At 73.8% G+C, this 57,144-nt stretch carries 53 protein-coding genes (1 of these 53 cut by a window edge); 21 read left to right on the top strand and 32 right to left on the bottom strand.

The features are described from left to right. Positions 1–31 precede the first annotated feature (31 nt). From ACN267_RS16030 to ACN267_RS16050, 5 genes are all read left to right on the top strand, one after another. Positions 32–1,348, top strand: coding sequence for a ribonuclease D (locus ACN267_RS16030; protein ID WP_204957047.1), 1,317 nt, complete (start codon positions 32–34; stop codon positions 1,346–1,348). 249 nt (positions 1,349–1,597) lie between these two features. After that, positions 1,598–2,794, top strand: a complete 1,197-nt coding sequence (locus tag ACN267_RS16035; RefSeq protein ID WP_421489026.1) for a thiolase family protein — start codon at positions 1,598–1,600, stop codon at positions 2,792–2,794. Beyond that, positions 2,791–4,857 (top strand): 3-hydroxyacyl-CoA dehydrogenase NAD-binding domain-containing protein, encoded by a 2,067-nt coding sequence (locus tag ACN267_RS16040; protein WP_421489027.1) that lies wholly within the window; start codon positions 2,791–2,793, stop codon positions 4,855–4,857. The genes ACN267_RS16035 and ACN267_RS16040 overlap by 4 nt, the downstream gene beginning before the upstream one ends. 168 nt (positions 4,858–5,025) lie before the next feature. Continuing rightward, a complete protein-coding gene (locus ACN267_RS16045; protein ID WP_281899529.1) occupies positions 5,026–6,315 on the top strand; it encodes a hypothetical protein in 1,290 nt (429 codons plus the stop codon). A 144-nt stretch (positions 6,316–6,459) separates the two neighbouring features. Further along, on the top strand, positions 6,460–7,191 hold the full coding sequence (locus ACN267_RS16050; protein ID WP_204957043.1) for a hypothetical protein: 732 nt from the start codon (positions 6,460–6,462) through the stop codon (positions 7,189–7,191). 107 nt (positions 7,192–7,298) lie between these two features. Here the strand turns inward: ACN267_RS16050 and ACN267_RS16055 are convergent, their stop codons facing one another. From ACN267_RS16055 to ACN267_RS16075, 5 genes are all read right to left on the bottom strand, one after another. Next, positions 7,299–7,685: a VOC family protein gene (locus ACN267_RS16055; RefSeq protein WP_204957042.1), complete on the bottom strand. Its 387-nt coding sequence runs from the start codon at positions 7,683–7,685 to the stop codon at positions 7,299–7,301. A gap of 165 nt (positions 7,686–7,850) precedes the next feature. Further along, the gene (locus tag ACN267_RS16060; RefSeq protein WP_281899532.1) at positions 7,851–9,002 is read right to left on the bottom strand and encodes a sensor histidine kinase; all 1,152 of its coding nucleotides are present in this window, start codon (positions 9,000–9,002) and stop codon (positions 7,851–7,853) included. Beyond that, positions 8,999–9,661, bottom strand: coding sequence for a response regulator transcription factor (locus ACN267_RS16065; protein WP_204957041.1), 663 nt, complete (start codon positions 9,659–9,661; stop codon positions 8,999–9,001). Before ACN267_RS16065 ends, ACN267_RS16060 begins: the two co-directional genes overlap by 4 nt. A 79-nt stretch (positions 9,662–9,740) precedes the next feature. Continuing rightward, a complete protein-coding gene (locus tag ACN267_RS16070; protein WP_421489028.1) occupies positions 9,741–11,012 on the bottom strand; it encodes a PQQ-binding-like beta-propeller repeat protein in 1,272 nt (423 codons plus the stop codon). After that, on the bottom strand, positions 11,009–12,301 hold the full coding sequence (locus ACN267_RS16075) for a PQQ-binding-like beta-propeller repeat protein (protein WP_421489029.1): 1,293 nt from the start codon (positions 12,299–12,301) through the stop codon (positions 11,009–11,011). The genes ACN267_RS16070 and ACN267_RS16075 overlap by 4 nt, the downstream gene beginning before the upstream one ends. 109 nt (positions 12,302–12,410) lie before the next feature. Here ACN267_RS16075 and ACN267_RS16080 point away from each other — a divergent pair, with 109 nt between their 5' ends. Continuing rightward, on the top strand, positions 12,411–14,312 hold the full coding sequence (locus ACN267_RS16080) for a hypothetical protein (protein WP_421489030.1): 1,902 nt from the start codon (positions 12,411–12,413) through the stop codon (positions 14,310–14,312). A 66-nt stretch (positions 14,313–14,378) separates the two neighbouring features. On the opposite strand, the gene ACN267_RS16085 is transcribed toward ACN267_RS16080, so the two are convergent. After that, positions 14,379–16,325 carry a hypothetical protein gene (locus ACN267_RS16085; protein WP_421490430.1) on the bottom strand — a complete coding sequence of 649 codons (1,947 nt, stop codon included), beginning with the start codon at positions 16,323–16,325 and terminating at the stop codon, positions 14,379–14,381. Between the two features lie 272 nt (positions 16,326–16,597). On the opposite strand from ACN267_RS16085, the gene ACN267_RS16090 reads away from it, so the two are divergent. Continuing rightward, entirely contained in the window at positions 16,598–17,794 is a 1,197-nt protein-coding gene (locus ACN267_RS16090; protein ID WP_204957037.1) for a hypothetical protein, read from the top strand. Between the two features lie 251 nt (positions 17,795–18,045). On the opposite strand, the gene dxs is transcribed toward ACN267_RS16090, so the two are convergent. From dxs to ACN267_RS16110, 4 genes are all read right to left on the bottom strand, one after another. After that, the gene (dxs, locus tag ACN267_RS16095) at positions 18,046–20,001 is read right to left on the bottom strand and encodes a 1-deoxy-D-xylulose-5-phosphate synthase (protein ID WP_204957036.1); all 1,956 of its coding nucleotides are present in this window, start codon (positions 19,999–20,001) and stop codon (positions 18,046–18,048) included. Between the two features lie 70 nt (positions 20,002–20,071). Further along, positions 20,072–21,262 (bottom strand): anhydro-N-acetylmuramic acid kinase, encoded by a 1,191-nt coding sequence (locus tag ACN267_RS16100; RefSeq protein WP_204957035.1) that lies wholly within the window; start codon positions 21,260–21,262, stop codon positions 20,072–20,074. 13 nt (positions 21,263–21,275) lie between these two features. Continuing rightward, complete coding sequence (locus ACN267_RS16105) at positions 21,276–22,532, bottom strand: class I SAM-dependent RNA methyltransferase (protein WP_421490431.1); 1,257 nt, start codon at positions 22,530–22,532, stop codon at positions 21,276–21,278. Between the two features lie 179 nt (positions 22,533–22,711). Continuing rightward, on the bottom strand, positions 22,712–24,778 hold the full coding sequence (locus ACN267_RS16110) for an APC family permease (RefSeq protein ID WP_421489031.1): 2,067 nt from the start codon (positions 24,776–24,778) through the stop codon (positions 22,712–22,714). Between the two features lie 161 nt (positions 24,779–24,939). Between ACN267_RS16110 and ACN267_RS16115 the strand changes: the two genes are divergently transcribed. Together ACN267_RS16115 and ACN267_RS16120 are read left to right on the top strand one after the other, a co-directional pair. Continuing rightward, the gene (locus ACN267_RS16115) at positions 24,940–25,605 is read left to right on the top strand and encodes a potassium channel family protein (RefSeq protein ID WP_088646419.1); all 666 of its coding nucleotides are present in this window, start codon (positions 24,940–24,942) and stop codon (positions 25,603–25,605) included. A gap of 3 nt (positions 25,606–25,608) precedes the next feature. Then, positions 25,609–26,298, top strand: a complete 690-nt coding sequence (locus ACN267_RS16120) for a potassium channel family protein (RefSeq protein ID WP_281899545.1) — start codon at positions 25,609–25,611, stop codon at positions 26,296–26,298. 112 nt (positions 26,299–26,410) lie between these two features. Here ACN267_RS16120 and ACN267_RS16125 read toward each other — a convergent pair whose 3' ends face one another. From ACN267_RS16125 to dut, 4 genes are all read right to left on the bottom strand, one after another. Beyond that, a complete protein-coding gene (locus ACN267_RS16125; protein WP_204957033.1) occupies positions 26,411–27,094 on the bottom strand; it encodes a DUF3159 domain-containing protein in 684 nt (227 codons plus the stop codon). Then, a complete protein-coding gene (locus ACN267_RS16130) occupies positions 27,091–27,471 on the bottom strand; it encodes an OB-fold nucleic acid binding domain-containing protein (RefSeq protein ID WP_088646422.1) in 381 nt (126 codons plus the stop codon). The genes ACN267_RS16125 and ACN267_RS16130 overlap by 4 nt, the downstream gene beginning before the upstream one ends. A gap of 340 nt (positions 27,472–27,811) precedes the next feature. Beyond that, positions 27,812–28,465 (bottom strand): DUF3710 domain-containing protein, encoded by a 654-nt coding sequence (locus ACN267_RS16135; protein WP_204957032.1) that lies wholly within the window; start codon positions 28,463–28,465, stop codon positions 27,812–27,814. A 25-nt stretch (positions 28,466–28,490) separates the two neighbouring features. Next, a complete protein-coding gene (gene dut, locus ACN267_RS16140) occupies positions 28,491–29,021 on the bottom strand; it encodes a dUTP diphosphatase (RefSeq protein WP_421489032.1) in 531 nt (176 codons plus the stop codon). Positions 29,022–29,111: 90 nt separating this feature from the next. On the opposite strand from dut, the gene ACN267_RS16145 reads away from it, so the two are divergent. Beyond that, complete coding sequence (locus tag ACN267_RS16145) at positions 29,112–29,603, top strand: DUF3093 domain-containing protein (RefSeq protein WP_421490432.1); 492 nt, start codon at positions 29,112–29,114, stop codon at positions 29,601–29,603. Between the two features lie 63 nt (positions 29,604–29,666). Here the strand turns inward: ACN267_RS16145 and ACN267_RS16150 are convergent, their stop codons facing one another. Next, a complete protein-coding gene (locus ACN267_RS16150) occupies positions 29,667–30,596 on the bottom strand; it encodes a hypothetical protein (protein WP_421489033.1) in 930 nt (309 codons plus the stop codon). Positions 30,597–30,731: 135 nt separating this feature from the next. Further along, a complete protein-coding gene (locus ACN267_RS16155; protein WP_067315205.1) occupies positions 30,732–31,028 on the bottom strand; it encodes a DUF4193 domain-containing protein in 297 nt (98 codons plus the stop codon). Between the two features lie 433 nt (positions 31,029–31,461). On the opposite strand from ACN267_RS16155, the gene ACN267_RS16160 reads away from it, so the two are divergent. Next, positions 31,462–31,977, top strand: a complete 516-nt coding sequence (locus ACN267_RS16160) for a LytR C-terminal domain-containing protein (protein ID WP_204957331.1) — start codon at positions 31,462–31,464, stop codon at positions 31,975–31,977. Positions 31,978–32,069: 92 nt separating this feature from the next. Here ACN267_RS16160 and ACN267_RS16165 read toward each other — a convergent pair whose 3' ends face one another. Beyond that, on the bottom strand, positions 32,070–32,882 hold the full coding sequence (locus ACN267_RS16165) for an inositol monophosphatase family protein (protein WP_204957030.1): 813 nt from the start codon (positions 32,880–32,882) through the stop codon (positions 32,070–32,072). Between the two features lie 438 nt (positions 32,883–33,320). Here ACN267_RS16165 and ACN267_RS16170 point away from each other — a divergent pair, with 438 nt between their 5' ends. Together ACN267_RS16170 and ACN267_RS16175 are read left to right on the top strand one after the other, a co-directional pair. Beyond that, complete coding sequence (locus tag ACN267_RS16170; RefSeq protein ID WP_204957029.1) at positions 33,321–34,928, top strand: RNA polymerase sigma factor; 1,608 nt, start codon at positions 33,321–33,323, stop codon at positions 34,926–34,928. 248 nt (positions 34,929–35,176) lie between these two features. Continuing rightward, entirely contained in the window at positions 35,177–35,410 is a 234-nt protein-coding gene (locus tag ACN267_RS16175) for a DUF7455 domain-containing protein (RefSeq protein WP_088646450.1), read from the top strand. A 451-nt stretch (positions 35,411–35,861) separates the two neighbouring features. On the opposite strand, the gene ACN267_RS16180 is transcribed toward ACN267_RS16175, so the two are convergent. The 3 genes from ACN267_RS16180 to ACN267_RS16190 form a co-directional block, all read right to left on the bottom strand. Further along, entirely contained in the window at positions 35,862–37,595 is a 1,734-nt protein-coding gene (locus tag ACN267_RS16180) for a DEAD/DEAH box helicase (RefSeq protein WP_204957028.1), read from the bottom strand. A gap of 164 nt (positions 37,596–37,759) precedes the next feature. Next, on the bottom strand, positions 37,760–38,410 hold the full coding sequence (locus tag ACN267_RS16185; protein WP_281899557.1) for a trimeric intracellular cation channel family protein: 651 nt from the start codon (positions 38,408–38,410) through the stop codon (positions 37,760–37,762). A 41-nt stretch (positions 38,411–38,451) separates the two neighbouring features. Next, positions 38,452–38,676, bottom strand: a complete 225-nt coding sequence (locus ACN267_RS16190) for a DUF3039 domain-containing protein (RefSeq protein ID WP_176739083.1) — start codon at positions 38,674–38,676, stop codon at positions 38,452–38,454. An 84-nt stretch (positions 38,677–38,760) separates the two neighbouring features. On the opposite strand from ACN267_RS16190, the gene ACN267_RS16195 reads away from it, so the two are divergent. Together ACN267_RS16195 and ACN267_RS16200 are read left to right on the top strand one after the other, a co-directional pair. Continuing rightward, positions 38,761–39,687 carry a pseudouridine-5'-phosphate glycosidase gene (locus ACN267_RS16195; protein WP_421489034.1) on the top strand — a complete coding sequence of 309 codons (927 nt, stop codon included), beginning with the start codon at positions 38,761–38,763 and terminating at the stop codon, positions 39,685–39,687. Next, positions 39,684–40,592 (top strand): carbohydrate kinase family protein, encoded by a 909-nt coding sequence (locus ACN267_RS16200; RefSeq protein WP_281899562.1) that lies wholly within the window; start codon positions 39,684–39,686, stop codon positions 40,590–40,592. Before ACN267_RS16195 ends, ACN267_RS16200 begins: the two co-directional genes overlap by 4 nt. Positions 40,593–40,625: 33 nt before the next feature. Here ACN267_RS16200 and ACN267_RS16205 read toward each other — a convergent pair whose 3' ends face one another. After that, entirely contained in the window at positions 40,626–40,985 is a 360-nt protein-coding gene (locus ACN267_RS16205) for a DUF3099 domain-containing protein (RefSeq protein WP_204957025.1), read from the bottom strand. A 103-nt stretch (positions 40,986–41,088) separates the two neighbouring features. Between ACN267_RS16205 and ACN267_RS16210 the strand changes: the two genes are divergently transcribed. Both ACN267_RS16210 and ACN267_RS16215 read left to right on the top strand, forming a co-directional pair. Then, entirely contained in the window at positions 41,089–41,376 is a 288-nt protein-coding gene (locus ACN267_RS16210) for a hypothetical protein (RefSeq protein WP_281899565.1), read from the top strand. 14 nt (positions 41,377–41,390) lie between these two features. Beyond that, positions 41,391–41,702 (top strand): hypothetical protein, encoded by a 312-nt coding sequence (locus tag ACN267_RS16215; protein ID WP_204957023.1) that lies wholly within the window; start codon positions 41,391–41,393, stop codon positions 41,700–41,702. A gap of 10 nt (positions 41,703–41,712) precedes the next feature. Here the strand turns inward: ACN267_RS16215 and ACN267_RS16220 are convergent, their stop codons facing one another. The 3 genes from ACN267_RS16220 to ACN267_RS16230 form a co-directional block, all read right to left on the bottom strand. Further along, positions 41,713–42,912 carry a low temperature requirement protein A gene (locus ACN267_RS16220; RefSeq protein ID WP_204957022.1) on the bottom strand — a complete coding sequence of 400 codons (1,200 nt, stop codon included), beginning with the start codon at positions 42,910–42,912 and terminating at the stop codon, positions 41,713–41,715. A 56-nt stretch (positions 42,913–42,968) separates the two neighbouring features. After that, entirely contained in the window at positions 42,969–43,544 is a 576-nt protein-coding gene (locus tag ACN267_RS16225; RefSeq protein WP_421489035.1) for an HhH-GPD-type base excision DNA repair protein, read from the bottom strand. A gap of 147 nt (positions 43,545–43,691) precedes the next feature. Beyond that, complete coding sequence (locus ACN267_RS16230; protein WP_421489036.1) at positions 43,692–44,915, bottom strand: S8 family peptidase; 1,224 nt, start codon at positions 44,913–44,915, stop codon at positions 43,692–43,694. A 190-nt stretch (positions 44,916–45,105) separates the two neighbouring features. Between ACN267_RS16230 and ACN267_RS16235 the strand changes: the two genes are divergently transcribed. Further along, the gene (locus ACN267_RS16235) at positions 45,106–46,590 is read left to right on the top strand and encodes a DUF7059 domain-containing protein (RefSeq protein WP_421489037.1); all 1,485 of its coding nucleotides are present in this window, start codon (positions 45,106–45,108) and stop codon (positions 46,588–46,590) included. Further along, on the top strand, positions 46,590–47,012 hold the full coding sequence (dtd, locus tag ACN267_RS16240) for a D-aminoacyl-tRNA deacylase (RefSeq protein ID WP_421489038.1): 423 nt from the start codon (positions 46,590–46,592) through the stop codon (positions 47,010–47,012). Before ACN267_RS16235 ends, dtd begins: the two co-directional genes overlap by 1 nt. A gap of 172 nt (positions 47,013–47,184) precedes the next feature. Here dtd and ACN267_RS16245 read toward each other — a convergent pair whose 3' ends face one another. After that, positions 47,185–47,973: a sporulation protein gene (locus tag ACN267_RS16245; RefSeq protein ID WP_204957330.1), complete on the bottom strand. Its 789-nt coding sequence runs from the start codon at positions 47,971–47,973 to the stop codon at positions 47,185–47,187. Between the two features lie 221 nt (positions 47,974–48,194). Between ACN267_RS16245 and sigB the strand changes: the two genes are divergently transcribed. Further along, entirely contained in the window at positions 48,195–49,211 is a 1,017-nt protein-coding gene (gene sigB / locus ACN267_RS16250; protein ID WP_372445892.1) for an RNA polymerase sigma factor SigB, read from the top strand. Between the two features lie 94 nt (positions 49,212–49,305). Here sigB and ACN267_RS16255 read toward each other — a convergent pair whose 3' ends face one another. The 3 genes from ACN267_RS16255 to ACN267_RS16265 are packed head-to-tail and all read right to left on the bottom strand — an operon-like array spanning position 49,306 to position 53,960. After that, positions 49,306–51,849: a GNAT family N-acetyltransferase gene (locus ACN267_RS16255; RefSeq protein WP_421489039.1), complete on the bottom strand. Its 2,544-nt coding sequence runs from the start codon at positions 51,847–51,849 to the stop codon at positions 49,306–49,308. Positions 51,850–51,872: 23 nt separating this feature from the next. Continuing rightward, complete coding sequence (locus tag ACN267_RS16260) at positions 51,873–53,054, bottom strand: acetoin utilization protein AcuC (protein ID WP_204957016.1); 1,182 nt, start codon at positions 53,052–53,054, stop codon at positions 51,873–51,875. 48 nt (positions 53,055–53,102) lie between these two features. Beyond that, the gene (locus tag ACN267_RS16265) at positions 53,103–53,960 is read right to left on the bottom strand and encodes a sulfurtransferase (RefSeq protein ID WP_421489040.1); all 858 of its coding nucleotides are present in this window, start codon (positions 53,958–53,960) and stop codon (positions 53,103–53,105) included. A 97-nt stretch (positions 53,961–54,057) separates the two neighbouring features. Here ACN267_RS16265 and ACN267_RS16270 point away from each other — a divergent pair, with 97 nt between their 5' ends. Continuing rightward, entirely contained in the window at positions 54,058–54,744 is a 687-nt protein-coding gene (locus ACN267_RS16270; RefSeq protein ID WP_204957014.1) for a metal-dependent transcriptional regulator, read from the top strand. 55 nt (positions 54,745–54,799) lie between these two features. On the opposite strand, the gene ACN267_RS16275 is transcribed toward ACN267_RS16270, so the two are convergent. The 4 genes from ACN267_RS16275 to ACN267_RS16290 form a co-directional block, all read right to left on the bottom strand. Continuing rightward, positions 54,800–55,351, bottom strand: coding sequence for a hypothetical protein (locus ACN267_RS16275; RefSeq protein ID WP_421489041.1), 552 nt, complete (start codon positions 55,349–55,351; stop codon positions 54,800–54,802). Positions 55,352–55,456: 105 nt separating this feature from the next. Beyond that, complete coding sequence (locus ACN267_RS16280) at positions 55,457–56,713, bottom strand: MFS transporter (RefSeq protein ID WP_421489042.1); 1,257 nt, start codon at positions 56,711–56,713, stop codon at positions 55,457–55,459. 57 nt (positions 56,714–56,770) lie between these two features. Continuing rightward, complete coding sequence (locus ACN267_RS16285) at positions 56,771–57,013, bottom strand: DUF5522 domain-containing protein (protein WP_421489043.1); 243 nt, start codon at positions 57,011–57,013, stop codon at positions 56,771–56,773. Positions 57,014–57,084: 71 nt separating this feature from the next. Next, positions 57,085–57,144, bottom strand: partial view of an alpha/beta fold hydrolase gene (locus ACN267_RS16290; RefSeq protein ID WP_421489044.1) — the final stretch only. The gene runs 1,443 nt beyond the window's last position; 60 of the gene's 1,503 nt are visible here — the last part of the coding sequence; the start codon falls outside the window, past its right edge — the gene reads right to left on this strand; it ends in the stop codon at positions 57,085–57,087.

Consider the following 57,144-nt stretch of genomic DNA (forward strand, 5'->3'; position numbering starts at 1 on the left):
ACCATCTCGCCCGGCGCACTAGGGTTGTCAGGTGACCGACGAACCACCCCTGCGCCGTCGGGCCGCCGAAAGCCGTACGGCAGACGTTCCGCCCCCGGCCGTCGCCCAGCCGGCGGACCCGGGCACCGAGCAGCCCTCCGGCGGGCCCGTACCGCTGACCGCGCCCCGCGACGGCACCCCCCAGCCGGTGGCCACCCCCGCCGAGCTGGACGAGGTCGTGGCCCGCTTCGCGGCGGGCACCGGCCCGGTGGCCCTGGACGCCGAGCGGGCCTCCGGCTACCGCTACAGCCAGCGGGCCTACCTGGTGCAGCTGCGCCGGGAGGGGGCCGGCACCACGCTCATCGATCCGCTGCCGCTGCCCGACCTGACCGCCCTCGACCAGGCGATCGGCGACGCCGAGTGGGTGCTGCACGCCGCCAGCCAGGACCTGGCCTGCCTCGCCGAGCTGGGGTTGCGTCCGCGCCGGTTGTTCGACACCGAGCTGGCCGCCCGGCTGGCCGGCTTCGAGCGGGTCGGCCTGGCCGCGCTGACCGAGCAGTTGCTCGGCTACACCCTGGAGAAGCACCACTCGGCGGCGGACTGGTCCAGCCGGCCGCTGCCCGAGTCCTGGCTGACCTACGCGGCGCTGGACGTGGAGATGCTCGTCGACCTGCGCGACGCGCTGGACGCCGAGCTGCACGCGCAGGGCAAGTCGGCGTGGGCGGCGGAGGAGTTCGCCGCGCTGATCACCTGGGCCACCCGGCCGCCCCGGGTGCGGGCGGAGCCGTGGCGGCGGACCTCCGGCATCCACCGGGTCCGGGGGGCGCGGGCGCAGGCCCGGGTCCGGGCCCTGTGGTACGCCCGGGACCAGATCGCCGTGCGCCGCGACGCCGCTCCGGGGCGGGTGCTGCCCGACTCGGCGATCATCGCCGCCGCCGAGCTGGACCCGAAGGACGAGAAGACCCTGCTGACGTTGCCCGGGTTCGGCGGCCGGTCGGTGCGCCGGCTGGCCCGGTCCTGGCTGACGGCGCTCGACGAGGCCCGCCAGTTGGCCGACGACGCGTTGCCCGTCACCCCGACGGTGGAGGGGCCGCCCCCGCCGCACCGGTGGGCGGAGCGCGACCCGGTGGCCGCCGGGCGGCTGGCCCGCTGCCGGGAGGTGGTGGTCCGCGTCGCCGGTGAGCACCGGCTCCCGCCGGAGAACCTGATCACCCCGGATTCGGTCCGCCGGCTGGCCTGGCAGCCGCCCGACGAGATCACCGTGGACACCGTCGCGGAGGTCCTGCGCGGCTACGGCGCACGCCAGTGGCAGCTCTCCCTCCTGCTGCCCGCGCTCGCCGAGGCACTGCTGCCCGCGCCCCGGGCCTGAGCCACCACCGCGCCACCCTCCGTCGTCCCTGACGGTCCGCATCCCGGTCCACGCCGGCCCGTCTCCGGGCCGGCCAGGGCCGGGTGCCCCCGCGCCGGGAGTGTGGGATGGGCCACACCGGGGGTGGTGACGGCCATGGTTACTGGCGAGTAGCATTCCCGGGGAAACGCCAGTGCCGGCCGACCCTCACCCGGCCCGTGCCGCCCCCGCGGCGCGTCGGCCGGGTCGTGGTCGATAAGGAGGCTCCAAGTGCCCCGAGAAGTTCGGGATGTCGTCTTCGTCGACGGTGTCCGCACCCCGTTCGGCAAGGCGGGTGGCATGTACGCCAACACCCGCGCCGACGACCTGGTGATCCGCTGCATCCGTGAGCTGCTGCGCCGCAACCCGCAACTGCCTCCGGAGCGGGTCGAGGAGGTCGCCGTCGCCGCCACCACCCAGATCGGCGACCAGGGCCTCACCATCGGCCGCACCGCCGCCCTGCTGTCCGGACTGCCCAAGACCGTCCCCGGCTTCGCCGTCGACCGGATGTGCGCCGGCGCGATGACCGCCGTCACCGCCGTCGCCGGCGGCATCGCGATGGGTGCCTACGACATCGCCATCGCCGGTGGCGTCGAGCACATGGGCCGGCACCCGATGGGCGAGGGCGTCGACCCCAACCCGCGGATCATCGCCGAGAAGCTGGTCGACCCGTCCGCCCTGGTGATGGGGGCCACCGCCGAGAACCTGCACGACCGGGTCCCGCACATCACCAAGGAGCGCACCGACGCGTTCGCGCTCGCCTCGCAGGTCAAGACCGCCAAGGCGTACGCCGACGGCAAGCTCCAGGCCGACCTGGTGCCGGTCGCGATCCGCGACGCCGATGGCGGCTGGGGCCTGGCCACCGCCGACGAGGCGCCCCGGGAGACCTCGCTGGAAAAGCTGGCCACCCTCAAGACCCCGTTCCGCCCGCACGGCAAGGTCACCGCCGGCAACGCGGCCGGCCTCAACGACGGCGCCACCGCCAGCCTGCTCGCCGACGAGGCCACCGCCCGTGAGCTGGGCCTGCCGGTCGCCATGCGGCTGGTGTCGTACGGCTACGTCGGCGTCGAACCCGAGGTGATGGGCGTCGGCCCGATCCCGTCGACCGAGAAGGCACTGCGCATCGCCGGCCTGAGCATCGACGACATCGGCCTGTTCGAACTGAACGAGGCGTTCGCCGTGCAGGTGCTCGCCTTCCTCGACCACTTCGGCATCGCCGACGACGACCCCCGGGTCAACCCGTGGGGCGGCGCGATCGCCATCGGTCACCCGCTCGCCTCCTCCGGCGTACGGCTGATGACGCAGCTCGCCCGGCAGTTCGCCGAGCACCCCGAGGTGCGCTACGGCCTCACCGCCATGTGCATCGGCATCGGCATGGGCGGCACGGTCATCTGGGAGAACCCGAACTGGGAGGGTGCAGACAAATGAGCCTCAGCGCACCGAACGAGGTCGTCACCCGGGCGCTGCTGCGGCAGGTGAACGTGCCGGGACTGGACCGGCCCGCCGCCCTGATCACCCTGGACAACGGCTTCGACCACACCAAGCCGAACACCTTCGGCCCGGGCGGCCTGGCCAGCCTGGACGAGGCGATCACCGCCGCGCTCACCGCCGAGCCGGCGTTCGTCGCGGTCACCGGCAAGCCGTACGTGTTCTGCGTCGGCGCGGACATCACCAGCCTGCCGGCGCTGGCGGACCGGGAGCAGGCGCTGGAGATCGGCCGGCTCGGCCACCGGGTCTTCGCCCGGCTGAAGGACAGCGCCGTGCCCACCTTCGCCTTCGTCAACGGCGCGGCGATGGGCGGCGGCCTGGAACTGGCCCTGCACTGCCACTACCGGACGCTGTCCGGTGGCGCGGCGGCGCTGGCCCTGCCCGAGGTGTCGCTCGGCCTGATCCCCGGCTGGGGCGGCACCCAACTGCTGCCGAACCTGATCGGCATCCCCGCCGCCACCCAGGTGATCCTGCAGAACCCGCTGATGCAGAACAAGATGCTCAAGCCGAAGCAGGCCGCCGAGATGGGCATCGCGGACGTGCTGCTGGAGCCGGCCGACTTCCTGGAACGGTCCCTGGAGTGGGCCGCCGCGGTGGTGCGGGGCGAGGTCACCGTCAGCCGGCCCGAGGTCGACCGGGACATGTGGGCGGGCGTGCTCTACTTCGCCCGGCAGACCCTGGACCAACGGCTGCACGGCGCGGTGCCGGCCGCGTACCAGGCGCTGGACCTGCTGGAGACGGCGAAGGACGCCGACTTCGCCACCGGCACCGCCGCCGAGGACGAGGCGCTGGCCGACCTGATCTTCTCCGAGGAGCTGCGCAGCGGCCTGTACGCCTTCGACCTGGTGCAGCGGCGGGCCAAGCGGCCGGCCGGCGCACCGGACAAGGCCCTGGCCCGGCCGGTCACCAAGGTCGGCATCGTCGGTGCCGGCCTGATGGCCAGCCAGCTCGCGCTGCTGTTCGCCCGCCGCCTCCAGGTGCCGGTCGTACTGACCGACCTGGACCAGTCGCGGGTGGACAAGGGTGTCGGCTACGTGCACACCCAGATCGAGAAGGCCGTCAGCAAGGGCCGGATGGACAAGGGCACCGCCGCCAAGCTGTACGGCCTGGTCTCCGGCTCGGTCGACAAGTCCGTCTTCGCCGACGCCGACTTCGTCATCGAGGCCGTGTTCGAGGACCTGGACGTCAAGAAGCAGGTCTGGGCCGAGCTGGAGAAGATCGTCGCGCCGGAGGCGGTGCTCGCCACCAACACCTCCTCGCTGTCGATCACCGCGATGGCCGCCGAGCTGGAGCATCCGCAGCGGCTGGTCGGCTTCCACTTCTTCAACCCGGTGGCGGTGCTGCCGCTGCTGGAGATCGTCCGGGGCGAACGGACCGACGACGCCACCCTGGCCACCGCGTTCGCCGTGGGCAAGCAGTTGAAGAAGTCCTCGGTGCTGGTCTCCGACGCCCCGGCGTTCGTGGTCAACCGGCTGCTCACCCGCTTCCTGGGCACCGTGTTCGCCGCCGTCGACGCCGGCACCCCGCTGGACGTTGCCGACAGCGCACTGGACCCGCTGGGGCTGCCGATGCGTCCGCTCGCCCTGCTCCAACTGGTCGGGCCGGCGGTGGCCTACCACGTGGGCGGCACCCTGCACGCGGCGTACCCGGACCGCTTCGGCGTCAGCGAGAACCTACGTCGGATCGCCGACTCGGGTCAGCCGATCGTCGTCGAGGACCGGATCAACGACGAGGTGGCCAAGCTGCTCGTCGTCGGCGACCAGCCGCTCAGCGCCGAGCGGGTCCGGCAGAACGCCCTCGACGCGTTGGCGCAGGAGATCCGGCTGATGCTCGACGAGGGCGTCGTCGCCGAGGCGCAGGACATCGACCTGTGCATGATCCTCGGTGCCGGTTGGCCGTTCCACCTGGGCGGGATCACCCCGTACCTGGACCGGACCGGCACCTCCGAGCGGGTCACCGGCCAGCGTTTCCTGCCGCGTGGGGCCGCCAGCCTGCGCGCCTGAACCATCCCCGCTCCCCCGCCGATCGCGGTGGCCGACGATGTCCTCCCCCCGGGATATCGTGGCCACCGCGATCGTCGTTTGCGTACCCTCGTCAGACTCGGGGGGCTGCGCGGCCGGGCTCCGTCTGGCTACCATCACGCGTTCTCACCCTCGCCTGGAGCTGATCTGATGACCTCACCGCCGGTCGATCCCTGGTCCGGGCAGCCGGAGCACGGCTCGCCCACCGGTCACTTTCCGCCTGTGTCCGACGGCCCACCGGCGTCGCCCGAGGGTCCGCACACGCCGCCGCAGGGTGGCGGCTGGCCCACCACGCCGTATCCGGCGGCATCGAACCCGCAGCCCGGCGGGTGGCCGGCCGATCCGCAGTCGGGTCCGCCGGCCGACCAGTACCCCGGCCCGCAGTACGGCGGCTGGCCGCAGCCCGACCCGGCGCAGGGCGGCTACCCCGGCGCACCGCAGTCCGGGCCGCCCGCCACCCCACCGTCGGGCTATCCGGCCGCCCCGCACTCCGGGCCGCCCGGTAGTCCTCAGTCCGGCTATCCGGGCGGCCCGCAGCCCGGTTACCCGGCGGCACCGCAGCCCGGTTACCCGGGTGCGGCCCAGCCCGGCTATCCCGGCATCCCGCAGCCCGGTTACCCCGGCCCGCAGCCGGGCTATCCGGGTGCCGCCGGCTCGGGCGGCTACCCCGATCCCGCCGCGCAGCAGTACGCCGGCTTCGGCGGCGCTCCGTTCAGCTCCCCGCCGGGCCCGCCGCACGCCCCCGCGCCCCAGCGGTCGAAGCTGCCGCTGCTGCTGTCGTTGGGCCTCGTCGGCCTCCTGGTGCTCTGCCTCGGTGGCGGCGGCCTCACCTGGGTCGCCCTGAGTGGCGAGGACGACCCGAAGACGCCGACCCCGTCGCCGACGCCCACCGCGGTCACGTCGCCCACCCCGAGCCCCACCCCCGTCGAGACCGACAGCCCGACCCCCGACCCGACCCCGTCCGAGGACGTCGACGACCCGGGCCCGATCCGGCTGGTCACCCCGTCGACCCTCGGTGGCCGGTCCAAGAGCACCGACCCGGAGCTGCGCCGGATCGCCGACCAGATGGTCCGCGACATGAAATCCGAGGTCCGCAACGAGACGGGCGCGGTGAGCGCGTTCTACGGCAGCGCGGCCAGCAGGAACATGGTGATGATGGCCGGTGCCTCGGGTCCGGTCATCCTCCCCGAGCAGGAGCTGGACGACGCGGTCAAGGGACTGGGCAGCTCGCTTGCGGTCACCAAGATGTCCACCATCGACCCGGGCCCGTTGGGCGGGGTCGCGAAGTGCGGCGACGGCAAGGCGTCGGGCATCGCGCTCGGCGTCTGCGTCTGGGCCGACCACGGCAGCGTGGGCATGATCGTCATGTACTTCTCCTCGGCGGCCAAGGCGAAGTCCGAGTTCGTCGCCATCCGGGGTCAGATCGAGAAGCGCGACTGATCCGCTCCGGGGGCGGTCACCGGGTCCACCGGACCCCGTGGCCGCCCCGCACGCTGACCAGGGGCGGAACGGTCGGCGGCGAGGGTGTCGGTCGGGCTGGCTAAGATCACCCGGCCTCAACAAACGATCTCTGGAGCCGACCTGATGTCCCAGCCCCCGACCACCCCTCCCGCCCACCAGCCGGATGGCGACGCGCCGCAGGGCAGCTACCCGCCGCCGGCCCCGCAGGGCGGCTTCCCGCAGCAGCCGGACGGCGTCGGGGCGACCCCGTACGCCGCCCCGCCCGCGCCGGCGAAGAAGCGGTCCGTCGGCAAGATCGTGCTGATCGTGCTGGCCGTGCTGCTGGTGCTCTGCCTCGGCGGCGCGGCGATCGCCGCGTTCGCCCTCAAGGACGACGTCAAGGAGGCGGTGGACGCCGCCAACACGACCGTCTCCGCCCCCGCCACCCTCGCCGGCCGCCCGCAGGTCACCGAGCCGGGCCTCAAGGCGGTCGCCGACAGCCTGGTCACCGAGATGAAGAAGTCCGTGCAGAACGAGACGAGCACCGCAGGTGCCTTCTACGGCGACCCGGCCAAGCAGGACCTGCTGATGATCGCCGCCGCGTCGGGTGTGATGGTCGACCCCAAGAAGGAACTCGACGACGCCGTCACCGGCATCTCCAGCCAGCTCAACGTCACCAACATGGCGGCCGTCGACGCCGGCCCGCTCGGCGGCGACGCCAAGTGCGGTGACGGCAAGAGCGAGGGCGTCCCGCTGGGCGTCTGCATCTGGGCCGACCGGGGCAGTGTGGGCCTCATCGTCCAGTACTACAAGTCGGCCGCCGAGCTGAAGTCCGAGTTCGTCACCATGCGCGGGCAGATCGAGAAGAAGGGCTGACCCCACCCGGGTCGCCCCGGCGGGCCCCGTCCACCCCACGGTGGGCGGGGCCCGTCGGCGTCCAGGCCGGCCCGTCGGCATCGCCGCCGGTCAGCCCGGTCGGCCGGTCAGCCGGTCGTGGCGGCCCGCTCGGCGGCGCTGCGCAGCACGCAGAACTCGTTGCCCTCCGGGTCGGCCAGCACCACCCAACCGGTGCCGTCGGGCCGACGCTGGTCGTCGACCTGGACGGCACCGACGGCCAGCAGCCGGGCGACCTCCTCGTCCCGGGTCCGGTCGACCGGCTCCAGGTCGAGGTGCAGGCGGTTCTTCACCGACTTGCCCTCCGGCACGGCCAGGAAGAGCACCTCCGGCCCGCCCGGCGGCAGCAGCATCGCCTCCGGGTCACCGGGCTGGTCGTCGGGCTGGCGGGGGCAGTCGAAGACCTGCGCCCAGAAACCGGCCAGGGCGTAGGTGTCGTGACAGTCGATACCGATGTTGTGGATCCGTGCGCTCACGGGTCTGCCTTTCGCAGCGGTGGAACGCGCCCCGTGACGTGTGGTGTCAGCGGTGGGCAGGGCGGGGCGCGGGACAGGTCATGATGGACATCTACCGCACCCCCTCTCCCCGGTCCGGGCCGACGGGGCGATCATTGCAGGCGTCCGGCCGGCCGGCAAGCAGATTCAGCCCGGGGTCTGTTCGGCAGAGGGCAGCGTGACGGTCACCTCAAGGCCCCCGCCCTTCTGCGCGGTGACCTGGACCGTCCCGCCGTGCGCGTCACAGACCGCCCGGACGATCGACAGGCCCAGCCCGGACCCCCGGGCCCCGGTGCGTTCCCGCCCGCCCCGGCGGAACGGCTCGAACAGCCCCGGCACGTCGGCCTGGTCCACCTCGAACCCGGTGTTGCGCACCACGAGCCAGGACGACCGCCCGTCGGTGCCGGTACGCACCCAGAGCCGGCCGTGCAGGTGGTTGTAGCGCACCGCATTCTCGATCAGGTTCCCGGCCAGCCGGTCCAGCAGGCCCGGGTCACCGGTCACCGGGGCCGGTCGCAGCGAGGACTGCACCCGCAACCCGATCCGCTCCACCTCGCGGGACATCGCGGACAACGCGTTGGCGGTGCCTGTCGCCAGGTCACACTCCGTACGCCGGGCCAGCCGTCGACCCGTCTGGGCCTCGCTGCGGGCCAGCACCAGCAGCGCGTCCACCAGTCCGTTGGCGCGCTCCGAGGCGTCCCGGACGACGGTGGCCATCCGATGGTACTCGGCAGCATCCGCCTCGTCGTCGCTGAGCGTCACGTCAATCTCGGTACGCATCACCGCCAGCGGGGTCCGCAGTTCGTGCGAGGCGTTGGCCACGAACCGTTTCTGCGCCTCGAAGGCGGCGGTGATCCGGTCCAGCATCGCGTCGAAGGTCCGGGCCAGCTCGGCCACCTCGTCGTCCGGCCCGGACCAGCCGATCCGCTGGTCGAGCGTGGTCTCGCCGAGCCGGCGCGCGGTCGCGGTGACCTGGTGCAGCGGGCGCAGCGTCCGGCCGGCCACCCAGTACGCCCCGGCCACCCCGACCACGCTGATCGCCAGTAGCGCCAGCAGGCCCTTGACCAGCAGTTCGTCGGAGGCGGCGTCGACCAGTTGCCGCTGCCACACCGCCGCGTCCAGCGACCGCCCGTCGGCCAGCAGCACGGTGGTGCCCGGCCGCAGCTCGTCGGTGGGCCGCAGCGCGTCGCGCACCAGCAGCCAGGCCAGCGTCACCAGGATCGCCCCGGCCCCGACCAGCAGCACCCCGTTGAGCAGGGTCAACCGTAACCGCAGGGTGGGCCGCAGCCGCCGGGTCACGAGTCGACCGTCCGGTAGCCCGCGCCGACCACCGTCTCGATCAACGGTGGGTCGCCGAGCTTCTTGCGCAGGGTCCGCACCGTCACCCGGACGATGGTGGTGAACGGGTCGGTGTTGGCGTCCCAGACCCGTTCCAGCAACTCCTCGCTGGAGACCACCGCGCCGCGCGCCTTGACCAGCTCGCTGAGCACCCCGAACTCCTTGTTGGTCAGGTCGACCGGAGCACCCGCCCGGGTGACCACCCGGCGGGCCGGGTCGAGCACCACGTCACCCACCTGGAGCACCGGCGGGGCGGCCGGGGTGGCCCGCCGGCCCAGCGCCTGCACCCGGGCCACCAACTCGTCGAACGCGAACGGCTTGGGCAGGTAGTCGTCCGCGCCGAGACCCAACCCCTCCACCCGGTCGGCGACGCTGTCGCTGGCGGTCAACATCAGCACCCGGGTGAGGGTGCCGGAGGCGGCCAGCTCGGCGCAGATCTGGTCGCCGTGCATGCCAGGCAGGTCACGGTCGAGGACCACCACGTCGTACCTGGTGACGAAGGCGGCTTCGTGGCCGGCGTCCCCGTCGTACGCCACGTCGACCGCCATGCCCCGCTTGCGCAGCCCCCGCACGATCGCGTCGGCGAGGTTCCGTTCGTCCTCGACCACCAGCACCCGCATCCCGACCTCCTCGCCGACCTGTCCGACAACCTAGCGCCGCCGGCCAAACGCCCGGCGCCAGGTGGGCCGTGCGACACCGTCAGTCGGGCATCCGCCACACCCCGATGCTGTCGCGTTGCCGCCAGCAGACCAGCACCCCCTGGCTCCGCGAGCAGGCCTCCCACCGGCCGGGCAACACGTCCCGGACCCGTAGCGTGCCGTCGGTCGGGTCCAGCTCGGCCACCAACTGCCGGCCGCCGCCGACCGGCCGGACGACCAGCAGCGCGTCGGTGGGCGGCCACTGGTGGACCAGCTCCCACCTGCCCAGCTCGGCCACGGACCGACCGGTCGCCGCATCGAGCAGGGCCAGCCCCTGCTGCCCGTCGGCGCTGACCCCGACCATCCGGCCGGCGACCGACGCGACCGGGGCCCACCAGTCGGAGGTCCAGCGCACCCGGCCGGTCACCGGATCGAGCACCCGGGTCCCGAACGCCTCTCCCAGGCAGACGGCGTCGCCGCAGGACCGGACGGACCAGCCGTCCGGCGTCGGCACCGGGGTGTCCCACCGTCGCCGGCCGGACGCCAGGTCGTAGGCGGCCAGTCGGCCCGGTTCCCCGTCGACCAGCAGCAGGTCACCGGTCGGTTGGGCCACGTGGTGATGGTCGCCGCGGGCGGGCGGCACCGGGAACGCGAGCCGGCGTACGCCGGTGTCGACGTCGTACGCGTCGGCCCGGCCGGCGCTGGTCACCACGACGAGTTCCGCGACGCCGCGCTCCCCCGGCCGGTAGCCGACGGTGGCCGCCCCGGCGGTGACCGTCCAGCGGACCGCGCCGGTCGCCGGCTCGACCCCGCGTACCGCCACCCGGTCGACGTGCAGGTCCTCCAGCAGCAGCCCGCCGTCGGCGGTCGGCACCGCCACCCCGGGCTGCCGCCACCGGGCCCGCCCGTCGACGTGGTCGAGCACCATGGAGACCGGTTCGCCACCGGGGTCGGTGGTGACCACCACGTCGTCGCCGGCCCCCTCCAGCACCACCAGTTGGTGCCGGGGCGACAGCGACGTCTCCCAGCGGACCCGCCCGTCGGCCAGGTCGATCGCGGTGAGCTGCCGGCTACCCGCCGGCGACAGCGCCGACGGGTAGGCGAGCACCAGCAGGCCCCCGACGATCAGGTGGCTGGGCTCCGGCACGTCCGGCACGGGCACCGGGGCCAACCGGGTCGGCCCGGGTGCCGCGCCGGCCAGGGTGAGCAGCAGGAGCAGGGCGGTCAGGGCGACGGCCGCCGGGTGGCCGGCCGACCGCCGGCCCCGGGGCCGGCGTGCCGGCGGGGGCGGCTCGTCGTGGTGCCCGACCTCACCCAGGTCGATCACCGTCACCGGGGCACCCGCCAGACCCCGAACCTGCCGTCCATCAGCCGGCACAGCAGCAACCGCCCGTCGCTCTGACAGTCGCCGGAGACGGCCGGCAGCACGTCGCGCACCCCGACCCGCGCGGCGGCCACGTCCAGCTCCGCGACCAGCATCCGGCCCTCGCCGGCCGGGCGTAACCCGAACACTGGCCCGTCGGGGCTGTTCGACGCGGCGACGTTCCAGACGTCCAGTTCGGCGGCGACCCGCCCGGAGGCGACGTCGAGCACCGCCAGCGGGTGCCAGACGCCCCGGCCCAGGCTGCTCGCCAGCAGCCGGCCACCGCGTTCGATCCCGGACAGCTCCCACCGGTTGTCGCGCCACACCGTCCGGCCGGTCGCCGGGTCCAGCGCCCGCACCCCGCCAGCGATGCCCTGCGCGCAGAGCAACGACCCGCACTCCGCGAAGAACGACGGCGTCGGCAGCGGCACCTCCCATCGGCGGTCAAGCCGGTCGAGGCCGTACCCGGTGAGTCGGCCGGAGCTACCGCCGACGGCGAGCAGCAGGTCACCGACGACCTCGAAGCTGGTGTCCGACGGCGTGCCCTCGTGGTCGAGCTGCCCACCGTGCAGGCGTACCCCGCGTCGGGCGTCCCAGACCTCGGCCGTGCCGCCGGCGTCCACCGTCACGATCCGGTCCACGCCGTCGGCCCGGTGACGGAACATGGTGAACAGCGCCGGCACCGCCGCCGACCAACGGTCCCGCCCCGTGCTCGGGTCGACCGAGTGGTAGGTCTGTGGGCCGTCCGTGCCGTCCTCGAAGAGCAGGTCGGGGCCGGCGGACAGGCCCGTCCCGGCGCGCTGCCACCGCACCCGACCGGTGTCCCGGTCGTGGGCGAACGCCCGGTACTCCCCGTCCGGCCAGCTCACCGTGCCGGTGAGCAGCAGCACGTCGGCGTACCGGCGCAGCTGCGTGAAGCCGGCGGTCACCGACACCGGTACCGGCACCTGCCACCGCCGTACCGGCCGCGCGCCCGGGGAGGTGGGGATCGTCCACGCGCTCAACCAGCCGGGAGCGGTCGGGGCGTCGCCCGGTTCGAGCAGGAAGACCTCCCCGTCGTGGAGCAGCACCATCGAGCCGAGCGGGGCCGGCACCACGAACGCCGCCCGCTTCGCCACCGGCGCGGCGGCGGTCAACGCCAGCAGGGTGAGCGCCAGCACCACCACCAGCCGCAGCGGCCGGCCGACGGCCCGGGGTGCGGGGCCGGGTGGCTGCGGCAGCGGGTCGTCGCGCAGCTCACCCAGATCGATGACCGTCACGCGCACCCTCTTTCGACCGCCACACCCCGCCGACCTCCCGCCGGTCAACGCGGAACGCCACACACCGGGTCACCGGGACGGCCGGTCGTCGCCTGTACGATGGCCCGTCGTGGCCGTGCCGGTGGTAGATCCCTCGTTGAACCCGACGTCCGCGCGCGACGCGGTCGAACCCGATGCGGTCGATCCCGACGCGACAGACCCGCAGCGGCGGCCGGGCCGACGGCCGGGCCGGGCCGACGTGCTCGCCATCGGAGCCTATGCGCTGATCGGCGTTCTCGTGTGCCTGAACTACTGGGTGGACGTGCAGCACCGGGTGTCGTCCCACCTGCCGACCGACCACAGTTGGTTCGAGTGGCTGTTCACCCACGGCGCGTACTCGGTGCGGCACCTGGAGAACCCGCTGTTCAGCGCCCGGCAGAACGCCCCGGACGGGGTGAACATGATGGCGAACACCTCGCTGCTGGGCATGACCATCCCGCTGGCCCCGGTCACGCTGCTGTTCGGCCCGCAGGTGACGTACGCGCTCTACCTGGGCGGGGCGCTGGCCGCGACGGCGGCCACCTCGTACTGGATGCTCTCCCGGCACCTGGTGCGCTCGCGGGCCGGCGCGTTCGTCGGCGGCGCGTTCCTCGGTTTCGCCCCGGGCATCGTGCACCACGCCAACGGGCAGCCCAACTTCGTCTCCAACTTCCTGCTGCCGCTGATCGTGGCCCGGGTGCTGCTGCTTGGCCGGCCCGACCGGTGGCGGCGCGACGGGCTGGTGCTGGGCCTGCTGGTGGCGTACCAGGTCTTCATCAACGAGGAGATGCTGCTGCTGACCGCGCTGGCCTGCCTGGTGGCGGTGGTCGCGTACGTGGTGCAGCGGCCCCGCGAGGCCCGCGCGCGGGCCGGCGGTTTCCTGGCCGCGCTCGGGGTCGGCGGCGGGCTGGCGCTGCTGCTCACCGCGTACCCGATCTGGTACCAGTTCAACGGGCCGCAGTCCTACCGGGGGTTGCAGGGCGGGGTGTTCCACAACTGGGGCGAGGACCTGATGGCCTTCGTCACCTTCGCCCGGGACACCGTGGCCGGGGACGAGGCGGTCGAGAAGACCATCGGCCTGACCGAGCAGAACACCTGGTTCGGCTGGCCGTTGGTGCTGGTCACGCTGGCCGCACTGGTGTTGCTCTGGCGGCGGTCGTTGGCCGCCCGGGTCGCCGGGGTGCTGGTGGTGGTCTTCACCGTCGCCGCGATCGGCCCCAAGGTGCGGTTCAACGGGGTGGAGACCACCGTGGACGGCCCGTGGGCGTACATCCCGGACGACCTGCCGCTGGTCGAGATGATGATGCCGACCCGGCTGACCCTGGTGGTGACCGGTGCGGTCGGCGTCCTGCTCGCGTTGGCCTGGGACGCGGTGGGCGGCCACGGCCGGCCCCGGGTGCCGATGCCGCGCGCCGCCGCCGACGACACCCCCGTCGACAGCGCCGGGAAGGCCACGCCGACCCGTCGCCGGTGGGTCCGGCCGGTCGGGTACGCGGCGATCGCGCTGGCGGTGCTGCCGCTGTTCCCCCGCCCGCTGCCCGCGCAGCACATCGACCTGCCGCCACACTTCATCACCGCCGGCGGCTGGCGGCCGTACGTGCCGGCCGGGCGCACCCTGGTCCCGGTGCCGATCCCGAGCAACGTGCACGGCCTGTCCACGCTGCGTTGGAGCGCGCTGACCGGGCACGAGTTCCCGGTGCCGGGGGGCTACTTTATCGGCCCCAACGAGCTGGGCGAGGGGGTCTTCGGCGCGCCGAACCGCCCGACCAGCACCCTGATCTACGCCACCATCGACGCCGGCACGGTGCCCGCGCTGACCGGGGAGAACCGCCGGCAGGCGCTGGAGGACCTGCGGTTCTGGCGGGCGTCGGTGGTGGTGCTGGGGGCCCATCCGCGCGAGGCGGTGCTGCGGGACCTGATGACCGGCCTGCTCGGCCCGGCGCAGCGGGTCGACGACGTCTGGCTCTGGGACGTCCGCCCCCTGGTCGACTGACCCGCCCGCCCTGGCGCGGTGGCCCGACCGGCGCACGGTGGGACCCGGCCGGGTCCCACCGGAACGTCAGGCGGTGCGGGCGGACAGCGGTCGGACGTCCCACACCCACACGTCGAGTTCCCGGCGGGCGGGGCCGACCAACTGCTCGACGGTGCGGCGCAGCGGCTCCGCGTTGTGCTGGCGCAGCGGCAGCACCAGCACCGCGGCGTTCCAGTGCCGCAGCTCGTCCAGGCTGCGGCGGCGCTGCCGGTCGTCCAGCTTGGTGGTCCGCCCGGTGGTGGCCACCTCGTCGAGCAGCTGCCCGATGCCGCTGGGCCGCCCGCCGAACCGGCCCGGGTCACCGGTGTTGCCGTTGCGCGGGGCGAGGAAGTAGCCACCCGGGATCTTGAAGTCCAGGTTGGTGGCCGCCGCCCAGCGCATCCCGTGGGTGTTGCCCATGCTGGGCACGGGCACCGGCACCAGGGTCTGCCCGGGGCCGACGTACTCGCGCCAGCGGTCGGCGGTGATGAAGTCCGGCACCGGCGGGCGGGAGGTCACCTTCAACGGCATCGGCACGATCGGCAGCAGCGCCAGCACCAGGGCGGCCACCGTGACGGTCTTGGCGTGCTGCCACTGCGCGCCGCGCAGCGTCCAGGCCCGCTGCACGGCCAGCGCCAGCAGCATGCCGATCACCACGGAGGTGATCAGGGCGAACCGGGTGGGCACCACCGCGTCCAGCAGCGGCAGCCGCACCAGCAGTTCCCACGGCCCGGTGACCAGGTCCCGCCCCCACCAGGAGATCCGCTCGCCGAGGGAGAGCAGCGCGAAGAACGCGCCGGTCACGGCGAGCGCCCGGACGAGGCGTTCGCGGCGTAGCCAGAGCACGATGCCGACGGCGATCAGCGACAGGCTCCAACCGAAGAAGGCGTTCTCCTCGGAGTAGTTCGGGGCCAGGTTGACGTTGGCCCGTTCGTTGCCGCCGAAGGTGGGCGAGCCGGGGGCGAAGAACGCGGCGATGTCGTTGCCGTAGTCCTGCACCGCGTCGCTGAGCCCGTGGTACGCCATCGGCCCGGCGAACTGGATGTAGAGCGGGTACGCCAGCAGCGCCCCGGCCAGCACCGCGCACGCGGCCAGCCCGGTGGCCAGGGGCCGCCACGCCGCCGACCAGAGCGCCGGCCGCTGGGCCACCATGGCGATCAGGAAGATGCCGCAGGCCAGGGCGGTGAAGAGCAGGATCTCCTCGTTGATGAACGCCTGCCCGGTGACCAGCACGGCGAGCAGCAGCCCGTCGCGCACCGGCCGGGTGGAGCGGGTCAGCACCATCACCCGCCACACGATGAACGGCAGCAGGAACTGGCTGATGATGTTGGGGTGCCAGTTGGCGTGCGAGAGCATCGCCGGGGAGAACCCGCAGAACCAGCCGCCGACCGCCGCGGCGAGCCGCCGCCGCACCAGGTGCCGGGACAGCACGTGGTACCAGGCGGCGGCGGTGCCGGCCAGGCCCAGGGTGACCAGCACCACGAAGGAGACCGCCGGCCCGAACAGCAGGGTGACCGGCACCATCGGGATGCCCAGCGCCAGCACCGCCGTGTTGGCCATCAGGTTGACGCCGTCGGGGTAGTTGAACTGGTCGGTGTAGAACGGGAACTCCCCGTGCAGCACCACCCGCACCGAGTGGGCGAGGAAGAACTGCACCTGCGCCGGGTCGCTGCTGTAGAGCGAGGCCACCCGGCCGGCCGGGTCGGCCCAGATCCGGCTGGTCACCCAGAGCGCGACGAGCAGGAAGATGCCGTACACCACCAGGTCCTTGCGGCGGGCGGTCCAGCGCCAGCGCCGCCACCATGCGGCCGGCGTCGCGCCGTCACCGTCCGTGTCCGCAACCCCCCGCTCCGGTACGGCCACCGTCGCCGCGTCGGCACCGTCGACGTCAGGTGCCGTGGCCGGCCCGCCGGGTGTCGTCCCCACCGGCGGCGCGTCGACAGGCGTCGCCTCGACCGTCCGGTCCACGGGGGCCGGCACGTCGGCGAGACGCAGGTCGGCAGGGGTGGAAAGGGTCACGGGTGCGGGCGCTGTCGCGGTGGCCGTCGTGCCTCGGGCAGGGCCCTCGGAGTCGTCGGGGGCCGGTGCGGAGGCGCCACGGGGCTCGGCAGACGTCACAGTCGGCGGAGTCTACCGGAGCCGGGAAAAAGCCCGAAATTCACTCTGGTGTCCCTTGTGGTCATCGGGACACGGCTGCGGGGCGTCACCGGGCGTTGCGTACCATGTGGTCTTCCGACAACGACGGCGACGCGATCGGGGGCGTAGGGATGGCATCGGTTCGCCGTCGCGGCACGACGGTCGCCGCGCTGCTCGCCCTGCTGCTGGCCGCCCCGGCGTGCGGCCCGGTCGCCTCGCGTCAGGTCCACGAGCTGCGGGTCGGCTACGACAGCCTGGACGGCACCCGCGCGGTGTGGCCGCCGCGCGGCGCGCTCGCCGGGGACGCCACGGCGACGGCGGCGGTGACCGAGGCGGTCCGCGCCTGGCGTTCGCCTGTCGACGACCGGGTCCACCTGCCGTCGTCGGGGATCCTCTGGTCGGGTGCGGTCGACGGGGTGCCGCTGGCCCTGGTCGCCGCCGACGTGCCCGGGGAGAGCGCCTCCTGGCTGCTCCAGCTCACCGGGCGTGACGGCCGCTACGAGGTGACCCGCGCCAGCGAGTACACCGACCCGGGTTACCTGGTCTATGCCGACGTCCTCCCGCTGCACCTGCCGGACGGCCGGCGCTACCTGACCTCCGGCCGGGTGGAGCGGCTGCTCGGCCCGGACGGTCGGGCGCTGATGCTGACCGACGGGCTGACCGGTGCGGTGAAGGTGCCCGACTGCCGGGCGGTGCCGGTGACGGCCACCCTGCGGGCCACCGAGTCGCTGCCCCGAGGGCGGGCCGCCGACCGCCTGCTCGACCTGGGCGCGGCCACCGTCGACCCGAGGTATCCCCTGGTCCGCGACGACACCGGCTCCGGCCGGCGGGCCCTCGACGGGTTGGACACCTGCGTGCTGGCCGACGAGCAGGGGCCGTTCGGGAGCATCCCGCGCCGCATCGGCGACCGGGACGCGCCCCGGTCGGTGCCCGAGTCGTGGCCGATGGAGAAGGTGGCCGTGCGGGCCATCGGCGAGATGACGCTGGGCGGCGGTAACGACCCCGGCGACCTGGAGCAGCTCACCTGGGAGACCGACGCGGGAACGATGACCGCGGTGGTCTACCGGCCGGCCGGCGACGGCACGCCTGTGGTCTCCCCCGCCGACCGGTCCAACCCGTTGCAGACCTACGTGCTGCCGGTGCCCGGGCAGCCGCTGGTGGTGCTCACCTGGCGGGGCAACCGGGACGCCTCCCTGTCCGTGCCGCCCGGCACCCCCCGCCTGGTGGAACGTCCCGGCCTGGTGGTCGTCCCGATGCCCGCCTCCCGGCAGACCTTCAGCCTGGCCACCGCCGAAAAGACCTACTACCGCTCCGCCGGCGGCCGCTGACCCCCCACCCCACCCACCTCGCCCCCCACCCCCCGGCTCGCCCCGGTGATCAAGAGGTTTGCGTCAAAGTTGATCTCTGGGTTGACGCAAACCTCTTGATCACGGGGGAAACTGACGCAAACCTCTTGATCACCGGGGGCGGAGGGGGCGGCGATACGCGCGAGGCGAGTGGTGGAGGGAGGGCGCGGGCCGGGAGACGGGCGCAGGGGCGGTCGCGGCAGGGCCGGGACCGCCCCTGGGGTCGGGGTGGATCAGTTGGGGGTGGTGTCGGGGGCCGGGAGGCGGACCGTCTCCACCGAGGGGGCGTCGCCGTCCAGGCCGGAGATCCAGCCGGTGACGTCGCGGGCCACGTCCTGCGCGGTCAGCCGCAGGTCGGCGAGGATCTGCGCCCGGGTGCCGTGCGGGTGCCAGTCGGCCGGTACGCCCAGGTCGCGCAACGGCACCCGGACGTCGGCGTCCCGCATCGCCTGACCCAGCGCGTCACCGACACCGCCGATCCGTACGCCGTCCTCGACGGTGACGACCAGGCGGTGCCCGGCGGCCAGCTCGACCAGTTCGGCCGGCACCGGACGCACCCAACGCGGGTCGACCACGGTCACGCCGTAGCCCTGCTCGGCCAGCCGGGTCGCCACCTCCATCCCGAGCAGGCCGAAGGCACCCACCGCCACCAGCAGCACGTCGGTACGCGCCGACTCGGCCAGCACGTCGACCGGGCCCACCCGGCGGATGGCCGGCAGGTCGGCGGCGACGGTGCCGGTGGGGAACCTGACGATGGTGGGACCGTCATCGACCGCGATCGCCTCGCGCAGCTCCTCCCGGAGGCTGGCGGAGTCGCGGGGAGCGGCGATCCGCAGCCCCGGCACCACCCCGAAGACCGACATGTCCCAGATGCCGTAGTGGCTCGGCCCGTCCGGCCCGGTGATGCCGGCCCGGTCCAGCACGAAGGTCACCGGCAACCGGTGCATCGCCACGTCCAGCAGAACCTGGTCGAAGGCGCGGTTGAGGAAGGTCGCGTAGACCGCCACCACCGGGTGCAGGCCACCCATCGCCAGGCCGGCCGCGGAGGTTGCCGCGTGCTGCTCGGCGATGCCCACGTCGTACACCCGGTGGGGGTGCTTGCGGGCCAGGGTGGCGATGCCGGTCGGCTCGGCCATCGCGGCGGTGATCCCCACCACGTCGGGCCGCTCGTCGGCGATGGCGACCAGTTCGTCGGCGAAGACCTGCGTCCACTTCACCGACGGGGCGGCGAGCAGCTTGCCGGTCTCGACGTCGAACGCGCCCGGACCGTGCAGGCAGTCCGCCTCGTCCTCCTCGGCCGGGCGGTAGCCGTAGCCCTTGCGGGTCACCGCGTGCACGATCACCGGGCCGCCGAAGTTCTTGGCCGCGCGCAGCGCCGACTCGACGGCGGCGACGTCGTGCCCGTCGACCGGGCCGACGTACTTGATGCCGAGGTCCTCGAACATCGCCTGCGGGGCGACCGCGTCCTTGATGCCCTTCTTGACCGCGTGCAGCACCTCGTACATCGGCCTGCCGACGAACGGGGTGTTGCCGAGGGCGTCCTTGACCGTGTCGAGGACCTTCTCGTAGCCGGGGTTGAGCCGCAGCGACGACAGGTGGTCGGCCAGGCCGCCGATGGTGGGCGAGTAGGAGCGGCCGTTGTCGTTGACCACGATCACCAGCCGGTTGCCGGCGGTGGCGATGTTGTTCAGCGCCTCCCAGCACATGCCGCCGGTGAGCGCCCCGTCGCCGACCACGGCGACCACGCTGCGCTGCTCGCCCCGCAGGGCGTACGCCTTGGCCAGGCCGTCGGCGTAGGACAGGGCGGTGGAGGCGTGCGAGTTCTCGATCAGGTCGTGCTCGCTCTCGCCCTGGCTGGGGTAGCCGGAGAGGCCACCGCGCTGGCGGAGCTTGTCGAAGCCGTCCTGCCGGCCGGTAAGGATCTTGTGCACGTACGACTGGTGGCCGGTGTCGAACAGGAGCCGGTCACGCGGCGAGTCGAAGACCCGGTGCATGGCCAGGGTCAGCTCCACCACGCCCAGGTTGGGGCCGACGTGCCCGCCGGTCCGGGACACCTTGGCGATCAGGAAGTCACGGATCTCGGCGGCGAGGATGTCCAGCTGTTCGCCGGTCATCCGCTTCACGTCCTGCGGACCACGGACGGTGCCCAGTAGCCGACCGTGGTTGGCCGTGTCCTCGTCAACACTCATGACGAGAGAGTCTATCGGCCGCCGCACACTCCGCAGCCTTGCCGTGGATCACCGCAGGTGGACCCCTGGATCAGCGGAGCACGACCAGCCGGCGGGGCGGGGGCGGCGCAACCACCCCGTACGGCGGCCCGGACGGCGTCCACGAACCCAGCACGGCGGCCCGCCGCGCGCCGGTCACCGAGGGCAGCGCGCCCGGCAGCCCGTGCCAGGACAGCCACCCGAGCAGGGCGAACGCGTACGCCTCCCGGGCCTGGGCGGGCACCCCCAGGTCGTCGGTGGTGCGCAGCGTCCACCGGCCGCCGCCGAGGGCGGACAGCCGGCCCCACAGGGTCGGGTTGCGGACCCCGCCGCCGGCAGCCACCAGCTCGGTCACCCGGTGCCGCCGGCAGGCGTCGGCGACCGTCCGGGCGGTCAGCTCGGTCAGCGTGGCGAACACGTCGTCGCGGCCGACCGGTTCCCCGAGCGCCGCCAGCCGGTCGTCGAGGTAGCCGGCGTGGAACAGTTCCTTGCCTGTCGACTTGGGCGGTTCCGCCGCGTAGTAGGGCTCGGCGAGCAGCAACGCCAGCAGCCCGGGGTGCACCCGGCCGGCCGCCGCGCGTGCCCCGTCGACGTCGCAGGGCCGGTCGAGCAACCGCCGGGCCGCCGCGTCGAGCAGGGCGTTGGCCGGGCCCACGTCGTAGCCGAGCACGGGGGCGTCCGGCGCGACCACGGTGAGGTTGGCGATACCGCCCAGGTTGAGCGCCGCCCGCACCCCGCCGCCGGGCCGCCCGCCCGGCTCGGCGTCGGCGGCCGGGGCGAGCAACAGGGCGTCGAAGGCGGGGACCAGCGGCGCGCCCTGCCCGCCGGCGGCGACGTCCGCCGACCGCAGGTCCGACAGCACGGGTACGCCCACCCGGGCGGCGACCCGGGCTGGCGCGCCGAGCTGGAGGGTGCCCCGCACGGTGCCGCCGTCGACCCAGTGGAAGACGGTCTGCCCGGGTGAGACGACCAGGTCGGCCCGCCCGCCGGCCAGCTCGACGCCGAGCGCGGCGGCGTCGGCGAACACCGCGCCGAGGGCGTTGTCGAGCCGGCAGACCGCCTCGACCGTGGTGGGCCCCGGCGGCAGCACCGCCCCGATCCGCTCCCGCAGCTCCGCGTCGTAGCCGCACTCCCGGTGCCCGAGCGGGCGCATCCGCAGGGTGTCCCCGGCGGTGGTGAACTCGGCGGCGACCACGTCCACCCCGTCGTACGAGGTGCCCGACATCAGCCCGACGATCTTCATCGGGCCAGGCTAGTCAGCGGGCCGGGGGCAGGAACAGGCCGACCAGTTCGACGTGCTGGGTCATCGGGAACAGGTCGTAGCCGCGCAGGGCGGCCAGCCGCCAGCCGGCCCGGCCGAAGGTGCGTACGTCCCGGGCGAAGGCGGCCGGGTCGCAGGCCACGTACGCGACCGCGCGGGGGGTGGCGGCGATCATGTCCCGCACCACCGCCGCGCCCGCACCGGTGCGGGGCGGGTCGAGCACCACCAGGTCGACCGGGCCGGTGATCCGGCGGCGGGCCAGGGCGGTCTCCACCCGGGCGGCGACCACCTCGACCCGGGACAGGTCGGCGAGGTTACGTCGGGCGGCGGCTACTCCCTCGGCGGCTGACTCGACCACGGTGATCCGGGCGTCCGGGCCGACCCGGGCGGCGAGCGCGGCGGCGAACAGGCCGGCCCCGCCGTACAGGTCCCAGACGGATTCGCCGGGCTGCGGGTCGAGCAGGGCGAGGACCGTGTCGGCCAGGGTGTCGGCAGCGGCCGGGTGCACCTGCCAGAACCCGCCGGACGGCACCGTCCAGTCCCGACCGGCGGCGACCTCGCGTACCGTCGCCGGGCCGGCCGGGGACGGGCCGGCGGGGTCGGTCGCCGCCGGACCGGCGGGGAGGTCGACCGGGGTGGGCGTCCCGTCGGCGAGGGCGGTGACCACCACCTCGCCGCCGGTGGAGGCGACCGTCGCCACCGCGTCGGCCGCCGGCCAGTTCTGCCCGAGCACCGGCAGCGCCTGGATCGCCGGGTGGGCGATCAGGCACCGGTCGATCGGCACCACCTCGTGCGAGCGGTGCTTGAGCAGCCCGGCCCGGCCGGTGGCGTCGACCGCGTAGCGGACCCGGGAGCGCCAGCCCAGCGGGCCGCCGGGCAGCGGCGCGACGCTGACCCGCAGCACGTCGATCTCGGCGTCGGTGAGCCCGCCGAGCCGGCTGAGCTGCTCGCGGACCACGGTCGTCTTCCAGTCGAGCTGGGCGGCCGGGGCGACGTGTTGCAGGTCGCAGCCGCCGCAGCCGCCCGGCCTGGCGTACGGGCAGGGCGGGGCGACCCGGTCCGGCGACGCCTCGACGATCTCGACGGCGTCGGCGCGGGCGAACCCCCGGTGCAGCTCGGTCACCTCGGCGACCACCCGTTCCCCGGGCAGCGCGTGCCGGACGAAGACCACCTGGCCGTCGACCCGGGCCACGCAGTGCCCGCCGGGGGCGACCGCGTCGACTGTCAGCTCGACCCGTTCGGCCTCCTCCAACCCGGGCCGAAGCTCCTGCCCGCGCCGCTGATCCTGCCCGGCCCGAAGATCCTGCCCGGCCCGAAGATCCTGCCCGGCCCGTCGGTCCGGCCCGGGACGCTGGTCCGCACCGGCGTCGTCGCTGCCGGCCGGGCCGGAACGGGCGGTGGTCGCGGAACGGGCGGGGCCGGGGTAAGCGGTCACGGGCGGTCTCCGGTCGACGGGCCGGACTCGCCGGACGCGGCAGCCACCGGCGGGACGGGCGGCGGGGCGCTGTGCGGCGTGACCCGGGGCCCCCGGGCGGGGGTACGACTCAGCGTCTCGTCCAGCCGGTCGAGGTTCTTGGTCGCGGTGGAGGCCAACTGCCAGGGCACACTGGTCACCATCACGCCCGGCTCGAAGAGCAGCCGGCCCTTGAGCCGCAGCGCGCTCTGGTTGTGCAGCAGGTTCTCCCACCAGTGGCCCACGACGTACTCGGGGATGAAGACGGTGACCACGTCGCGGGGCGACTCCCGGCGGGTGTTCGCCACGAAGTTCAGGATCGGCCTGGTGATCTCCCGGTACGGCGAGTCGACCACGGTCAGCGGCACCGGCAGTTCCCGCCGCTCCCACTCCTGCTGGAGTTGCCGGGTGTCCTTCTCGTCCACGTTGACGGTGACCGCGGTCAGCGTGTCCGGCCGGGTGGCGCGGGCGTAGGCGATGGCCCGCAGGGTCGGCTGGTGCAGCTTGCTGACCAGCACGATGGCATGGTTACGGGCGGGCAGCACGCCGCGTACCTCGGTCGGTTCCAGCTCGGCGGCGATCCGGTCGTAGTGCCGGCGGATGGCCAGCATCAGCAGGTAGATCACCCCCATCGCGGCGATGGCGATCCACGCGCCGAGCAGGAACTTGGTGATCAGCACGATGACCAGGACGGTGCCGGTCATCGCCATGCCGAACGCGTTGATCGCCCGGGAGCGGAACATCCGCCGGCGGGCCTGCGGGTCACGCTCGGTGCGCAGGTGCCGGTTCCAGTGCCGGATCATGCCGGCCTGGGAGAGCGTGAACGAGACGAAGACGCCGACGATGTAGAGCTGGATCAGCTTGGTCACCTCGGCCTGGAAACCGACGATCAGCACGATCGCGAAGACGGCGAGGAAGACGATGCCGTTGGAGAACGCCAGCCGGTCGCCCCGGGTGTGCAGTTGCCGGGGCAGGTAGCGGTCCTGGGCGAGGATCGAGCCGAGCACCGGGAAGCCGTTGAACGCGGTGTTCGCGGCCAGGAACAGGATCAGCGCGGTCATTCCGGCGACCACGTAGAGCAGCACCGACCCGCCGCCGAAGACGGTCTCGCCGAGCTGGGTGGTCACGGTCTTCTGCACGTACCCGTCGGGGCCGGAGAGGATCTGCGTGGTGGGGTCCTCGACGAACTGGAGGCCGGTGAGCCGGGCCAGCCAGATGATGCCGACCAGCATGGCCACCGAGATGCTGCCGAGCAGCAGCAGGGTGGTGGCGGCGTTGCGGCTCTTCGGGGCCTTGAACGCCGGCACCCCGTTGGAGATCGCCTCGACCCCGGTCAGCGCGGCGCAGCCGGAGGAGAAGGTCCGCAGCAGCAGGAAGATCAGCGCGAAGCCGGTCACGCTGTGCTCGGCCTGGATCTCCAGTCCCGCGCTGGGGGCGCGCAGGTCGTCGCCGAGGACGAAGTACCGGACCAGCCCGGTGAGGATCATCCCGCCGATGACGATCACGAAGCCGTACGTGGGGATGGCGAACGCGGTGCCGGACTCGCGCAGCCCGCGCAGGTTCATCGCGGTCAGCAGCACCACCGCGCTCACCGCGATCAGCACCTTGTGGCTGGCCACGAAGGGCACCACCGACCCGAGGTTGGCCACCCCGGAGGAGACCGACACGGCGACGGTCAGCACGTAGTCGACCAGCAGCGCGCTGCCCACCGCCAGCCCGGCCCGGGGACCCAGGTTGACCGTGGCCACCTCGTAGTCGCCGCCGCCGGAGGGGTAGGCGTGCACGTTCTGCCGGTAGCTGGCCACCACGGTCAGCATGACCACGACCACCGCGAGGGCGATCCAGGGGGAGAACAGGAACGCCGACGCCCCGGCGATGGAGAGGGTCAGCAGGATCTCGTCCGGGGCGTACGCGACGCTGGACAGCGCGTCGGAGGCGAAGACCGGCAGGGCGATGCGCTTGGGCAGGAGGGTGTGCTGGAGCCGGTCCGACCGGAACGGTCGACCGACGAGGAGTCGCTTCAGCAGCGAGGTGGGACTGGCCACAAGCGCTAAGGGTACGACCACCGGATCGTGGTCGCCGGGGGGTGCCTGATCCCCCTCCCGGGTCCCGGCGCGGTACCGTTCGGTCCCCCGTGGTCGGGGTGGACGTGGCAGGCTCGCAGACGACAGTCGCCGGGAGGCGGGCACACCTTGGGAGGGACACCGTGCACGTCGTGATCATGGGCTGTGGGCGGGTCGGCTCGACGCTGGCCCAGAGCCTGGAGTCCCGGGGGCACTCGGTGGCCGTGATCGACCAGGACGCCGACGCATTCCGCCGCCTCGGCCCCGACTTCGCCGGGATCACCGTCACCGGCGCCGGCTTCGACGGCGAGGTGCTGCGCCAGGCCGGCATCGAACGGGCGGACGCCTTCGCCGCCGTCTCCAGCGGCGACAACTCCAACATCATCTCGGCCCGGTTGGCCCGCGAGACGTTCGGCGTCTCCCGGGTCGCCGCCCGGATCTACGACCAGCGCCGGGCGCAGGTCTACGAGCGGCTCGGCATCCCCACCGTCGCCACCGTCCGCTGGACGGCCGACCGGATGCTGCGCCACCTGGTCCCCGAGGGCAACGTGGAGATCTTCCGGGACCCGACCAGCACCGTGTCGATCATCGAGGTGCCGGTGCACAAGGACTGGATCGGCCGGCCGCTACGCCAGTTGGAGGAGGCGGCCGGGACCCGGGTGGCGTACCTGACCCGCTTCGGCATCGGCATGCTGCCCACCGCGTCCAGCGTCGTGCAGGAGGGTGACCAGCTCTACCTGCTGGTCACCGACGACATCGCCGCCCAGGTCACCGCGGTGGCCGCCACGCCGCCCGAAGGAGGGCACTGAGCCATGCGGATCGCCATCGCGGGCGCCGGCAACGTGGGCCGGTCGATCGCCCAGGAGCTGATCGACAACGGCCACCAGGTGATGCTGATCGAGCGGCAGCCCCGGATGCTGCGCCCGGACCGGGTGCCGACCGCCGACTGGGTGCTGGCCGACGCCTGCGAGCTGGCCAGCCTGGAGGAGGCGAACGTCGCGGGCTGCGACGTAGTGGTCGCCGCCACCGGCGACGACAAGGTCAACCTGGTGGTGTCCCTGCTGGCCAAGACCGAGTTCGCGGTGCCCCGGGTGGTGGCCCGGGTCAACCGGGCCGAGAACGAGTGGCTGTTCACCGAGCAGTGGGGCGTCGACGTGGCGGTCAGCAAGCCCCGGGTAATGGCCGCGCTGGTCGAGGAGGCGGTCACCGTCGGCGACCTGGTCCGGTTGATGACGTTCCGGCAGGGCGAGGCGAACCTGGTGGAGATCACCCTGCCGCCGACCGCGCCCTACGTCGGCCAGCCGATCCACGCCGTGCCGCTCCCCCGGGACGCCGCGCTGGTGGCGATCCTGCGCGGCAAGCGGGTGCTGGTGCCCAGCCCCGACGACCCGATCGAGGCCGGCGACGAGCTGATCTTCGTGTGCACCGCCCAGGTGGAGGACGAGGTGCGCGGGGTGATCCTCGGCCCGGACAGCGTGGAACGGACCCGCGGCACGGGCTGACCGTCCCGCCCGGCGGGTGCCGGACGGTTGGGTGCGCCGGCCGCCCAGGAGACCCTGGAGACAGGAGACTCTGGAGACCGGCCCCGGCGGCCCCGGGTGCCGGCCCTGGAGGTCAGCCGCCGGGCAGCGGCTGCGGTGCGGACTCCCGGGTCACCCGGCGCACCACCCAGACCGTGATCAGCAGCAGCAGCGCGTAGGGCGGGTAGCCGAGGGCGAGCCGGGCCACCCCCAGCGCGGTGTCCTGGTGGGCCAGGTAGAGCCCGGCCTGCACGCCGACCTTGGCCAGCCAGACCACCCCCCAGAGCACGGTGAGCTGGGTGAAGGTACGCACCAGCCGGGGGTCGTCACGCCACTCGGAGCGCCCCTTGGCCACCAGCACCGACCAGATCCACCCGACCAGGGGCTGCCGGATCACCGCGGAGAGCAGCAGGGCGATGCCGTAGCCGATGCCGTAGAGGATGCCCGGGAGATAGAAGTCCCGCTCGTCCCCGGTACGCCAGGCGATGGCCGCGCCGATCGCGATGCCGAACAGCCCGTTGACGGCGTGCCGGACCGGGCGGCGCTGGACCAGCCGGACGATCGCGATCAGCACCGCCACCCCGACCGAGGCGATCACCGCCGGCCGCAGCTCGCCGACCACGTTGGCCAGCACGAACACCACCACGGGGATGCTGGACTCGACCAGCCCGCGCCAACCGCCGAGCTGGTCGGCCATCTGCTCGGCGAGGCTGGGCAGCCGCTCGTCGTCAGGCGGGGTGGTCTGCGGCTCGGTGGCCGGGGGCTGTCCCGTCGTCACTTCGGCGACTCCAGCTCGTAGTACGGGTTGTAGATCACCTTGCGGTCGTCCCGGACGGCGACCCGGCCCCGGGCGGTGAGGTGCCGGCCCGGCTCGATGCCGGCGATGTGCCGGCGGCCCAGCCAGACCAGGGTGACCACGTCACTGCCGTCGTAGAGGTCCGCCTCCAGGGTGGGCAGGTTGGTCCGGGGCGTGTAGACCACGGTGCGCAGCCGCCCGGCGACCGAGACCACCTGCCCCCGCATGCACTGCCGGGCCAGCACGCCACCGGACTCGGCGCTCTCCCGGCGCAGCTCCTGCGCCTCGATCTCGGCCTCGCTGGCGGTGAACCGGCGCAGGATGCCCCGTAGCGACATCCGGCTCTCGTCGGTCGACATGACCTCCGCGTCACCCTCTCCACGCTGACCGGTCGGCACCGGCGTCACCCCGGTCCCGGGCGGGACCGTGCCGCCAGCGTACGCCGATCCGGCCCCACGGCGTCGGTCCGGTGCGCCCGCCCCCGGTCGGTGCCCCCACCGGGACGCCACCGCCGCCGGCCTCGGCCGGGCCGTTACCGCCCACTCGTGGCCGGGACGCCACCGCAGCCGGTCGGCGGGAAAGCCACTGCCGGCCCGTGGCCGGGACGCGCCGCCGACCTCGGGCGGGCCGCCGGGGGCGGACAGCAGTCCGGGCCGGACCCGGCCACCTCAGGCGGCGGGTCCGGCCCGGACGGGTCGGTCAGGCCTGGTTCGGGGCGGGCGTCGCGCCGTCGCCGCCCTCGGCCTGGTCGGCCATCTCCCGGGGCAGCCGCAACGGCAGCGGCTCACGCACCGGCTTCGCCTCCTGGCCCCGGTCGACCACCAGGCCGTCCAGGCAGGTGGCGAGCGGTCCGGCCGCGGTCGGGTCGGTGGCGGCGGCCCCCTGGTAGACGCCCCGGACCATCCAGCGCGGGCCGTCGACGCCGACGAAGCGCAGGTCGGTCGGGCCGTCCGGGGTGCGCACCCGGGCGTGCAGCTCGACGCCGTACTCGCCCCGGGCCTCCTCGACGGTGGCGCCGTCGGCGATCAGCGACTGCCGGATCTCGTCGCGCACCTCGTCCCAGATGCCCTCGGAACGGGGCGCGGCGAAGACACCGAGCTGGAGGGCGTTGTCCCCGTGGACGAGCACCACCTGCTGGACGACGCCCTGCGGGTCGGCCTGCACCCGCACCTCGACCCCGGGCACCGCCGGGATGTGCAGGCTACCCAGGTCGAGCCGCTGCACGTCGTCAGGCGCCTCGGCGACGTCGTACGGGCCACGGGCCGGGCCCGCCGTCTCGTACGCGTCGGGGCCGTCGGCCCGCTCGTCACGGGCGTGCCGCCCGTTGCCGGCCCGCTTTCGGGAGAAGATCACTGCGCCCACCCTCCGCTGTTCGCACTCACCCTGCCACCTCTTCCGTCCGTACGCCGACCCGGTCGGTGTCCGCCGTCCGGGTCGGGCCGCCGGGCGGGGGCACGAGCCCGGCGTGGCCACCCGTCGACCCGTGGCCCCCGGTCCCCCGTCGGGACCCGGGCAGCACCGCGACCGGCTGGAAATCGGCCCGCTCCACCCGCTGGACAACGAGTTGCGCGATGCGATCGCCACGGGAGATCTTCGCCGGTGCGTCCCGATCGTGGTTGATCAGGTTGACCAGGATCTCACCCCGGTAGCCGGCGTCGACCGTACCGGGCGCGTTGAGCACCGTCACGCCGAGCCTGGCGGCCAACCCGGAGCGCGGGTGGACCAGGCCGACGTAGCCCTCCGGCAGGGCCAGCGCCACGCCCGTGGGGACCAGGGCCCGGCCGCCCGGGGGCAGCTCGACGTCCGCGGCGGCCACCAGGTCGGCACCGGCGTCGCCCGGGTGGGCGTACGCGGGCAGCGGCAGCTCCGGATCGAGCTGCCGGACGGGCACGGGTACGACGTGGGTCACGGGTCTGCCTCTTCCGTCGGCGTTCACGGGGTGCCCTGCCATCCTGCCGGGTCGGCGGCCCGTCGTGTTCCGTACCCTCGGGGTGTGAGCCTGTCGCCTTCCCCGTCGTCGACGCCGCGCGTCGCGGTCGTACCGGCGTACTCCGAGCGGCTGGGCCTGCCCTGGTGGTGCTGGGTGGCCGGGGTGGCCCTGGCCGGGCTGGCCGCCGTCGAGCTGTGGATGGGTGCCGGCGGGGTACGCGCCTGGCTGCCCTTCGTGCTGCTGCTGCCGGCCACCCTGGCCGGGTTGTGGTGGCTGGGCCGGGTCCGGGTCGCGGTCGCCGACGGTGAGCTGTGGGTCGACGACGCCCACCTGCCCGTCCGGTACGTCGCCGACGCCGTCCCGCTCGACGCCGCCGGCCGGCGCGAGGTGCTCGGGGTCGGCGCGGATCCGCTGGCCTTCGTGGTGCAGCGGCCCTGGATCGGCGGTGCGGTGCAGGTGGTGCTCGACGATCCGGACGACCCCACCCCGTTCTGGGTGGTCAGTTCCCGCCGGCCGACCGAGCTGGCCGCCGCCCTGCTGGCCGCCCGCGACGCGGCCTGAGCGGGGCGGGCGGGGTACGGCCCGACGCGCCTCCCGGGCCGGTCGGCCGGGGTCGGTTCGGGGTCAGGGCTGGCCGGGGGCCGGCAGGGCGGGTGGTCCGTCGCCGCCGGGCAGCTCCCGGCGCTGTTTGCGCAGGTCCCGGCGGAGCTGCTCGGCCAGCGAGCGGGTGGCCCGGCGGTTGAGGTAGCTGGCCACGGCCGCGCCGGTGAGGAACGGGCCCAACGTGGTCAGGTTGCGGCCGAAGCGCTTGAGCAGGGTGTCCCGCAGCTCCTTGCGGGCGGCGGTGCCGAGCACCGCGCTCACCCCGACGCCCGGCATCATCGGGTTGATCCCCCGCTGGCTGGCCCACGACTGGACCAGGGCGAGGGTTCGGGGAGTGCCGCCGGCGGGCAGCGGTGCGCCGTAGATCTCGTGCAGCTCGCCGATCAGCTTGAGTTCGATCGACACCACGGCCACCGTCTCGGCGGCGAGCAGCACCGGCGCGGACAGCAGGGTCGGGGCGACGGTCCACTCCACCGCGGCGACGCCGCCACCTGCCGCACCCACCCCGGCGGTGGCCCGGGTGGCGTTGCGGACCAGCCGGTCGGCGAGCGCCTCGTCGTCCAGGCCGGGAAAGTGCCGACGCAGCGTCGCCAGGTCCCGGACCGGGATGTGCGGCGCGACGTCGGCGACCGTGTCGGTCATCCAGCGCAGCGCCGCCCGTGGCTTGAACAGGTCGGCGAGCCCCCGGCTGCGGGCCTGCCCGACCAGCCGGGCGAGCAGCTGCCGACGGCGGGCGGGCGCGATGTCGTCGGCGGTCAGCGCCGCCACCGTGGCACCCAGCTCGTCGCCGGCCGGACCGCTGCCGGGCGGCACCGTCGGGTCGGTGCCTGCCGGAGCGCTGCCGGGCGGGACGGCCGGACCGCTGCCGGCGGCCCGGTTCCCGGGCACGACGACGGGCGGGCCGGCTTCGGACTTCGGACCGTCCGGATCGGACCCGCCGTGCTCGTTCATCCCTCTGCCCCTCCCGTGGTGTCCACCGGTCCGGTGGACGCGCCTACCACGAGTCAAGCAGCAACCCGCCGTACCCGCACGGCGGCTCGGGCAGCGGCGGCCCCGCGAGGAGGCCGCCGCTGGTGTGGTGGGTGCTCAGACGCACTCGCGGCAGATCAGGTCGCCGTTGCGCTCGACCGCCAACTGGCTGCGGTGGTGCACCAGGAAGCAGCGTCCGCACCGGAACTCGTCCTGCTGCATCGGGAGGACCTTCACGGTCAGCTCCTCGTCGGCCAGGTCGGCGCCGGGAAGCTCGAAGCTCTCGGCCACCTCGGCCTCGTCGACGTCCACGGCGCCCGACTGTGAGTCGACCCGCCGGGCCTTGAGCTCTTCCAGGCTGTCCTCGCCGAGGTCGACCTCGTCGCGACGCGGGGCGTCGTAGTCGGTGGCCATCGGTTTCACTCTCCCATATCGATGTTGTCGCTTCCGGTTGTAACGCCGGGCGACGCTGTTTCGGTTCCCACTGGCCGGCCACCAATGTTTGTCGGTCGCCCGACCCGACGGCCTCTGGATCAAGGTCGCCGGGGGCAGGACCCGACGAGCGCGGTACCTTACCCCCTACCGGGCGAGGCATGTATACCGCCCTCGCGGCAGACATGTACGCCCCAGCGGCCCAAGATGTTCCCAATGTGACTCAGGCGACACGAAGATAGGGGTAGTAGTACCCCGTTCCCGGTTGGCGCGCCGGCATGTCGGACTGTTTCCACGCGTCCGCCGGACAACCGTTAACCTCAGCGGCGTACTCGACGGCCGACGGCGCCGGCCGACGCCGACGTTCGCCGCCACCACCCACTGTCCGGGGAGCACCCAGATGAGCTTTGCGCGAGTGCGAGCACTCGTTGTCGTCGGCCTGCTGGCGGTCGTCGCCCTGGTCATCGTCATCGTCGCCGTGGTCCGCGACACCCAGGGCAGCGGTGCCAACGCCAAGGGCTGCCCCGAGGGCTGGCCGCTGGCCGACCTGTCTTTGCGCACGTACAAGGATGTCAAGATCAACATCCTGAACGGCACCGGCGAGCCGGGCCTGGCCAGCAGCGTGGGCGACGACTTCCGCAACCGGAAGTTCCAGGTCAAGAAGGAGGGCAACGCCGCGCACTTCGACGGCGTCGCGCTGCTGCGGTTCGGTCCCAAGGGGGTCGGCTCGGCGCACCTGCTGCGCGCGTTCTTCCTCAACAACGCCGAACGCGACTACGACCCCAAGCGCCAGGACGACACGGTCGACGTGGTGCTGGGCGACGGCTTCCAGCAGTTGGCCACCACCACCGAGGTCAACCAGTCCCTCGGCGACCTGGGCGCGCCGGTCGCCCCGGAGGGCTCCTGCCCGATGCCGGTGCAGGACAAGTAAGCGACCCGGCCTGTCGACGGCGTCGACCGGCTCCCGCAGACCCCGGCCCGGCCGCCGGCCCGTGATCCGGCAGCCGGCGCTCAGGGGGGTGGTCAGGGGCCGCCGGAGGCGTCCAACGCGGCCAGCCGGGTGTGCAACGGCGTGAAGAGCGCCGGTGGGGCCGCGATGACCAGGTCCGGGCCGGCCGGACGACCGTCCAGCCCGGCCACCAGCAGCCCGGCCTCCGCGGCGATCAGCCCGCCCGCGGCCAGGTCCCAGGCGGCCAGCCCCTTCTCGTAGTACGCGTCCAACCGCCCCTCGGCGGCCAGGCAGAGGTCCAGCGCCGCCGCCCCCATCCGCCGGATGTCCCGCACGTCCCCGATCAACTCGGCGACCACCCGGGCCTGGTGCCGGCGGCGGCCGGCGTCGTAGCCGAACCCGGTGGCGACCAGGGCCTGCCCCAGCTCGGTCTCGGTCGAGCAGCGCAGCCGCCGGCCGTCACGCCAGGCGCCGCCACCGGCGGTGGCGGTCCACTCCTCGCCGGTCGAGACGTTACGCACCACGCCGGCGACCACCCGGCCGTCCACCTCGGCGGCGAGCGACACCGCGCAGTACGGCAGCCCGTACAGGTAGTTCACCGTGCCGTCGATCGGATCGACGATCCAGCGCACGCCGTCCGCGCCGGCCGCGACGCCGCCGTACTCCTCGCCGAGCACCACGTCGGTCGGCCGGACCGCGCGCAGGGCGGCCAGGACCTGCCGCTCCACCGCCCGGTCGGCGGCGGTGACCACGTCGGTGGCGGTGCTCTTGGTGGCCGCGACCGAGACCCCCTCGGCCCGCATCCGGGCCGCCGTGTCGGCCGCGTCCCGGGCCACCTCGACGGCGATCCCGAGCAGTTCCCGTGCGGTAGGCGTCGAACCGGTCATCGAACCCTGCCCCCTTCGCGGCCGCCCCGCGCGCACCGGGCGTACCGGCCGGGAGCCACCCCGCCGTCCGGCGCGCCGCGTGCCCCGCCGCGCGTCGTCGATCTCGTCCGGACAGCATATGCAGACGCCGTCGCGGCCGGACGCACCCGGTTCGACGGGCGGTTTCCGGCGTCGACCGGCCGGCCACCGGGATCCCTCGACAGGATGGCCATAAAGTCGACATCCGTGTCGAACCGGTGGTACAGACGGCCGGTTGCCGTGCGCCGCAGGATGATCGCGCCAAGCAGGGTTACAATTCACCCTGCCCACGCGCCACGGACCACCGCCGCACAGCCGGCCCGGGACACGGGGGCCACTCAACGACGTCGACGGCACGGCACGCCACGCTGCGCCGGACGACTCCGGCCGTGCTCGCTCTTCGCCTCCGGAAGGTCATTCGTGACAGAACCCCGCCAGCCCGGCGCCGACGTTCGCTCGCTCACCGACACCCTGATCGCCCACGCCCAGAGCGCCGGTGGTCAGTTGACGTCGGCCCAGCTCGCGCGCACCGTCGAGTCCGCCGAGGTGACCCCGGCCCAGGCCAAGAAGATCCTGCGGGCGCTCTCCGAGGCGGGCGTCACCGTGGTGGTCGACGGCTCCGCCAGCACCCGCCCCCGCCGGGTGGCCGCCGCCCGGTCGGCCACACCGGCCTCGCGGGCCACCACCGCCAAGACCACCAAGAAGGCCGCCGCGCCGGCCCCGAAGCAGGCCCCCGCCGCCGAGGAGGCCACCGCGCCCGCTCCGCGCAAGGCGGCCCCGCGCAAGGCGGCCACCACCGCCGGGGTGGCCGCGAAGGCCGCCGCACCGGCCGCCAAGGCGACGAAGTCCACCCGTGCCACCAAGGCGACCGTGGCCGCCGCCGGGGCCGGCAAGGCCGCCACCAAGGCCAAGGGCGAGGGCGCCGAGGGCGAGATCGATCCCGAGCAGTTGGCCGCGGAGATCGAGGACGTGGTGGTGGAGGAGCCGGCCGAGCTGACCCGGGCCGCCGAGACCGACGCCGCCGCCTCCGCCACCGACAACGACTTCGAGTGGGACGACGAGGAGTCCGAGGCGCTCAAGCAGGCCCGGCGGGACGCCGAGCTCACCGCCTCCGCCGACTCCGTCCGGGCGTACCTCAAGCAGATCGGCAAGGTTCCGCTGCTCAACGCCGAGCAGGAGGTCGAGCTGGCCAAGCGGATCGAGGCCGGCCTCTACGCCGCCGAGCGGCTGCGCGCCGCCGACGAGGGCGAGGAGAAGCTGACCCGCGACATGCAGCGCGACCTGCTGTGGATCTCCCGGGACGGCGAGCGCGCCAAGAACCACCTGCTGGAGGCGAACCTCCGACTGGTCGTGTCGCTGGCCAAGCGGTACACCGGGCGCGGAATGGCCTTCCTCGACCTGATCCAGGAGGGCAACCTCGGCCTGATCCGCGCGGTCGAGAAGTTCGACTACACCAAGGGCTACAAGTTCTCCACGTACGCCACCTGGTGGATCCGGCAGGCGATCACCAGGGCGATGGCCGACCAGGCCCGCACCATCCGCATCCCGGTGCACATGGTCGAGGTGATCAACAAGCTCGGTCGCATCCAGCGCGAGCTGCTCCAGGACCTGGGCCGTGAGCCCACCCCGGAGGAGCTGGCCAAGGAGATGGACATCACACCCGAGAAGGTGCTGGAGATCCAGCAGTACGCTCGGGAGCCCATCTCGCTCGACCAGACCATCGGTGACGAGGGCGACAGCCAGCTCGGTGACTTCATCGAGGACTCGGAGGCCGTGGTCGCGGTCGACGCCGTCTCGTTCTCCCTGTTGCAGGACCAGCTCCAGCAGGTCCTGCAGACGCTCTCCGAGCGGGAGGCGGGGGTGGTCCGGCTGCGCTTCGGCCTGACCGACGGCCAGCCGCGCACCCTCGACGAGATCGGCCAGGTCTACGGGGTGACCCGGGAGCGGATCCGGCAGATCGAGTCCAAGACGATGTCCAAGCTCCGGCACCCGTCACGCTCCCAGGTGCTCCGGGACTACCTGGACTGAGCCGGTCACGTCAACCCGTCGTGTCGGTTTGATCACCAGGCGTAGAACATGCGATGGTGACTGATCCAATACGTGTTTGTGATCGTTGACGTGGCACCCTGGGTGCACGGCACACTGTCCTTCCCGCCAGGTGTGACCTCGGTCCCCCGCGGGCACACTGGGAAGGCGGGGCCCGGTAAGGGTGTTGCACGATGAGTGAGCAACGACCGAAGAGAGTGTTCATCGGTGACGACCAGAGGAGGAAGGCGATGACCCCGACCCTCACGCCGCCGCCCGAAACGGTGGCTCCCCCAGCCGCCGATGAACGGTGCGACCGCTGCAATGCTGCCGGCAAGCTCCGTATCACTCTGGCGGGTGGGAGCGAGTTGGTGTTCTGTGGGCACCACGCGAACAAGTACGCCGAGGATCTCGTGAAGATCACGGTGAAGTTCGCGACGGACCCGGAGTTCAGCTGGCGAGGCGCCGATCTGATGGCGAACTGACCCCGAAACCCCTACGACGACATAGCCGGGCGGAGGCACCCACAGGGTGCCTCCGCCCGGCTATGTGCACTCCCCCCACGGCACCCGCCCCGTCCCCACACCCCGCCCGGCAGCCCGCCCCCGTCCCCACACCCCGCCCACGCCCCGCTTCGTCCGGTGATTTGGCGCGCCCCGCCTCGCCCACGCCCCGCCTCGTCCGGTGATCAAGAGGTTTGGGCGGTGATCAAGAGGTTCAGGTCACCGACACGCCGATTCCTGACCCAAATCTCTTGATCACCGAAGAGGGGCAGAGACCGAAGAGGGGCGCGAGGGCCAGAGACCGGAGAGGGGGCGGGAGAGGCAAAGACCGGAGAGGGGCGGGAGAGGCAAAGACCGGAGAGGGGCGGGAGGGGCAGAGGCCGGGGAGGGCGGGAAGGGGTGGAGTGGGCCGGGGAGGCCGGCAGTGGCCCGATCAGAGGGTCTGGACGGTGGCTATGCGTTCTTCGAGCTGTTCGATGGTGGCCTGGGCGCTGGGCGGGCCGCCGCAGAGCCGGCGCAGCTCGGCGTGGATCTTGCCGTGGGGCAGTCCGGTGCGGTGGTGCCGGGCGGCCACCAGAGCGTTCAGTTGACGCCGGAGCGCCACCCGACGCTGGGCGGCACTCAGAGGTACGGCGGGTGCCGCCGGGGCCGCAGCGGCCGGCTCAACGGCCTGGACAGCCGTCCGACGCCGCTGCGCGGCGAGCTGGTCGGCCTGCCGCTTGGTCAACAGCAGCGACACCTGGTCGGCGGTGAGCAGACCGGGCAGCCCGAGGTACTCCTCCTCCTCCGGCGTGCCGGCCTGGGCGGCGGTGCCGAAGGAGGCCCCGTCGAAGATCACCTGGTCCAGTTCGGCGGTCGCGGACAGCGCGGTGAACCGCTTCTCCAGCTCGCCGCTGGCCTGTTCGTCGCGCTGGGCGCGCTCCAACAGGTCGTCGTCGAAACCCTCACGGTCCTTGGGCTTGCCGAGCACGTGGTCCCGCTCGGCCTCCATCTCGCTGGCCAGCCCGAGCAGGTGCGGCACGCTCGGCACGAACACCGAGGCCGTCTCGCCGGGGCGGCGGGCCCGGACGAACCGGCCGATGGCCTGGGCGAAGTACAGCGGGGTGCTGGCACTGGTGGCGTACACCCCGACCGCCAGCCGGGGGATGTCGACGCCCTCGGAGACCATCCGGACCGCCACCAGCCACCGCTGCTCGGACGCCGCGAACGTCGCGATCCGCGCGGACGCGCCCTGGTCGTCGGAGAGGACCACGGTGGCCTTCTCCCCGGTCACCTGCTCGATCAGCCTGGCGTACGAGCGGGCGTTCTGCTGGTCGCTGGCGATGATCAGCCCACCGGCGTCGGCCATCCCGGCGTTGCGCAGCACGGTCAGCCGGGCGTCGGCGGCCCGCAGCACCTGCGGCATCCAGTCCCCGGCCGGGTCCAGCGCGGTCCGCCAGGCCTGGGCGATCAGGTCCTGGGTCATCGGCTCGCCGAGCCGCGCCGCCAGTTCGTCCCCGGCGTTGGTGCGCCAGCGGGTCTCCCCCGAGTACGCCAGGAACAGCACCGGGCGTACGACGCCGTCGCGCAGCGCGTCGGAGTAGCCGTAGACCGAGTCGGCGCGGGAGCGCAGCAGCCCGTCGCCGCCGCGCTCGTAGGTGACGAACGGGATCGGGTTGTCGTCGGAGCGGAACGGCGTACCGGTGAGCATCAGCCGGCGTACCGCGGGTTCGAAGGCGTTCTTGACCCCGTCGCCCCAGGAGCGGGAGTCCCCGGCGTGGTGGATCTCGTCGAGGATGACCAGGGTGCGGCGGGTCATGGTGCGCCGCCGGTGCACCTGCGGGGCCATCCCGACCTGCGCGTAGGTGACAACCGCGCCGTGGAAGTCGGCGGCGGAGTGCAGGTCGGCGTTGCGGAACGCGGAGTCGAGCTGGATGCCGACCCGGGCGGCGGCCTGCGCCCACTGGGTCTTCAGGTGTTCGGTCGGGGCGACCACGGTGACCGCCTCGACGGTGCCGTCGACCAGCAGTTCGGCGGCGATCCGCAGGGCGAAGGTGGTCTTACCGGCGCCGGGGGTGGCGACCGCGGTGAAGTCGTCGGTACGACGGCGCAGGTACTCCACCATCGCCTTGCGCTGCCAGGCGCGCAGGGGCGGGAACGTCTCCAACGCCGGCAACCGGGGTGCCACCCGAGGCTCCTCTCCGACCGCACGAGGCGGATCCGGGCCGAGGGCCACGGTACCGCCGCCCATGAAAACGCCTCCGCGCAGAGCATGCCGCGAAGGCCGGCCCAGCATAACCAGCCGGGCCCGGCAACCCCAGCCGACACCACGCCGACCGGTTCCGCCGCCGGTCAGCCGGGTGGACGGCCGAGGCCGGTCTCCGGCGGACGCATCGTCGCCACGGGTGCCGACCAGCGTCGCCGCAGCGCCACCAGGCGCAGCACGAAGACCAGCAGCGCCGCCGCGGTCAGCCCGCCCGCCCCGGCGTACCCGAGTGCCGACAGCAGCACCACCATGATCGATCCGGCGAGCGCGGCGACGGCGTAGATCTCACGGCGCAGCACCACCGGGATCTCGGCGGTGAGCAGGTCCCGGCCCAGTCCGCCGCCGATCGCGGTGAGCATGCCGATCACCACCGCGCCGACCGCCGGCACCCGGGCGTCGAGCGCCTTGAGCGTGCCGGTGACGGTGAACAGGCCGAGCCCGGCGGCGTCGAGCACCAGCACGGTGGTACGCAGCCGGGCGAGCTGAGGATGCAGCCAGAACACGGCGCTGGCGGTGACCGCGGCGGTGGCGGCGTAGCGCCAGTCGGCGAAGGCGAGCGGCGGGACCTCGTCGATGACCAGGTCCCGGAAGATCCCACCGCCCAGCGCGGCGACGAACCCGACGAAGACGACGCCGAACAGGTCGAGCCGCTTCGCCACCGCCGCCGAGGCGCCGGAGGCGGCGAAGACGGCCACCCCGGTCAGGTCGGCCAGGAGCAGGGCGGTGGAGGTGGTCACACCGCCGAAGGTTACGGGGGCGGTCCGGCGGACCGCCCGGATCACTCGCGGTACGAGTCGTAGATCTCCTTGCACTTCGGGCAGACCGGCGAGCCGGGCTTGGCGGCCTTGGTCACCGGGAACGTCTCGCCGCAGAGCGCCACCACGTAGGTGCCCATCACGGCACTCTCGGCGATCTTCTCTTTGCGCACGTAATGGAACATCTCGGGACCCGTGTCGGCGTCCTTCAACTCCGGACGCTCAAGAACCTCGGTACTCACAGTCACACCTCCAACTGCACAAGTTTGGCAGGTCGGCCGGGTCCGGTCCACCGCAGCCCACCTCGACGGCGGCCAGTTACGGTAGCTGACGTGACCACCTTTCACATCCGGCCCGGTACCGAGGTCGCCGAAGCCCTGCGTGACGGCCGTCCCGTCGTCGCCCTGGAGAGCACGATCGTCTCGCACGGTCTGCCCCGACCGGACAACCTGCGGGTCGCCCGGCAGATCGAGCAGACCGTACGCGACGCCGGAGCCGTCCCCGCCACCATCGGCATGGTCGGCGGCGAACTCGTCGTCGGCCTCGACGACGCCCAGCTGACCCGGCTCGCCACCGTCGACGGTGTGGCCAAGCTCTCCGTCCGCGACCTCGCCGTCGCGGCGGCCACCGGGTCGGACGGGGCCACCACCGTGGCCGCCACCAGCGCGGTGGCCGCCGCCGTGGGGATCGGCGTCTTCGCCACCGGCGGCCTGGGCGGGGTGCACCGGGAGGCGGCGCAGACCTTCGACGAGTCGGCCGACCTGGTCACCCTGGCCCGCACCCCGATCACGGTGGTCTGCGCCGGGGTCAAGTCGATCCTCGACGTCGGGGCGACCCTGGAGCGGCTGGAGACCCTCGGCGTCGGGGTGGTCGGCTACCGCACCCGGCGGTTCCCCGGCTTCTACCTGACCGACTCCGGGTTTGACCTGGACTGGTCGGTGGACTCCCCGGAGCAGGTCGCCGCAGTGCTCGCCGCCCGGGAGCAGCACGGGGTGCACGGCGGCGGCCTGATCGTGGCCAACCCGCTGCCGGTCGACGAGCAACTCGACCCGGCGCTGCACGACCGCACCCTCACCGAGGGGCTGGCCCGGCTGGGCCGCGACGGCGTCACCGGCAAGGCGGTCACCCCGTTCCTGCTGGCCCACTTCCACTCGGCCACCGAGGGTGCCAGCCTGGCGGTCAACGTCCGGATCATCCTGCGCAACGCCGACCTGGCCGCCCGGATCGCGGTCGCGGCGGCCGGACGCACCGCCGCATGACCGCTCCCGGTCGGATCGTGGTGGTCGGCGACCTGATCACCGACGTGGTCGCCGTACTGGCCGGAGCGCTGGCCACCGGCTCGGACACCCCGGCGACCATCAAGGTCACCGGCGGCGGGCAGGCGGCCAACACCGCCGCCTGGATCGCCGCCCAGCGCGCGCCGGTGACGCTGGTCGGGGCGGTCGGCGACGACAGCGCCGGCCGGGACCGGGTGGCCGAGCTGGAACGGGCGGGGGTCGACTGCGCGGTCGAGGTGCACCCGCAGGCCACCACGGGAACGGTGATCGTGCTGGCCACCGCCGACGAGCGGACCATGGTCACCGAGCGCGGGGCGAACCTGCGGCTGACCGCCGAGCACGTGGACCGGGCCTTGGCGGCGGTGCCCGACGCCACCCACCTGCACCTGTCTGCGTACTGCCTGTTGGACGCCGGGTCGCGACCGGCCGGGCTGCGCGCGTTGGCCGCCGCCCGCGAGCGTGGGCTGACCACCAGCGTCGACGCCGCCTCCGCCGCGCCGTTGCGGCGCATCGGCGCGGCGGCCTTCCTGTCCTGGGTACGCGACGTCGACCTGCTGCTGGTCAACGCGGACGAGGCGGGGGTGCTGGCCGGCGGGCTGGACCCGGCGGCCCAGGCGCGGGCGTTGTCGGCGGCGGCCCGACGGGTGGTGGTCAAGCGCGGCGGGGCGGGCGCGATCTGGGTGGACCGGCGGGCCACCGTCGGGGTGACACCGTCGTTGCGGGTCGCCGTGGTGGACGTCACCGGGGCCGGGGACGCCTTCGCGGCCGGCCTGCTCACGGCGTGGACCACCGGCGCGACCCCGAAGGCCGCGCTGACCCGGGCCGCCGACCTGGGCGCCCTGGCGGTCTCGATGGTGGGTGCCCGGCCGGAGGCGACAGGCGGGTAGCGGTGCCGGCTACGTCCGCACCGGTCGGCCCGGTCAGGGTTCGGCGTCGATGATCCGGTGCGGGCGTTCCTCGGCGGTGAGGCTCATCGGCGGGGTCTCGTCACGGTGCCGGGGCTGGAACCTGGCGGCGAGACGGTGTTCCTCCTTGGGCGGGCGGTCGTTGGCGAGCAGCACCGCCAGCCAGGGGATGAGGATCATGCCCAGCGCCACCAGGGGCAGCCAGAGCCAGAGCAGCGGGGCTTTCGTGCCGACCAGGACCGCTCCGGCGATCACGCAGGCCACCCGGATGCCCATCATCAGCACGTACCGCTTCTGTCGGCTGGTGAGCTGGTCGTCCTGGCTGCGCGAGGCGTCGGTGATCAGAATCGGCTGGTACGCCTGACGCTTCACCATGGACCTCCTGAGGGGATTGCCACCCATCCTCCCACCGCACCACCTTGATCAGCGAAAATCGACGCATACCGGATGCGTGTTACGTACGTGGTACGCTGCCGCGGTGGGCAGCCGGTTCAGCTTCACCGAGGAGGCGTTGGCCAACCTGCGGGTCTACGACGTCACCCCCGGGGAAGTCTGGGAGGCGCTGCACAGCACCCGCCGGGTGATCCGGCACCTCGGCGAGGACCTGACCGTCGTCTACGCGGCGAGCGGTCGCGGCCGGCGGTTGGCCGTCCTGCTCGCCGAGGCCGACGGCACCGACCACGACTGGGACGTCCTCTCCGCCCGCGACCTGAGCGACGTCGAGGCCAAGCGCTACGACGAGACCGTACGGAGAACGCGCCGATAGAGGAGGCGACGGCGATGAACCGTGACGAGGCCATCAAGCGATTCCACGGCGGTGACGACACGTTCGCCGAGCTGATCGACGACAGTCAGCCGGTGGAGTTGCCCACCCCCGACACCGACGTGCCGATGGTCAGCCGTTCGGTACGCCTGCCGATGGACACCTACGAACGGGTCCGGGCCGCGGCCGAGGCACGGGGCATCGGCGTCACCACCCTGATGCGGCAGTGGATCGAGGCCGGCCTGGCCGACCTGGACGACTCGGCCACCGTCTCGCTGGCCGACGTACGCCGGGCGCTCGCCTCGCTGTCCCGCCCCACCGCCGCCTGACCGGCCCGGCTCACAGGGCCGGGTGGGGCCGCTCCGGTGGTTGCCCGTACGCCCGGCGGTAGTCCGCGACCGTGATCGCCGCCAGCACGGCGGCGGCTGCGGCGAGCGCCACCACGCTGACCGTCAGGGTCGCCAGCGGCGTCAGTACGGCCAGGGCGAGCATCCCGACGATCCGGGCCCGGGACACCCGCCCGAAGACCTCGTGCTCGAACCGGGCGCGGGCGAGCAGGAAGACCGCCGGACCACCCATCAGGAAGACCGCCCAGGACAGCTTGGTCCGCTCGTACGGGTGCACGATCGCCAGTTCGTAACCGACCGCCGTGGTCAGCACCCCGGCGACGATCACCAGGTGGGTCCAGCTCATCGACTCCCCCAGCCGGCCGGGGGCACGGGCCACCCGGATCGCCTCGGTGAGCAGGTGACCCGCCCGGTGGAAGTAGATCCGCCAGAGCAGCACGGTGGTCACGAAGGAGAGCAGGAACGCCCCGGAGCTGGCGCCCGAGAAGCTGTGCCCGCTGAACGTCAACCCGATGACGAGGATGTTCTCACCGAGGGCGATCAGGAAGAACTGCTGGTGCCGCTCGGCCAGGTGCTCCCCCAGCACCGCCCAGGTGGACGTGCGGGTCGCCCCGAGGCGGGGCACCGGCCAGCCGAACATCAGCCCGGCGTAGTCGATGACGACGGCCGCCGACCAGCAGGCCAGCCGCCACGCCCCGGGCAGCACCGCCCCGAGCACCCAGGGCACGGCGCTGACCACCGCCCAGGACGCGACCCGCACCGTGACCAGCCGGCGGGGGTGGCCGTGCAGCGCCAGGGTGAGGAAGAGCGGCCGGCCCACCTGCACCGCGACGAACGCGAGGGCGAAGGCCACCGCGCGGGTGTCGAAGGCGCGTGGCGTGGCCACCGCCATCACCATGCAGCCCAGCATCGCGTAGACCACCACGAGCTGGATCTCCGGCCGTTCCGGCTCGTACCGGCTGGTGACCCAGGCGGTGAAGGTCCAGACCGCCCAGAAGGCCAGGAAGATCACCAGGGTCTGGGCGATCTCGACGGGCAGGTCCCGCTGGGGGGTGTTCAGATCGTCGATCACCCGCTGGGAGACCCGGGTCAGGGCGAAGACGAAGACCAGGTCGAAGAAGAGTTCCAGGAAGGTGGCCCGGGGCGAGCTGACCCCGCCGCGCAGCAGCGCCGCCCCCCGTTCGTCCGCCATCGTCCACCCGTCGCCGCTGTCGCGGATCTCAACGAGCCGACCCGGTTCCGGTTGCGTCAGCCCCGCTCGGCCCTGGCTGCCGCCTTGGCCTGCTGCTTGTACTCGCGTACCCGGCGCAGTGAGTCCGCGTCGGTGACGTCGGCGACCGACCGGTAGGTGTCCGGGTCGCCGTACCCGCCGGCGGCCTCCCGCCAGCCCTCGGGACGCACGTCGTACCGCTTGCCGAGCAGGGCGACGAAGATCTGCGCCTTCTGGGTGCCGAAGCCGGGCAGGTCGGCGATCCGGCGCAGCAGTTCCGGCCCGTCGGCGACGTCCGCCCAGAGCCGGCCGGCGTCGCCGTCGTAGCGGTCGACCAGCACCCGGCACAGCTGCTGCACCCGGCCGGCCATCGCCTTCGGGAACCGGTGCAGCGCGGGTGGCCGGGCGAAGACCTCGACCAGCTCCGCCGGGTCGTGGTCGGCCAACTCCCGGGCCTCCGGGTCGTGCCCCAGCCGCTGGGCGAGCACGTACGGTGACGAGAACGCCTTCTCCATCGGCACCTGTTGGTCGAGCAGCATCCCGGTCAGCAGGGCCAGTGGGCTGCGCTCCAGCAGCCGGTTGGCCTCGCCGTCGATGGGCAACGAGAGCGTCATGCCCCCATCCTGCCCGTCCCGGCCGCCCGCCCGGCCGACAACCGGTCCGGTCCGTCGCGCCGGTACCGCCAGGACGCGGCGCGCCTAGGTGGACACGGCGCGGCCCGGTGGACACGGGGTCCACCGGGCCGTCGGTGCCGAGGGGCGTCAGTTCACGACGTAGAGCAGCCGGTTCGGCGAGCCCGAGCCGGGGCTGGTCACCACGTTCGGGGTGGCGTTGCTGGTCAGGTAGCTGGCGACCTGCGCCGGGGTGTACGACGGGTTGGCCGACAGGACCAGGGCGGCGGCACCGGCGACGTGCGGGGACGCCATCGAGGTGCCGCTGATCGAGTTGGTGGCGCTGTCGTTGGTGTTCCAGGACGAGGTGATGCTCGACCCGGGGGCGAACAGGTCGACGCAGGTGCCGTAGTTGGAGTAGGAGGCCCGCGCGTCGGTGTTGGTGGTGGCGCCGACGGTGATCGCCGAGGCGACCCGCGCCGGCGAGGAGTTGCAGGCGTTCGCGCTGGAGTTGCCGGCCGCCAGGGCGTACGTGACACCCGAGCTGATCGAGCTGGCGACCGCGTTGTCGAGGGTGGTGCTGACCCCGCCGCCGAGGCTCATGTTGGCCACCGCCGGCTTGACCGCGTTGGCGGTCACCCAGTTGACGCCGCTGATCACGCCGGTGGTGCTGCCGCTGCCCCGGCAGTTGAGCACCTTCACCGCGATCAGCCGGACGCCCTTGGCGACGCCGTACTTGGTGCCGCCGACGGTGCCCGCGACGTGCGTGCCGTGGCCGTTGCAGTCGGTGTTGTTGGAGTCGACCGTGTTGGTGCCCCAGGTGGCCCGGCCGCCGAAGTCGGTGTGGGTGATCCGGATGCCGGTGTCGATGATGTACGCCCGCACGTTGGTGGCCGTGTTCGGGTAGGTGTAGCTGGAGTTCAGCGGCAGGTTGCGCTGGTCGATGCGGTCCAGGCCCCAGGAGGGCGGGTTGGCCTGGGTCGCCTGGGCGGTCATCACCCGGTCCTGCTCGACGTAGGCCACCGACGGGTCGGCCGCGAGCCGGCGGGCCTGGCCGGCGCTCATCTTCGCGCTGAACCCGGTGAGCGCGGCGCTGTAGACGTCGGCGACGTTGCCGCCGTACCGCTTGGTGAGGCTGGCGGCCCGGTCCGGCACGGCGGTGCGGGCGGCCCGGCTGTTGGCGGCGCCGACGGCTTCGCCCTTCAGCACGACCAGGTAGCTGCCGCTGATCGCGTCCGGGGCGGAGGCGTAGCGGATCTGACCGGTGGGGGCGGCGAGGGCGGGGGCGCCCGCGGCGACGGAGAGCGCGGCGGCGGCGGCCGCGACGGCGACCGCGCGGATCGCGCGACGCCGGGGGACGGACACGTCGGACATCGTCTGAACTCCCTACCGGGTACCTCCGGACAGGCGGGGGCCGTCCGAACGTCCCATCGACGGATGTTGAAGGGAATGTTAACGAGACATCGACGTACGTAACAGAGATAACGGCTGGGGGATTGAGCTGGTGTTATGGAAGTCAACGGGTGCCCGCCGCCGCCGGCCCTCGGCCAGGCAGGATGACGAGGTGGACCGTTACGACATGCTGCTCTCCCCCGCCGGCGTCGACGCGCTGCGCACCGCGCTCACCGACGCCGACTTCACCGCCAACGGCATCGCCGGCCGGCTCGGGCCACAGGCCACCGGCGCGGTGGCCCGCAACGACTTCCGGGCCGCGCTGCGCGCCACCGAGGAGCGCGACCCGCTGGCCACCCTGATCCGGGTGTTCGTCTGCGACCAGACCGAGCCCGAATCGGCGGTCGCCGCCGCGCTCGCCCCCCTCGACCTCGCCGAGGCCGTCGCCGCCGGCCTCGTCGAGCCCTCCGGTGACGGCCTGCGCGCCGGGATCGACCTGGAGCCGTACGGGGACGCCTGGTGGGTGCTCGCCGACGTGCCGGCCAGCGCCCGCCCGGGTCGACCGTTGCCCGCCGAACACGTGCTCGGCATCGGCGGGGCGACCCAGACCCTGATCGGGGCGACCGTCCGCCGCCCGGTGGACACCGCGCTGGACCTCGGCACCGGCTCCGGTGTGCAGGCCCTGCACCTGGCCACCCGGGCCCGGCAGGTCACCGCCACCGACGTGTCCGAGCGGGCGCTGCGCTTCGCCGCCACCACCGCCGCCCTCAACGGGCAGGACTGGGAACTGCTGCGCGGCGACCTGGTCGCCCCGGTCGCCGGACGCCGGTTCGACCTGGTGGTCAGCAACCCGCCGTTCGTGGTCGGGCCGGGCACCACCACCCACGTCTACCGGGACTCCGGCCGGGTCGGCGACGCGATCGGCGCGGAACTGGCCGCCGCCGCCCCGGGCCTGCTCACCGAGGGCGGCACCATGCAGTACCTGGCCAACTGGGTGCACGTCGCCGGGGAGGACTGGGCCGAGCGGGTGACCGGCTGGTTCGCCGGCACCGGCCTGGACGCCTGGGTGATCCAACGCGAGGTCGCCGACCCGATGGCGTACGTCAACCTGTGGCTGGCCGACGTCGGCGAGGCGGCCGACCCGCACCGGGCGGCGGCCTGGCTGGACTGGTTCGACGCGCACAAGATCGAGGCGGTCGGGTTCGGCATCGTCTCGCTGCGCCGGGGCGGGCACACCGACCCCGTCGTCCGGGTGGAGGACCTGCGGCAGCGGGTCGAGGCACCCCTGGGCGACCAGGTCGCCGCCTGGTTCGACAGGCAGGACTTCCTGCGCGCCCGGGGCGGGGACGGCGTGCTCGACGCCCGCTACCGGGCCGCCCCGGGGCTGCAACTGCGGCAGGAGGCGACCATCGGCGACGAGGGCTGGGCGGTGGACCGGCAGGTCCTGACGATGCCGCACGGGCTGCGCTGGAGCGAGGAGATCGACCCGCTGGTGCTGGCCCTGGTCGGCGGCTGCGACGGGCGGCTGCCGCTGCGCGACCAGCTCGCCCTGCTCGCCGCCGCGCACGACGTCACCACCGACGAGTTGGCCGAGGCGGCCGGACCGATCGTGGCGCACCTGGTCGAGCGCGGCATCGTCGAGCCGGTGACCGACTGATGCGGGCGGTGGTGCAGACCGTCGGCCGGGCCAGCGTCACCGTCGACGGCGAGGTCGTCGGCGCGATCACCGACGGCCTGCTGGTGCTGCTCGGGATCACCCACACCGACACCCCCGAGCTGGCCGCGACGATGGCCCGCAAGGTGCACGAGCTGCGCATCCTCGACGACGAGCGCAGCGCCGCCGACACCGACGCCCCGATCCTGCTGGTCAGCCAGTTCACCCTCTACGGCGACACCCGCCGGGGCCGCCGGCCGAGCTGGACCGCCGCCGCCCCCGCCGAGGTGGCCGAACCCCTGGTCACCGCCGTGGTGGAGGCGCTGCGCGCCCGGGGCACGACGGTCGAGACCGGCCGCTTCCGCGCCCACATGCTCGTCGAGAGCATCAACACCGGCCCCCGCACCCTCCTCCTGGACCTCTGACCCGGCCCTCCCACCCCCACCCCCGCGCCCGCCCCGGTGATCAAGAGGTTTACGTCATTCTGAAGATCGAAGTTGACGCAAACCTCTTGATCAGTTGACGCAAACCTCTTGATCACCGGGGCGGGGCGGGGTGGGCGGGGGCGGGGCGGGGCGGGGGCGGGGCGGGGGTGGGTCAGGAGAAGAGGCCCCGGCGTTGGAGGGACTGGCGGAGCCAGCCGTCGAGCTGGGCGGCCCAGTCGGTGTGGTCGGCGTTGGCGTGGTCGACGGTGAACCGGCCGAAGGTGTCCCGACCCTCGGTGAACAGGCCGCCGCGCTTGTCCAGCTCCAGCACCACCTGCATCTGGTGCGGGTCGGTGACGAAGGTGACCTCGAGCTGGTTGATCGCCCCGGCGTACTGCGGGGCGGGGTAGAACTCGATCTCCTGGTAGAACGGCAGGCTCTGCCGTACGCCGTAGATGTGACCGCGCTCGACGTCGGCGCGGGCGAACCGGAAGCCCAGCCGCAGCAGCGCCTCCAGCAGCCGCTCCTGGGCCGGCAGCGGATGCACCGACACCGCGTCCAGGTCACCCTTGTCGACCGCGCGGGCCACCTCCAGCTCGGTACGCAGCCCCATCGTCATCCCGTGCAGCCGGTGGCCGTACAGGTCGGTCAGCGGGGTCTCCCACGGTACGGCGAACCGGAACGGGATGTCGTACCGCTGGCCCGCCTCCAGCCGGAACGGGCCGGTGACCTGCTGCCTGGCGAACTCCTGGGTGGTCTCGTACTCGGAGTCGGCGCCCTCCACCTCGACCCGGGTGACCAGCCCGAGCGCCACGTACTCGATGTCGGTGGCGTGGTCGCCGCCGGCCACGTGGACCCGCCCCTCCAGCACCCCGCCGGGACGGCAGTTCGGATTGGCGAGCACGGTTTCCACCGACGGACCGCCCACCCCCATCGACTGCATGAGCCGCTTGAAGACCACCACGTCCTCCATTGCCTGTTCAGGGCCGACCCGGATGGTCGACCGCTGGCACGGTAGCCGGACCCGGCAAGACCACCTGCGGCACACCCCGCATCCGACCGGATTGGTGTCGGTTCCCCGATCGCCTCACCCCCGTTTCACGTCCCGGTTGGAAAGCTGTTCGTCACCGGGGCCGATGGCACCGGTAGGCGACACGAAAGCGGACACGGGGAGACACAGAGATGGCCCTGCAGATGATCGATAACAAGACGCGCCCGGCCACCACCATCGACGCCGAGCACGGCACCGAAGCCCTCACCGACCTCGACGCCACCGACGAGCGCGGGGTCTCCACCGACCTGGTCCGGGCCTACCTCAACGGTATCGGCCGGACCAAGCTGCTCACCGCAGCCCAGGAGGTGGAGCTGGCCAAGCGGATCGAGGCCGGGCTGTTCGCCGAGGAGAAGCTGTCGACGTGCACCCCCGTCTCCGGCGACCTGCACGCCGACCTCGCGCTGATCGCCCGGGAGGGTCGCGCCGCCAAGGACCACCTGCTGGAGGCGAACCTGCGGCTGGTGGTCAGCATCGCTAAGCGCTACACCGGGCGGGGGATGGCCTTCCTCGACCTGATCCAGGAGGGCAACCTCGGCCTGATCCGCGCGGTCGAGAAGTTCGACTACGCAAAGGGTTACAAGTTCTCCACGTACGCCACCTGGTGGATCCGGCAGGCGATCACCCGGGCGATGGCCGACCAGGCCCGCACCATCCGCATCCCGGTGCACATGGTCGAGCAGGTCAACCGGATGGTCCGGGTGCGCCGGGAGCTGTCGGTCGCGCTGGGCCGCGAGCCGATCGTGTCCGAGGTGGCGCGGGCGATGGAGATCCCCGAGTTCCAGGTCATCGAGCTGATCTCGTACGACCGGGAGCCGGTCAGCCTCGACCAGGCCGTCGGCGAGGACGGCGAGAGCGCCCTCGGTGACTTCGTCGCCTCGGTGGACCCGCGCACCGAACCGGGTGACGCCGCCGCCAACGGCGAACTGCGCAACGAGGTACGCATCGTGCTCGCCACCCTCTCCCAGCGGGAGCAGGCGGTGATCCGGCTCCGGTTCGGCCTCGACGACGGCCGGCAGCGCACCCTCGACGAGGTGGGCAAGGAGTTCGGCCTGTCCCGGGAGCGCATCCGGCAGATCGAGAAGGTCACCCTGCTCAAGCTGCGTGACCCGGAGCGGGCGCAGCGGCTGGAGGCGTACGCCTGCTGAGCGGGACGGTTCGCGGTCAGGCCCCCGGCGGTTCGCCGGGGGCCTGCCTGCTGCTGCGGTGACCGTCCGCCGGGTGCCCGGCGGCGGCACCCGGTCAGAGCCGGCGCGGGCCGGTGTCGGGGCGGGCCCCGGCGGTGCCGACCCCCACCGCCGCGTGCAGCACCGCGATGCCGTCCGGGCGGGCCAGCACCGGGTTGAGGGTGAGCGACCGCACCCGGGGCTGCTCGTCGGCGAGCCGTCCCACCCGCAGCAGCAGGTCGGCCAGGGCCGCCCGGTCCACCGGGACGGCACCCCGGTGCCCGCGCAGCAGCGGCGACGCCCGGGGTTCGTCGACCAGCTCGGCGGCGTCCCGGTCGGTCAACGGCACGGCCCGCCAGGCCCGGTCGCCGAGCAGTTCGGTGGCGACGCCCCCCAGCCCGAAACCGACCACCGGCCCGAACGCCGGGTCCTCCCGCAGCTCCACCACACAGGCCACCCCGGGTGGCACCATCGGCTGGACCAGCACCTGCGCGCCGAAACCGGCCGCCAGGTCCGCGTACGCCCGGCGCAGGGCGACCGGGTCGGCCAGGTCGAGGCGGACGGCGCCCAGGTCGAGGCGGTGCCGCAGGCCTGGCGCGGCGGCCTTCAACGCCACCGGCCACCCGCAGCGGTCGGCGGCGGCGAGCGCCTCGTCGACGCTGCCGGCGGGCACCGACCCGACCACCTCGACGCCGTACGCGGCGAGCAGCGCCACCGCGTCGGCGGCGTCGCCGCGCAGCGCGGCCCGCCCGGCCTCCCGGTCCACCCCGGTCAGCTCCGGCACCGTGCCCGGGTCCCGCCGCAGCCACCCGGCGTACCGGCCGACCCGGCCCAGCGCCCGCACCGCCTCCTCCACGCTCGGGTACGCGGGCAGCCCCGCCGGCACCCGCCCGGCGAGGAACGTCACCACGGTCGGCTTGCCGGCGGCCAGGGTCGCCGGCAGGGCGGCGGTGACGTCCGCCTCCTCGACGGTGAGCTGCCCCGGCAGCGGCGGGGCGAAGACCGCCACCAGCGCGTCCACCCGGTCGTCGGCGGCGGCCCCGGCCAGCGCGGCGGTGAACTCGGCGACCCCGGCGTGCGGGCCGACGTCGAGCGGGTAGCCGTCGGCGACGGTGAGGCCCTGCCCGACGCAGGCGGCGGCGGCCAGCCCGGTCAGCGCCGACGAGTTGCCCACCACCGCGACCCGGTCCCCGGCGGGCAACGGTTGGTGGGCCAGCAGCACCCCGACGTCGAGCAGTTCGGCGACGGTGTCCACCCGGATCACCCCGGACTGGGCGAACAGCGCGCTGACGGCGGCCTCGTCCAGCGCCGGGCCGGCCGGGCGGGCCAGCGACGCCAACGCCACCACCGGCTTGGCCCGGCCGATCCGGCGGGCCAGCCGGGCGAACTTGCGCGGATTGCCGAAGGTCTCCAGATAGAGCAGGATCACGTCGGTGCCCGGGTCGTCCTGCCAGTACTGGAGCAGGTCGTTGCCGGACACGTCGGCCCGGTTGCCGGCCGACACGAAACTCGACAGGCCCAGCCCCCGACGCTGCGCCTGCGCCAGCAGCGCCACCCCGAACGCGCCGGACTGGCTGAAGAAACCCACCCGGCCGGGGGCCGGCAGCACCGGGGCCAGGGTGGCGTTGAGGCGTACCCGCTCGTCGGTGTTCGCCACCCCCAGGCAGTTCGGGCCGACGACCCGCATGCCGGCGGCGTGCGCCGCCCGGACCAGGGACCGCTGGGCCGCCGCGCCGTCCGGGCCGGCCTCGGCGAAGCCGGCGGAGATGACGACCAGGCCGTGCACGCCGGCCGCGGCGGCGTCGGCCACCACCCCGGCCGCCGCGTCGGGGGGCACCGCGACGACCGCCAGGTCGACCGCCACCCCCGCGTCGGCCGCCGACGGGTACGCGGGCAACCCCGCCACCGTGCGCGCCACCGGGTGCACCGGCACGATCGTCCCCGGATAACCGCCGTCACGCAGGTGCCCGAGCAGCGCCGCGCCGACGCCCTGACCGGTGGCGCTGGCCCCGTAGACGGCCACCCCGCGCGGGGCGAGCAGCCGGGCGATGGACCGGGCCTCGGTGCGGTGTTCCCGGCCGCGCTGCACCGCCAGGGTCGCCTCGGTCGGCGCGATCGGGAAGGTCAGGTGCACCACCCCGTCGGCGAACTGGCGTTGCACCTGGTAGCCGAAGTCGGCGAAGACCCGCAGCATCGCCCCGTTGGTGGGCAGCACCTCGGCGACGAAGTGCCCGATGCCGGCCCGGCGGGCGGCGTCGGCCAGGTGTTCCAGCAGCACCGAGCCGATCCCCCGGCCCTGGTAGGCGTCCTCCACCACGAACGCCACCTCGGCCTCCGGGGCCGCCGGCCCCAGCCGCTCGTACCGGCCGACGGCGACGATCCGGTCACCGGCCAGCACCACGAACGCCTCCCGGTCGCGGTGGTCGACGGTGACGAACCGGTGCAGGTCCCGTTCCGGAATGCGCGGGTACGGCGAGAAGTACCGCAGGTAGCGGGTGCGTTCGGAGAACCGCCCGTGCATGGCGACGATCTCCGGGGCGTCCTGCGGCCGGATCGGTCGCAGTGCGACGGTGCTGCCGTCGCTGAGCAGCACGTCCACCGGTTGGTCGACAGTGGTCACCGGTCCCTCCCCAGGTCCCCGGCTCAGTCGCGCGGGTCGTACGGGTCCAGCCCGAGCAGCGGGAACACCGCCTTGCGGGTGGCCGCCACGGCCCGGTCCACCGAGTTCGGTTCCCCGGTCGGCTGCCAGGGCCGGTGTTCCGGGTCGACGTCGTCGGTCATCCGCAGCGGCACGTCGTGGCCGGGTCGCCGGTGGGCGGCCAGGGTGCGCCAGCCGGGCGGGGTGAGGGTGGCCGGGTCGAGCGGGTCGCCGGTGGCCACCGCCAGCAGGTGCGTCCAGGCCCGGGGGACCACCTCCACCAGGGCGTACCCGCCGCCGCCGGTGGCCACCCAGCGGCCGTCGCACAACTCGTCGGCGAGCGCCCGCAACGCCAGGTAGGTGGCGCGCTGCCCGTCCACCGACAGGTGCAGGTCGGCCAGCGGGTCCATCCGGTGCCCGTCGGCACCGCACTGGGTGACCAGGATCTGCGGCCGGAACGCGCGCAGCACCGACGGCACGATCGCGTGGAAGGCCCGCTGCCACCCGGCGTCGTCGGTGCCCGGCGGCAGCGGCACGTTGACCGCGCTGCCCTGCGCCCCCGGCCCACCGGTCTCGTCGGGGAAGCCGGTGCCGGGGAAGAGCGCGAGCGGGGTCTCGTGCAGGCTCACCGTGAGCACCCGGGGGTCGTGGTAGAAGATCTCCTGCACGCCGTCGCCGTGGTGCACGTCCACGTCGACGTAGGCGACCCGCTCGGCACCGAGGTCGAGCAGGCGGGCGATGGCCACCGCCGGGTCGTTGTAGACGCAGAACCCGGCGGCCCGATCGGGCATGGCGTGGTGCAGGCCACCTGCCACGTTGACCGCACGCCGGGCCTCGCCCCGCCAGACCGCCTCGGCGGCGGCCACGCTCGCCCCCGCGATCAGCGCGCTGGACTCGTGCATCCCGTCGAAGACCGGATTGTCCGAGGTGCCCAGTCCGTACCCGGCGAAGAGCGGATCGCGCGGCGCGGCCCGGACCGCGTCCAGGTAGTCGGGCCGGTGCACCCGGGTCAGCGTCGCGTCGTCGGCCGGCTCGGGTTCGACCAGCCGCACCCCGGGCCGGTCCAGGACGCCCAACTCCCGGGCCAGCGCCACGGTCAGCTCGACCCGGACCGGGTCCAGCGGGTGCTCCCCCATGTCGTAGTCGAGCAGGGACTCGTCCCACACCACCAGCGTGTCGTCCGACATGGGGTCATCGTCGCACGACGGTCACCGCCCGCCCACCACACGTGCAGGTCAGCCGCCGGGTGTCGGGCCGGTCGCCACCGGCCGGGACCCGTCGGCGACCCATCCGCTCCACGATCCGACGTAGAGCGCGGCGTCCGGCCGGCCCGCCAGGTGCAGGGCCAGCACCGCCTGCGCGGCGGTCACCCCCGACCCGCAGTACGCCCCCACCGGCGCGTCGGCCCGCACCCCGACCGCGGCGAACCGGTCCCGCAGCACATCGGCCGCCGGGTAACGGCCCTCGGTGACGTACCCGGGGGCGGGCAGGTTCACCGCGCCCGGCACGTGCCCGGCGACCGGGTCGATCGGCTCGGTCTCGCCCCGGTAGCGGGGCGCGGCCCGCACGTCGATCAGCACCCCGTCGTCGGCCGCCGCGAGGGCCGCCGCCGCGTCGGCGTCCAGCACCGGCAGCGCACCAGGCCGGACGGTCACGTCACCGGGCGTGACGGTGGGCACCTCGACGGTGTACGGCAGCCCGGCGGCGCACCAGGCCGCCCAGCCGCCGGCCAGCACCCGCACCTGCCGGTGCCCGGCCCAGCGCAGCGTCCACCAGGCGCGGGCGGCGGCCAGGCCGTCGCCGTCGTCGTACACCACCACGGGGTGGCCGGTGCGCACGCCGGCGGCCCGCAGCGCGGCCTGGAGGGCGGCCGGGTCGGGCAGCGGGTGCCGGCCCGCCGCGCCGGGCGGACCGCACAGGTCGGTGTCCAGGTCGACGAAGACCGCGCCGGGCAGGTGCCCGGCGACGTAGTCGTCGCGGCCCGGCGGGCCGGCCAGCCGCCAGCGGACGTCCAGCAGGGTCGGTGTGTCGGGCCGGGCCAGCTCGGCGGCGAGCCGGTCCGGCTCGATCAGGGGGTCATCGGTACCGGACATGACGTCCAGTCAACACCATCGCGGCAGCGACCTCGCGTTTCGGCGCAGGTCGATCTTCGCGCGCCGGGGTAGCATCGACCACCGGGAGGCCGCTGACGTGAAGCATGACCTGGTCGACACGACCGAGATGTACCTGCGCACCATCCTCGAACTCGAAGAGGAGGGGGTGCCGCCGCTGCGTGCCCGGATCGCCGAGCGGTTACGGCAGAGCGGGCCGACCGTCAGCCAGACCGTGGCCCGGATGGAACGCGACGGGCTGCTCACCGTCGAGGGCGACCGGCACCTGGCGCTCACCGAGCTGGGCCGGGGCAGCGCCGTGTCGGTGATGCGCAAGCACCGGCTGGCCGAGCTGCTGCTGGTCAACGTGATCGGGATGCCCTACGAGGAGGCCCACGAGGAGGCCTGCCGGTGGGAGCACGTGATGAGCGACGCAGTGGAGAAGCGGGTGTACGACCTGCTCAACCGTCCCACCCGCTCGCCGTACGGCAACCCGATCCCGGGGCTTGAGGAGCTGGGTCCGCCGCAGGCCGGAGCCAGCGATCCGGTCGAGGGTGAACGCAACCTCGCCTTCCCCGGGCTGACCGGGCAGGTGGTGGTCCGGCGGATCTGCGAGAGCGTCCAGACCGACGCCGACGTGCTGCGGCAGCTGCACGCCGCCGGGGTGGACCCGGGCGCCACGGTGACCGTCGCCCAGGAACGCGACGGGGTGTTCATCGACCGCTCCGGCGAACGGGTCCGGCTGCCCCGCGAGGTCGCCTCCCGGGTCTTCGTCGCCGCCCACTGACCACCCCGGCGGCGGCCCGGCCGTCACAGCGACCGGGCGTCCCAGCGACCAGCCGTCACAGCGACCGGGTGTCGAGGGTCCTGGCCAGGTCGACGAGGTGGTCGGCCACCTCGTCGGCGGTCGCCCGGTCGTCGGCCGGCCGGCAGGTCCAGCGGAGCGTGGCCAGCCGGTCCTCGGTGGCGAGCCAGCCCACCTCGGCCGTCGGGCCGCGCTTCGCGGTCTTCGCACCGGTCCGGCGGTAGGCGGCCTGGCCCAGCTTCGACACCTTCTTCGCCCCGGCGGGCAGCACGTCGGCGGTGAAGGTGGGCACGTCGATCGAGGTGTCGGTGACCGTCAGGGTCAGCTCCGGCCAGGTGGCGTCGGTGGCCCGCACCACGCAGGTGCGGGTGTCGCCGCGGTCGCTGGCGGCGGCCACGTCGAAGCGGACCCCGGCGTGTTCCTCGATCACCGCGAAGTCGAGCAGCCGGCACGCCCCACCGGACGAGGCGGCAGCCACCTCCACGGTGGCCGGTTCCCCGGCGGGCAGCCGTACCGGCTCGACCTCCGACGCGCCACAGCCCGTGGTCAGCAGCACGCCCACGCCGGCCAGCCAGATCCGCCCGTGCACGGGCACACCTCCGTGATCGTCGACGGGAAGCCCGCCGGTGTCCGTCGGAAACCGTACGGGTTGGGGTTGCCGGACGGAAGACCCGGGTGGTCCGCCCCTGCGGCGTCAGCCCGGCGGCAGGTCGCGCAGGCTTCGCAGTGGAGACAGCACCACGAACAGGGCGGCGCTCCAGGTGCCGAGCGCGCAGACCACCAACGCCGGCCGCAGTCCCCAGTGGCTGCCGAGCAGGCCGCCGGTCAGCGCCCCCAGCGGAACCACCCCGAAGCAGACCCACAGGAACGCGGCGTTCACCCGGCCGAGCAGCTCCGGCGGGGTGATCCGCTGCCGGTACGACAGGATCGACACGTTGAACAGCACCGCGTTGGCGGAGAACGCGGCCAGCCCGACGACGTAGAGCGCCAGCCCCCACCCGGGTCGGGCCAACGGCACCAGCAGGTAGAGCGGTCCCGGCACCGCCATCGCCACCCAGATCACCCGGGCCGTGCCGATCCGGCGGGACAGCGGGGCGGCGAACGCGCCGGTGACCAGACCGCCGACCGCCCCCAGGGAGAAGACCAGCCCGACCGTGGCCGGGCCGGCCCGCAGCTCCCGGACCAGGAAGCTGACCTCCAGCGCGGTGGTGCCGATGGCGAAGAAGTTCGAGGTGGCGGTGCAGGCCAGGATGCTACGCAGGATCGGACGTCGGCCGACGAAGCGCAGCCCCTCGGTGAGGGCGACCCGCACCGGCACCCGGTCGGTGAGCCCGCGGTCCCGGACCACCGGGCGGACCGCCGCCAGCGTCGCCGCGCTGAGCAGGAACGCCAGCGCGGTGCCGAGAAACGTCCGGGCGGCACCGACCAGCCCGGCCAACACCCCGCCGACGGTCGGCCCGACCAGCGCGGCGGTGTCGGCGGTGACGGTCAGCCGGGCGTTCGCCTCGACCAGCCGGTCCGCCGGGGCCAGCGCCGGCACGATGCTCTTGTAGGCCACGGTGAAGAGCACGGTGAGCACCCCGCACAGCCCGACGACGACGTACAGGAAGGCCAGGGTGAGCCGGCCGACCAGGGCGACCACCGGCAGCGACGACAGCAGCGCGGCCCGGCCCAGGTCGCAGCCGATCATCAGCCGGCGCAGGTCGACCCGGTCGGCCAGCAGCCCCGCCGGCAGCGCGAAGACCAGGTACGGCAGCCAGGCCAGCACGGTCAGCAGGGAGACCTGGAACACGCTGGCCCGCATAGGGCCGGCGGCCAGCAGCGGCACCGCCACCCCGGACATCCGGGTGCCCAGCTCACCGACCGTCTGGCCGGCCCAGAACAGGACGAAGTCCCGGTCCCGCCACAGCGGCCGGCGCACCGCCCGGCCGCCGGTCAGCCGCGTCGTCATCGGTCCCCCGTCGGTCCGCACCCAACCTAGGTGTGCCGGGTGGCCGGGGCACCTGGATTAGGCGTCGACGTACGGGCAGTGCCGGCAGCCACGCCCGCAGCAGGTGCCGCGCCGGGCCAGGAAACCTGCGGTGAGGACGAACAACCCGGTGGCCGGGTCGGGATAGCCGGCCTCCCCGGCGGCGAGCGCGGCGGCGTGCGCGGCGAGGATCAGCGCCCGGTCGGGGTGCTCCGGCGGCAGCCGGGACGGGTGCGGTTCGGTCAGCGGCCGGCCCGCCAGTGGACGTCGTTCGCCACTCACCGCGGCGAGTCTACTGACCCGGGGGCAGTGCCGACCCCGGCCGGTGGGGCGACCCGACCGGAGCGGTGGGCTCAGCGCGCCGCGTCGGCGGTCTCGGCGCGGACCCGGGTCAGCAGGTCGACGAAGGGGCC

It is taken from the genome of Micromonospora sp. WMMD734 (assembly GCF_049178975.1).
In the GTDB taxonomy this organism is placed as follows: Bacteria; Actinomycetota; Actinomycetes; order Mycobacteriales; family Micromonosporaceae; genus Micromonospora; species Micromonospora wenchangensis.

Bases quoted from the DNA above. Each gene is read 5' to 3' on its own strand.
- ACN267_RS16200 (WP_281899562.1), top strand. From the start codon at position 39,684: ATGACCGCTCCCGGTCGGATCGTGGTGGTCGGCGACCTGATCACCGAC.
- ACN267_RS16120 (WP_281899545.1), top strand. From the start codon at position 25,609: ATGCGGATCGCCATCGCGGGCGCCGGCAACGTGGGCCGGTCGATCGCC.
- ACN267_RS16045 (WP_281899529.1), top strand. From the start codon at position 5,026: ATGACCTCACCGCCGGTCGATCCCTGGTCCGGGCAGCCGGAGCACGGC.
- ACN267_RS16150 (WP_421489033.1), bottom strand. From the start codon at position 30,596: ATGAACGAGCACGGCGGGTCCGATCCGGACGGTCCGAAGTCCGAAGCC.
- ACN267_RS16265 (WP_421489040.1), bottom strand. From the start codon at position 53,960: ATGTCCGGTACCGATGACCCCCTGATCGAGCCGGACCGGCTCGCCGCC.
- ACN267_RS16225 (WP_421489035.1), bottom strand. From the start codon at position 43,544: ATGACGCTCTCGTTGCCCATCGACGGCGAGGCCAACCGGCTGCTGGAG.
- ACN267_RS16165 (WP_204957030.1), bottom strand. From the start codon at position 32,882: ATGACCGGTTCGACGCCTACCGCACGGGAACTGCTCGGGATCGCCGTC.
- ACN267_RS16260 (WP_204957016.1), bottom strand. From the start codon at position 53,054: ATGTCGGACGACACGCTGGTGGTGTGGGACGAGTCCCTGCTCGACTAC.
- ACN267_RS16205 (WP_204957025.1), bottom strand. From the start codon at position 40,985: ATGGTGAAGCGTCAGGCGTACCAGCCGATTCTGATCACCGACGCCTCG.
- ACN267_RS16065 (WP_204957041.1), bottom strand. From the start codon at position 9,661: ATGCGGGTGCTGGTGGTCGAGGACGAACGGAACCTCGCCGACGCGATC.
- ACN267_RS16100 (WP_204957035.1), bottom strand. From the start codon at position 21,262: ATGAAGATCGTCGGGCTGATGTCGGGCACCTCGTACGACGGGGTGGAC.
- ACN267_RS16175 (WP_088646450.1), top strand. From the start codon at position 35,177: ATGACCCCGACCCTCACGCCGCCGCCCGAAACGGTGGCTCCCCCAGCC.
- ACN267_RS16215 (WP_204957023.1), top strand. From the start codon at position 41,391: ATGAACCGTGACGAGGCCATCAAGCGATTCCACGGCGGTGACGACACG.
- dxs (WP_204957036.1), bottom strand. From the start codon at position 20,001: ATGAGTGTTGACGAGGACACGGCCAACCACGGTCGGCTACTGGGCACC.
- ACN267_RS16280 (WP_421489042.1), bottom strand. From the start codon at position 56,713: ATGACGACGCGGCTGACCGGCGGCCGGGCGGTGCGCCGGCCGCTGTGG.
- ACN267_RS16220 (WP_204957022.1), bottom strand. From the start codon at position 42,912: ATGGCGGACGAACGGGGGGCGGCGCTGCTGCGCGGCGGGGTCAGCTCG.
- ACN267_RS16090 (WP_204957037.1), top strand. From the start codon at position 16,598: ATGGCATCGGTTCGCCGTCGCGGCACGACGGTCGCCGCGCTGCTCGCC.
- ACN267_RS16155 (WP_067315205.1), bottom strand. From the start codon at position 31,028: ATGGCCACCGACTACGACGCCCCGCGTCGCGACGAGGTCGACCTCGGC.
- dtd (WP_421489038.1), top strand. From the start codon at position 46,590: ATGCGGGCGGTGGTGCAGACCGTCGGCCGGGCCAGCGTCACCGTCGAC.
- ACN267_RS16130 (WP_088646422.1), bottom strand. From the start codon at position 27,471: ATGTCGACCGACGAGAGCCGGATGTCGCTACGGGGCATCCTGCGCCGG.
- ACN267_RS16050 (WP_204957043.1), top strand. From the start codon at position 6,460: ATGTCCCAGCCCCCGACCACCCCTCCCGCCCACCAGCCGGATGGCGAC.
- sigB (WP_372445892.1), top strand. From the start codon at position 48,195: ATGGCCCTGCAGATGATCGATAACAAGACGCGCCCGGCCACCACCATC.
- ACN267_RS16040 (WP_421489027.1), top strand. From the start codon at position 2,791: ATGAGCCTCAGCGCACCGAACGAGGTCGTCACCCGGGCGCTGCTGCGG.
- ACN267_RS16230 (WP_421489036.1), bottom strand. From the start codon at position 44,915: ATGTCCGACGTGTCCGTCCCCCGGCGTCGCGCGATCCGCGCGGTCGCC.